General features: G+C 68.2%; 51 protein-coding genes (1 of these 51 cut by a window edge). 18 read left to right on the top strand and 33 right to left on the bottom strand.

Annotated features, from left to right (window positions below):
- Window positions 1-780 carry the beginning of an AMP-binding protein gene (locus EKG36_RS06600; protein WP_126482296.1) on the bottom strand. Its footprint begins 894 nt before the window's first position, so the window shows 780 of its 1,674 coding nt (coding positions 1-780); it begins with the start codon at window positions 778-780; the stop codon falls past the left edge of the window.
- A 244-nt stretch (window positions 781-1,024) separates the two neighbouring features.
- Window positions 1,025-1,594, bottom strand: a complete 570-nt coding sequence (locus tag EKG36_RS06595; RefSeq protein ID WP_126482294.1) for a TetR/AcrR family transcriptional regulator — start codon at window positions 1,592-1,594, stop codon at window positions 1,025-1,027.
- 137 nt (window positions 1,595-1,731) lie between these two features.
- On the opposite strand from EKG36_RS06595, the gene EKG36_RS06590 reads away from it, so the two are divergent.
- Together EKG36_RS06590 and EKG36_RS06585 are read left to right on the top strand one after the other, a co-directional pair.
- A complete protein-coding gene (locus EKG36_RS06590; RefSeq protein ID WP_126482292.1) occupies window positions 1,732-2,919 on the top strand; it encodes an acetyl-CoA C-acyltransferase in 1,188 nt (395 codons plus the stop codon).
- A gap of 19 nt (window positions 2,920-2,938) precedes the next feature.
- Entirely contained in the window at window positions 2,939-3,730 is a 792-nt protein-coding gene (locus EKG36_RS06585; RefSeq protein WP_126482290.1) for an alpha/beta fold hydrolase, read from the top strand.
- A gap of 1 nt (window position 3,731) precedes the next feature.
- Here the strand turns inward: EKG36_RS06585 and EKG36_RS06580 are convergent, their stop codons facing one another.
- Both EKG36_RS06580 and EKG36_RS06575 read right to left on the bottom strand, forming a co-directional pair.
- The gene (locus EKG36_RS06580; protein ID WP_126482288.1) at window positions 3,732-4,535 is read right to left on the bottom strand and encodes an ABC transporter permease; all 804 of its coding nucleotides are present in this window, start codon (window positions 4,533-4,535) and stop codon (window positions 3,732-3,734) included.
- Window positions 4,526-5,152, bottom strand: a complete 627-nt coding sequence (locus EKG36_RS06575; RefSeq protein WP_126482286.1) for an ABC transporter ATP-binding protein — start codon at window positions 5,150-5,152, stop codon at window positions 4,526-4,528. The genes EKG36_RS06580 and EKG36_RS06575 overlap by 10 nt, the downstream gene beginning before the upstream one ends.
- A 231-nt stretch (window positions 5,153-5,383) precedes the next feature.
- On the opposite strand from EKG36_RS06575, the gene arsB reads away from it, so the two are divergent.
- Window positions 5,384-6,460: an ACR3 family arsenite efflux transporter gene (arsB, locus tag EKG36_RS06570; protein ID WP_126482284.1), complete on the top strand. Its 1,077-nt coding sequence runs from the start codon at window positions 5,384-5,386 to the stop codon at window positions 6,458-6,460.
- On the top strand, window positions 6,457-7,641 hold the full coding sequence (locus EKG36_RS06565) for an MFS transporter (RefSeq protein ID WP_126482282.1): 1,185 nt from the start codon (window positions 6,457-6,459) through the stop codon (window positions 7,639-7,641). The genes arsB and EKG36_RS06565 overlap by 4 nt, the downstream gene beginning before the upstream one ends.
- 12 nt (window positions 7,642-7,653) lie before the next feature.
- Here the strand turns inward: EKG36_RS06565 and EKG36_RS06560 are convergent, their stop codons facing one another.
- From EKG36_RS06560 to EKG36_RS06525, 8 genes are all read right to left on the bottom strand, one after another.
- A complete protein-coding gene (locus EKG36_RS06560) occupies window positions 7,654-8,004 on the bottom strand; it encodes a metalloregulator ArsR/SmtB family transcription factor (RefSeq protein WP_126482280.1) in 351 nt (116 codons plus the stop codon).
- Window positions 8,001-9,245: an organoarsenical effux MFS transporter ArsJ gene (gene arsJ / locus EKG36_RS06555; protein WP_126482278.1), complete on the bottom strand. Its 1,245-nt coding sequence runs from the start codon at window positions 9,243-9,245 to the stop codon at window positions 8,001-8,003. The genes EKG36_RS06560 and arsJ overlap by 4 nt, the downstream gene beginning before the upstream one ends.
- Window positions 9,238-10,254 carry an ArsJ-associated glyceraldehyde-3-phosphate dehydrogenase gene (locus EKG36_RS06550; RefSeq protein WP_126482276.1) on the bottom strand — a complete coding sequence of 339 codons (1,017 nt, stop codon included), beginning with the start codon at window positions 10,252-10,254 and terminating at the stop codon, window positions 9,238-9,240. The genes arsJ and EKG36_RS06550 overlap by 8 nt, the downstream gene beginning before the upstream one ends.
- 154 nt (window positions 10,255-10,408) lie before the next feature.
- Window positions 10,409-11,218, bottom strand: a complete 810-nt coding sequence (gene pstB / locus EKG36_RS06545; protein WP_126482634.1) for a phosphate ABC transporter ATP-binding protein PstB — start codon at window positions 11,216-11,218, stop codon at window positions 10,409-10,411.
- 66 nt (window positions 11,219-11,284) lie between these two features.
- Window positions 11,285-12,451, bottom strand: a complete 1,167-nt coding sequence (gene pstA / locus EKG36_RS06540; protein ID WP_126482274.1) for a phosphate ABC transporter permease PstA — start codon at window positions 12,449-12,451, stop codon at window positions 11,285-11,287.
- An 18-nt stretch (window positions 12,452-12,469) separates the two neighbouring features.
- Window positions 12,470-13,726, bottom strand: a complete 1,257-nt coding sequence (pstC, locus tag EKG36_RS06535) for a phosphate ABC transporter permease subunit PstC (protein WP_126482272.1) — start codon at window positions 13,724-13,726, stop codon at window positions 12,470-12,472.
- A 114-nt stretch (window positions 13,727-13,840) separates the two neighbouring features.
- Entirely contained in the window at window positions 13,841-14,854 is a 1,014-nt protein-coding gene (locus EKG36_RS06530) for a PstS family phosphate ABC transporter substrate-binding protein (RefSeq protein WP_126482270.1), read from the bottom strand.
- Window positions 14,855-14,959: 105 nt separating this feature from the next.
- Complete coding sequence (locus EKG36_RS06525; protein WP_126482268.1) at window positions 14,960-16,180, bottom strand: multidrug effflux MFS transporter; 1,221 nt, start codon at window positions 16,178-16,180, stop codon at window positions 14,960-14,962.
- A 130-nt stretch (window positions 16,181-16,310) separates the two neighbouring features.
- On the opposite strand from EKG36_RS06525, the gene tal reads away from it, so the two are divergent.
- Window positions 16,311-17,252, top strand: a complete 942-nt coding sequence (gene tal, locus EKG36_RS06520; RefSeq protein ID WP_126482266.1) for a transaldolase — start codon at window positions 16,311-16,313, stop codon at window positions 17,250-17,252.
- 58 nt (window positions 17,253-17,310) lie between these two features.
- On the opposite strand, the gene EKG36_RS06515 is transcribed toward tal, so the two are convergent.
- From EKG36_RS06515 to EKG36_RS06470, 10 genes are all read right to left on the bottom strand, one after another.
- Window positions 17,311-17,820, bottom strand: coding sequence for an STAS domain-containing protein (locus EKG36_RS06515; RefSeq protein ID WP_126482264.1), 510 nt, complete (start codon window positions 17,818-17,820; stop codon window positions 17,311-17,313).
- A complete protein-coding gene (locus EKG36_RS06510; protein ID WP_126482262.1) occupies window positions 17,807-19,000 on the bottom strand; it encodes a PP2C family protein-serine/threonine phosphatase in 1,194 nt (397 codons plus the stop codon). Before EKG36_RS06510 ends, EKG36_RS06515 begins: the two co-directional genes overlap by 14 nt.
- A 12-nt stretch (window positions 19,001-19,012) precedes the next feature.
- Entirely contained in the window at window positions 19,013-19,777 is a 765-nt protein-coding gene (locus EKG36_RS06505) for an MlaA family lipoprotein (RefSeq protein ID WP_126482260.1), read from the bottom strand.
- A gap of 42 nt (window positions 19,778-19,819) precedes the next feature.
- Complete coding sequence (locus EKG36_RS06500; RefSeq protein WP_126482258.1) at window positions 19,820-20,932, bottom strand: beta-ketoacyl-ACP synthase III; 1,113 nt, start codon at window positions 20,930-20,932, stop codon at window positions 19,820-19,822.
- A gap of 63 nt (window positions 20,933-20,995) precedes the next feature.
- Window positions 20,996-24,961, bottom strand: a complete 3,966-nt coding sequence (gene hrpA / locus EKG36_RS06495) for an ATP-dependent RNA helicase HrpA (protein ID WP_425459581.1) — start codon at window positions 24,959-24,961, stop codon at window positions 20,996-20,998.
- Between the two features lie 138 nt (window positions 24,962-25,099).
- Window positions 25,100-26,461 (bottom strand): MBL fold metallo-hydrolase, encoded by a 1,362-nt coding sequence (locus tag EKG36_RS06490; RefSeq protein WP_221766054.1) that lies wholly within the window; start codon window positions 26,459-26,461, stop codon window positions 25,100-25,102.
- A 208-nt stretch (window positions 26,462-26,669) separates the two neighbouring features.
- Window positions 26,670-28,349, bottom strand: coding sequence for an AMP-binding protein (locus tag EKG36_RS06485; protein WP_126482254.1), 1,680 nt, complete (start codon window positions 28,347-28,349; stop codon window positions 26,670-26,672).
- 99 nt (window positions 28,350-28,448) lie between these two features.
- Window positions 28,449-29,228, bottom strand: coding sequence for a class II glutamine amidotransferase (locus EKG36_RS06480; RefSeq protein WP_126482252.1), 780 nt, complete (start codon window positions 29,226-29,228; stop codon window positions 28,449-28,451).
- Window positions 29,221-31,062, bottom strand: a complete 1,842-nt coding sequence (locus tag EKG36_RS06475; RefSeq protein WP_126482250.1) for a vWA domain-containing protein — start codon at window positions 31,060-31,062, stop codon at window positions 29,221-29,223. Before EKG36_RS06475 ends, EKG36_RS06480 begins: the two co-directional genes overlap by 8 nt.
- 9 nt (window positions 31,063-31,071) lie before the next feature.
- Window positions 31,072-31,518, bottom strand: a complete 447-nt coding sequence (locus tag EKG36_RS06470) for a hypothetical protein (protein WP_126482247.1) — start codon at window positions 31,516-31,518, stop codon at window positions 31,072-31,074.
- Between the two features lie 72 nt (window positions 31,519-31,590).
- Between EKG36_RS06470 and EKG36_RS06465 the strand changes: the two genes are divergently transcribed.
- Window positions 31,591-33,705 (top strand): S9 family peptidase, encoded by a 2,115-nt coding sequence (locus tag EKG36_RS06465; RefSeq protein WP_126482245.1) that lies wholly within the window; start codon window positions 31,591-31,593, stop codon window positions 33,703-33,705.
- Window positions 33,706-33,716: 11 nt separating this feature from the next.
- On the opposite strand, the gene EKG36_RS06460 is transcribed toward EKG36_RS06465, so the two are convergent.
- The 6 genes from EKG36_RS06460 to dnaX form a co-directional block, all read right to left on the bottom strand.
- On the bottom strand, window positions 33,717-34,163 hold the full coding sequence (locus EKG36_RS06460; RefSeq protein WP_126482243.1) for a YcgN family cysteine cluster protein: 447 nt from the start codon (window positions 34,161-34,163) through the stop codon (window positions 33,717-33,719).
- Window positions 34,164-34,249: 86 nt separating this feature from the next.
- Window positions 34,250-34,552 (bottom strand): YcgL domain-containing protein, encoded by a 303-nt coding sequence (locus EKG36_RS06455; RefSeq protein ID WP_126482241.1) that lies wholly within the window; start codon window positions 34,550-34,552, stop codon window positions 34,250-34,252.
- Entirely contained in the window at window positions 34,549-35,679 is a 1,131-nt protein-coding gene (gene rnd / locus EKG36_RS06450; RefSeq protein ID WP_126482239.1) for a ribonuclease D, read from the bottom strand. The genes EKG36_RS06455 and rnd overlap by 4 nt, the downstream gene beginning before the upstream one ends.
- A 29-nt stretch (window positions 35,680-35,708) precedes the next feature.
- On the bottom strand, window positions 35,709-36,314 hold the full coding sequence (gene recR / locus EKG36_RS06445) for a recombination mediator RecR (protein WP_126482237.1): 606 nt from the start codon (window positions 36,312-36,314) through the stop codon (window positions 35,709-35,711).
- Between the two features lie 15 nt (window positions 36,315-36,329).
- Window positions 36,330-36,656 (bottom strand): YbaB/EbfC family nucleoid-associated protein, encoded by a 327-nt coding sequence (locus EKG36_RS06440; RefSeq protein ID WP_126482235.1) that lies wholly within the window; start codon window positions 36,654-36,656, stop codon window positions 36,330-36,332.
- Between the two features lie 52 nt (window positions 36,657-36,708).
- Window positions 36,709-38,673, bottom strand: a complete 1,965-nt coding sequence (gene dnaX / locus EKG36_RS06435) for a DNA polymerase III subunit gamma/tau (protein ID WP_126482233.1) — start codon at window positions 38,671-38,673, stop codon at window positions 36,709-36,711.
- Between the two features lie 258 nt (window positions 38,674-38,931).
- On the opposite strand from dnaX, the gene EKG36_RS06430 reads away from it, so the two are divergent.
- Window positions 38,932-40,122 carry a hypothetical protein gene (locus EKG36_RS06430; protein WP_126482231.1) on the top strand — a complete coding sequence of 397 codons (1,191 nt, stop codon included), beginning with the start codon at window positions 38,932-38,934 and terminating at the stop codon, window positions 40,120-40,122.
- A 20-nt stretch (window positions 40,123-40,142) separates the two neighbouring features.
- Here the strand turns inward: EKG36_RS06430 and EKG36_RS06425 are convergent, their stop codons facing one another.
- Entirely contained in the window at window positions 40,143-41,189 is a 1,047-nt protein-coding gene (locus EKG36_RS06425) for an endonuclease/exonuclease/phosphatase family protein (protein WP_126482229.1), read from the bottom strand.
- Window positions 41,190-41,339: 150 nt separating this feature from the next.
- On the opposite strand from EKG36_RS06425, the gene EKG36_RS06420 reads away from it, so the two are divergent.
- Window positions 41,340-42,371 (top strand): sodium:calcium antiporter, encoded by a 1,032-nt coding sequence (locus tag EKG36_RS06420; protein ID WP_126482227.1) that lies wholly within the window; start codon window positions 41,340-41,342, stop codon window positions 42,369-42,371.
- 39 nt (window positions 42,372-42,410) lie between these two features.
- Here the strand turns inward: EKG36_RS06420 and cysK are convergent, their stop codons facing one another.
- From cysK to EKG36_RS06405, 3 genes are all read right to left on the bottom strand, one after another.
- Window positions 42,411-43,382, bottom strand: a complete 972-nt coding sequence (cysK, locus tag EKG36_RS06415; protein ID WP_126482225.1) for a cysteine synthase A — start codon at window positions 43,380-43,382, stop codon at window positions 42,411-42,413.
- 33 nt (window positions 43,383-43,415) lie between these two features.
- On the bottom strand, window positions 43,416-44,459 hold the full coding sequence (locus tag EKG36_RS06410; protein ID WP_126482223.1) for a histone deacetylase family protein: 1,044 nt from the start codon (window positions 44,457-44,459) through the stop codon (window positions 43,416-43,418).
- 130 nt (window positions 44,460-44,589) lie between these two features.
- On the bottom strand, window positions 44,590-45,501 hold the full coding sequence (locus tag EKG36_RS06405) for a LysR family transcriptional regulator (protein ID WP_126482221.1): 912 nt from the start codon (window positions 45,499-45,501) through the stop codon (window positions 44,590-44,592).
- Between the two features lie 106 nt (window positions 45,502-45,607).
- On the opposite strand from EKG36_RS06405, the gene EKG36_RS06400 reads away from it, so the two are divergent.
- From EKG36_RS06400 to nhaC, 10 genes are all read left to right on the top strand, one after another.
- Complete coding sequence (locus EKG36_RS06400; RefSeq protein ID WP_126482219.1) at window positions 45,608-46,981, top strand: aminotransferase family protein; 1,374 nt, start codon at window positions 45,608-45,610, stop codon at window positions 46,979-46,981.
- Between the two features lie 6 nt (window positions 46,982-46,987).
- Window positions 46,988-47,689, top strand: a complete 702-nt coding sequence (locus tag EKG36_RS06395; RefSeq protein WP_126482217.1) for a CoA transferase subunit A — start codon at window positions 46,988-46,990, stop codon at window positions 47,687-47,689.
- Window positions 47,679-48,332: a 3-oxoacid CoA-transferase subunit B gene (locus EKG36_RS06390; protein WP_126482214.1), complete on the top strand. Its 654-nt coding sequence runs from the start codon at window positions 47,679-47,681 to the stop codon at window positions 48,330-48,332. Before EKG36_RS06395 ends, EKG36_RS06390 begins: the two co-directional genes overlap by 11 nt.
- Entirely contained in the window at window positions 48,332-49,615 is a 1,284-nt protein-coding gene (locus tag EKG36_RS06385; RefSeq protein ID WP_126482212.1) for an ArgE/DapE family deacylase, read from the top strand. Before EKG36_RS06390 ends, EKG36_RS06385 begins: the two co-directional genes overlap by 1 nt.
- Window positions 49,612-50,790, top strand: a complete 1,179-nt coding sequence (locus EKG36_RS06380) for an acetyl-CoA C-acyltransferase (RefSeq protein WP_126482210.1) — start codon at window positions 49,612-49,614, stop codon at window positions 50,788-50,790. The genes EKG36_RS06385 and EKG36_RS06380 overlap by 4 nt, the downstream gene beginning before the upstream one ends.
- A gap of 155 nt (window positions 50,791-50,945) precedes the next feature.
- Entirely contained in the window at window positions 50,946-51,749 is an 804-nt protein-coding gene (locus EKG36_RS06375; RefSeq protein WP_126482208.1) for a transporter substrate-binding domain-containing protein, read from the top strand.
- A 76-nt stretch (window positions 51,750-51,825) separates the two neighbouring features.
- Window positions 51,826-52,482 (top strand): amino acid ABC transporter permease, encoded by a 657-nt coding sequence (locus EKG36_RS06370; protein ID WP_126482206.1) that lies wholly within the window; start codon window positions 51,826-51,828, stop codon window positions 52,480-52,482.
- A 45-nt stretch (window positions 52,483-52,527) separates the two neighbouring features.
- Complete coding sequence (locus EKG36_RS06365) at window positions 52,528-53,181, top strand: amino acid ABC transporter permease (RefSeq protein ID WP_126482204.1); 654 nt, start codon at window positions 52,528-52,530, stop codon at window positions 53,179-53,181.
- A 12-nt stretch (window positions 53,182-53,193) separates the two neighbouring features.
- The gene (locus EKG36_RS06360) at window positions 53,194-53,973 is read left to right on the top strand and encodes an amino acid ABC transporter ATP-binding protein (protein ID WP_425459579.1); all 780 of its coding nucleotides are present in this window, start codon (window positions 53,194-53,196) and stop codon (window positions 53,971-53,973) included.
- 95 nt (window positions 53,974-54,068) lie between these two features.
- Entirely contained in the window at window positions 54,069-55,517 is a 1,449-nt protein-coding gene (gene nhaC / locus EKG36_RS06355; RefSeq protein WP_126482202.1) for a Na+/H+ antiporter NhaC, read from the top strand.
- Between the two features lie 106 nt (window positions 55,518-55,623).
- Here nhaC and EKG36_RS06350 read toward each other — a convergent pair whose 3' ends face one another.
- Window positions 55,624-56,340, bottom strand: a complete 717-nt coding sequence (locus EKG36_RS06350) for a tellurite resistance TerB family protein (protein WP_126482629.1) — start codon at window positions 56,338-56,340, stop codon at window positions 55,624-55,626.
- Window positions 56,341-56,542: the final 202 nt, after the last annotated feature.

Raw genomic sequence — 56,542 nt, 5'->3', positions numbered from 1 at the left:
CAGCGGCCCGGCGATGGCATAGTAGAGGCCATAGGCCCAGCCCGGGTCGGCCATGTTCCAGAAGCGGTCGCTGGGCTCCAGCCCGATGGCCAGCTCCATGTAGATCGCGAAGGCGGGCATGGCGGACAACGGCACGGCCACCCCCTTGGGCTTGCCCACCGTGCCCGAGGTGAACATCTGCAGGAAGGCGGCATCCGGCGACTGGCGCGGGGCGGCGGTCTGCGGCGGCGCATGGCCCAGGGCCGCCCCCCAGTCCAGGTCATCGCCATGCTCGGCGTCGGGGCCACCCACCGCGAGTACCGGCGGGCACTGGGAGAGGCCGTCGAACTTGACGCGGTTGGCATGGTCGGTGATCACCAGCCGGGTGTCGGCGCGACCCAGGCGGTAGTCCACGGAATCGGGACCAAAGGCGGTGAACAGCGGCTGGTAGACGGCGCCGATGCGCCAGGTGGCTAGCACGGCGATCAGCAACTGCGGGGAACGCGGCAGCATACAGGCGATACGATCGCCCTCCCCCAGGCCCCGCTCGGCGAACCAGCCGGCGAGCTTCTCGCTTTCGGCCGCGAGTTCGGCATAGGTCAGGGTGGTGACCCGCCCCTGGAGGTCTTCCTGCACCAGGGCCTTCACCTGGCCGCGTCCCTCGCGCAGGTGGCGGCCACAGCAGGCCTCGAAGGCGTTGAGCTTGCCGTCCCGGTGGTCATCGAGGCGGGCGACGACGTCATCGACGGAGAAGGTCTCGAGATAGGTCTCGTAGGCGGGAAGGGTCGCGGTAGTGCTCATGAACTGCCCTCTTGTGCTCGTGAGCCCCGATCCGGCATGCGGACCGACGCTTGTTGTGCTTGTTGTCGGCAATCGGCTTTCAGCCATCTCATCCGGCGCGCGGCCAACCTTCCTCTGGTTAGCTCCAGTTGACGTAAGCGTCAACCTATCAAGCGCTAGGTACAAGCTAGAGGCTTCGCCGCGACAGGGCAAGGGGCAGGACGGGCGGCAGGGCTAGACCATGGTCGACCCCGCCGCGGCAGGCTCAGCGAGCGGGATGGGTAATCATGGCAATGAGTTCCCGGGCCAGGTCCTCGGGGGAGCGCTCGCCACGGGGGTCGTACCAGCGCACCGTCCAGTTGAGTGCCCCCATCACGAAGCGCGAGACCAGGAAACGGTCACCTCGAATCAGGTCGGCGGCCAGGGCCTCGTCGAGCACCTCTTCCCACAGCGTCTCATAGGCATCCCGCAGGTGGCCCAGATGGTCCCGTGCCTCGGGGTCCAGGCGTCGCCATTCGTAGAGCGCGACCACATGGGCGTTGCGGTCGGTCAGCAGGGTCTCCAGATGCGCCCGGGCCATGGCATGCAACCTCGCCTCGGGGTTGCTGTCGCAGTTGTCGAGGGCGTCCCGGGCGATCATCAGGGCATTCTGGGTGCCTTCCTCGATCACGGCGGCGAGGATCTCCTGCTTGTCGCGGAAGTGGTGGAAGAGGCTGCCGGACTTGATGCCCATCTCCTGGGCCAGCATGCGCACGGTGGTGCGATCGAAGCCCTCCTGGACGAACAACTGGGCGGCCTGTCGCGTCAGTTCCTTGCGGCGAGGCGAGTCATTCATTACATTCATCGACGTTTACACTAGCGCTTGCTTGGTTGACCCTGAGAGAACCATAGCCCCGCCGACAGGTCAACGCATCGCGCCTCGCGGCCGGGCCTTCGCCACAATCACAACCATCGACGTTCGGGAGACATGCCATGAGCCAGTCCAACGATATCGTTTTCCTGTCCGCGACGCGGACCCCCATGGGCGGCATGCTGGGCAGCCTGTCCAGCCTCACCGCCCCGGAACTCGCCGCCACGGCGATCCGCGCCGCCATCGAACGGGCCGGCATCGAGGCCGCCGCCATCGACGAGGGCATCCTGGGCTGCGTGCTGCCTGCAGGCGTCAAGCAGGGACCCGCCCGTCAGGCGATGCGTCAGGCCGGCATTCCGGACGGCATCGGTGCCACCACTGTCAACAAGTTGTGCGGCTCCGGCATGAAGGCCACCATGCTGGCCCACGACCTGATCCGCGCCGGCTCCGGCGAGATCCTGCTGGCCGGCGGCATGGAGTCCATGTCCAATGCCCCCCATGTACTGGCCAAGGCCCGCACCGGCTACCGGCTGGGCCACGGCCAGCTCCTGGATCACATGTTCCTCGATGGCCTGGAGGATGCGGAGACCGGCCAGCTGATGGGCGGGTTCGCCCAGGAGGTCGCCACCCGACGCGACTACGGCCGCGAGCGTCTCGATGACTTCGCGATTGCTTCCCTGGAGCGTGCCATGGCGGCCACCAACGCCGGTCATCTCGATGCCGAGATGGCCCCGGTGACCGTCTCCAGCCGCCGGGGCGAGACCGTCGTCGAGCACGACGAGCAGCCCTTCCAAGCCAAGCTCGACAAGATTCGCTCGCTGCGTCCGGCCTTTGCCAAGGATGGCACCATCACTGCCGCCAACTCGAGCTCCATCTCCGACGGTGCCTCGGCGCTGATCCTGGCCAGCCAGGCCGCCGCGGAGCGGGTCGGCGCCAAGCCCCTGGCGCGCATGCTGGGGCACAGCACCCACTCGCGTCATCCCAGCGAGTTCACCATCGCTCCGGTGGGGGCTATCGACAAGCTGATGACCAAGCTCGGCTGGAGCGTGAACGACGTCGACCTGTTCGAGATCAACGAGGCCTTCGCCGTGGTCACCCTGATGGCCATGGACGACCTGGGCCTGCCCCACGACAAGGTCAACGTCTTCGGCGGTGCCTGTGCCCAGGGCCACCCCATCGGCTCCACCGGCTCGCGAATCATCGCCACCCTGATCCATGCCCTGCGCACCAAGGGCGGCAAGCGTGGCATCGCCAGCCTGTGCATCGGCGGCGGCGAGGCCACGGCGGTGGCCGTGGAACTGGTTGACTGAGGCCAAGGAGCTGGCAGGGATGCCCGGCATGGTGGCGCTGCGGATTGCGACACCGCAGGGTGCCCTGCATGCCGGGCGCTGGTCGCCCCCTCGGGCCCAGCCGCGCAGCCCTATCGTGCTGCTGCACGACTCGCTGGGCTGCGTGGCCCTGTGGCGCGATTTCCCGGCACGGCTGGCCCGTGCCACGGGGCGGCAGGTGATCGCCTACGACCGGCTGGGCTACGGCCGCTCGGCGCCCCATCCGGGCCCGCAGCCCATCAGCTTCATCGAGGACGAGGCCCGGGGCGCTTTCGCCGCCGTGACACGCCAGCTGGGGCTCGAGCGCTTCGTCCTGCTCGGCCACAGCGTGGGGGGCGCCATGGCGGTCGCTGCCGCCGGACACCACCCCGAGGCCTGCGAGGGGCTGGTCACGGTGGCGGCCCAGGCCTTCACCGAGGCCCGCACCCTGGCCGGCATCCGCGAGGCCGAGCGAGCCTTCGCGGCCCCGGGGCAGATGGCCCGCCTCGCCCGCCATCACAGCGACAAGGCCGAGTGGGTGCTGCGTTCCTGGGTGGAGACCTGGCACTCGACGGCCTTCCGGAACTGGTGCCTGGACGAGGCGCTGAGACGGGTACGCTGCCCGACGCTGGCGCTGCACGGCGAGCACGATGAATACGGCTCGCTGGCCCAGCCACGCCGCATAGCCGCCCTGGCAGCGGGGACGGCGGAGGCTGGCATCCTGCCGGACTGTGGTCATGTCCCCCACCGGGAGTGCCCGGAGCAACTGATCGCCGCCATCGCTCCCTTCCTGGCTACGCCGACGGCGCGCTGAGCTAGCCCCGGGGCGCCGCCAGGCGGTCGGGACGCAGCCGCTCGCGATCATCGAACAGCCGCCGACTGGCCAGGGTCACCGCAGCCAGGGTGCCGAAGCCCGTGCCCAGGGTGATGGTGAACATGATCAGGATCTGGTACTTCACCGCCAGCGCCGGTGCCGTGCCGGCGAGGATCTGACCGGTCATCATGCCCGGCAGGCTGACCACTCCCGCGGCGGCCATGGCATTGACCACCGGCATCAGCCCGCTGCGCATCGCCTCGCGACGGATATCGCCGATGGCCTCCTGCCAGGTATGGCCGAGCATCAGGCGGTTCTCGATTACCCCCCGCTGCTGCCAGGTGCCCTCGGTAAGCCGATCCAGGGCCAGTGCCACGCCGGTCATGGTATTGCCGAGCATCATGCCCAGCAGGGGGATGGCATACTGGGGTCGATACCAGGGCTCGGGGCCGATGATCACCGTCAGGGTCAACACCGCCACGGTGAAGGAAGACAGGAACATCGCCAGGGTGCCGATGCCGAAGGCCCAGCCGCCAAGCAGGCGACGCTTCTGGCGGGCCACGACCTCGCGGCCGGCGATCAGCAGCATCCCGACTGCCATCAGCACCACCCAGTGCAGCCGCGCCGAGGCGAACAACGCCTCGAGGACCAGCCCGACCAGGGCCAGCTGGATCACCGTCCGCCCCGCCGCGATCAGCAGCGTGCGCCCCATCCCCAGGCGCCCGGCCACCGTGCAGGCGGCGAGCGCCACCACCAGCAAGGCGGCCAGTCCCAGCTGCCACCAGGCGAGTGCAATCACTTGCATGGTGCCGGGACCTCCTCGACCAATCGCCCACCCTCGAGACGCCCCCGCCGCGTGGCGACCCTGGCGATCTGCGCCGGGTCATGGGCGACCCAGATCACCGGCCAGCCACCGTCACGGATGCGCGCCATCAGCCAGGCCTCCACCCGGCGGGTGGTGGCGTCGTCCAGGTTGGCCGTGGGCTCGTCCAGCAACAGCACCGAGGGGCCTCGGGCCAGGGCGCGCAGCAGCGCCAGGCGTTGCTTCTCGCCCGACGACAGGCGGCCCACCGGCCAGTCGAGCACCTCCGGCATCAAGCCCAGGGCCGATAGGCCCCGGACGCCCCCCTCCCCGGCGGGGAAGTGATCTCCTACCCGCTCGGCCCACCATTGACTCTCCGCCGGCACCAGCATCACCCGGCGGCGCCATGCATGGCCCGGCAAGTCGGTCTGAGCCAGCTCCCCCAAGGTGACCGTTCCCCGGTGGGGCTCCAGGTCGGCGATGGCTCGCAACAACCGGCTCTTGCCCGCCCCGCTGGGGCCGGCGAGGCACAGCACCTCGCCGGCGGCCACGCGCAGCGACACTGGTTCCAGGTCGCCGACGGCAAGCCGCTCGAGGCACAGGGACGGAGGGGCGGTCATGGAGGACTCCACGGTTCGAGAAGCAGGCTAGGCCAAAGAGCCTACCAGCCCGCCGTCACCGACAGCGAGGGACACATCGGATGATTGATGACATATGGAATTGCATATATCTTGGCAAGCGACCTCGGCCATCCTCGGCGCCCCGCTGCCCGGGTGGCGCCGAGCTATCCCTCGGGCGCGGTCGATGACCGTCGCGCCCCCCACGCCTCGGAGCCACTCAGGGAGCGCGGCATGACCACCGACCTCGAGACACGGAACGGCGATGCACCCGCCCCCATGGGCCTGTTCGAGCGCTGGCTCTCGCTGTGGGTGGCGTTGGCCATCCTGGCCGGCGTGCTGCTGGGCCAGTTCGTCCCGGTGATTCCCGAGACCCTGTCACGCCTCGAGGTCGCTCAGGTCTCGATCCCGGTGGCGATACTGATCTGGGCGATGATCTTCCCCATGATGGCTCAGATCGACTTCTCGGCCGTGCTCGGGGTGCGCCGTCAGCCAAAGGGCTTGTTCATCACCACCACGGTGAACTGGCTGATCAAGCCGTTCACCATGTTCGTCATCGCCGGCTTCTTCCTGACCGTGGTCTTTCGTCCCTGGATTCCCGAGGCCCTGGCCAGCCAGTACCTGGCCGGGGCGATCCTGCTGGGCGCCGCCCCCTGCACCGCCATGGTCTTCGTATGGAGCACCCTGACCCGCGGTGATGCCGCCTACACCCTGGTCCAGGTCTCGCTCAATGACCTGATCATGCTGTTCGCCTTCGCCCCTATCGTGGTGCTGCTGCTCGGAGTGTCGGACATCCAGGTGCCCTGGAACACCGTGGCACTCTCGGTGGTGCTGTATATCGTCATTCCCCTGGGGGCTGGCTACCTGACCCGTCGCACCCTGATCCACCGGCATGGCCCGGCCTGGTTCGAGACCGTTTTCCTGGCGCGGATCGCCCCGGTCACGCCCATCGGCCTGATCATCACCCTGGTGCTGCTGTTCGCCTTCCAGGGCGAGGTGATTCTGACTCATCCCCTGCACATCGGGCTGATCGCCATCCCCCTCATCCTGCAGACCTTCCTGATCTTCCTGCTGGCTTACGGCTGGGCCTGGGCCTGGCGGGTCCCCCACTGCGTGGCGGCGCCGGGTGCCCTGATCGGTGCCAGCAACTTCTTCGAACTGGCCGTGGCCGCCGCCATCGCCCTGTTCGGCCTGGAGTCCGGGGCGGCGCTCGCCACCGTGGTGGGGGTGCTGGTGGAAGTGCCCTTGATGCTCGCCCTGGTGCGCATCGCCAACGCCACCCGCGATCGCTTTCCCGACACCGGCTCATGAGACAATCGCTGGCACGCCATCCGCTGGCGATCATCGTCCTGGCGCAGCTCTGCGGCACCTCACTATGGTTCAGCGTCAACGGCGTGGGACTGTCGCTGGCCGAGACCCTGGCACTCTCCACGGCCGACCTCGGCCGATTGACGCTGGCCGTGCAGCTGGGCTTCATTCTCGGCGCCCTGGGCCTGGCCGGCAGCGGCCTCGGTGACCGTTTCCGTGCCAGCCACATCTTTGCCGCGGCGAGCCTGGCCGGCGCCCTGGTCAACGCGGGCTTCGTGCTGGCGGCGCCCCATGCGGGGCTGGCACTGGTGCTGCGCTTTCTCACGGGCGTCTGCTTGGCCGGCATCTATCCCTTGGGCATGAAGCTGGTGATCGGCTGGACGCCCCGCCATACCGGCGCCGCTCTGGCCTGGCTGGTGGGCATGCTGACACTCGGCACCGCCCTGCCCCACCTGCTGCGTGGCGCGACCCTGGGGCTGGCTTGGCAATGGCCACTGCTCGGCGCCTCCGGCCTCGCCCTGACAGGCGGCGCCCTGGTCCTGGCCCTGGGCGATGGCCCGCACCTTCCCCCGCCGGGCGGTCGGGCACGCCTCCGGGAAGGGCTGGCCTCGCTGCGCGACGGCCGCTTCCGTGCCGTGGCCGGAGGCTATTTCGGCCACTGCTGGGAACTCTATGCCGTGTGGACCCTGGCGCCCTTCCTGGTCGCCCGGGAGGTCGCCCGACTGTCGGCGCCGGTCGGGCTGGTGCCCTGGCTGGCCTTCGGCATGATCGCCCTGGGGCTGGTCGGCTGTGTGGTGGGCGGTCAGCTCAGCCGCCGCCTGGGCAGCCTGAGCGTGGCCCGCCGGGCACTGGCCACCTCGGGACTGGTCGGGCTGGCCTATCCGCTGCTGGCCTGGGCGCCACCGCCGCTGCTGCTGGGGCTGCTGGCCCTGTGGGGGCTGACGGTCATCGCCGATTCGCCGCAGCTGTCGGCGCTGGCGGCGGCAACGGCCCCCAGCGCCCATGTAGGCTCGACCCTGGCAGTGATGAACGCCGTGGGCTTTGCCCTGACCCTGCCGGGCATCTGGCTGACCGCGTCGCTGTGGGCCAGCCAGGGCCCCTGGGTGGTATGGTGGCTACTGCCCGGACCGCTGCTGGGCCTGTGGGGGCTGCGCCGCCTCGAAGCGATGCCGGCGCGAGGCTGAGCTGCCATCCGCTCAGCACAGCACAGCCCGCCGCCCGGGTCGGTCGCCCATGCATTCCAGCCGTTCGGCCAAGGCGTCCAGCCGGGTCGCGTCACCCTCGGCGGCGGCCGTCAGGATGGCCGTCACCCAGCCAGGCAGGCCCGGCTCGAGGCCATAGTAGACCCACTGGCCATCGCGGCGATCGGCGAGCAGGCCAACACGGCGCAGCTGGGCCAGGTGGCGCGATACCTTGGGCTGCGAGAGGCCGAGGGCATGGGTCAACTCGCACACGCACAGCTCCCCTTCCCGGTGGATCAGCAGCACCAGGCTCAGCCGGGTCGCGTCGGCCAGGCACTTGAGCACATCGATCGCCTCGAGAGTCATGCCGACCTCCCCTGCCTGTCGTCGCTCGGCAGCGCCAGGGCCATCAGCGCACTGGCCGCCACCAGGGCCGCCGAGACCCACAGGCAGGCGGCCAGACCCTGGATCTGGTAGAGCCAGCCGGAGAGCAGCGTGCCGGCGAGCCGCCCCAGGGCGTTGGCCATGTAGTAGAAGCCCACGTCCATGGAGACGCCATCGGCACGTGCATAGTGAACGATCAGGTAGCTGTGCCAGCTGGAGTTGACCGCGAAGACCACGCCGAAGGCCAGCAAGCCGGTGACGAGCCATGCCACCTCGGCCAGCGGCAGCAGCGCGAGCAGCGCCGGCAGGCCGGCCAGCATCAGGGCCCAGAACGCCGTGATGCCCCGCGTGCCGCCCTGGACCAGCCCAGTGAGGCGCGGCGCCTGGGTCTGCACCCCGCCGTAGCCGATCACCCAGACGGCCAGTAACCCTCCCACCGTCCAGTGACTCCAGCCATGCTGGTCGTACAGGAACACCGGCAGCGCCACCACGAACCACACGTCCCGGGAGGCGAACAGGCACAGCCGCGCCGCCGAGAGCACGTTGATGGCCCGCGACTTGGAGAACACCTCGGTGAACTTGGGCTTGCGCTTCTGACGACCCAGGTCGGCCTTGAGCCGCACCAGCGACAGCGTGAGCACGGCGACGAGCATCACCGCCATGCCGATGATGGCGCCCCGGAAGCCGATCAGCGTCAGCAGCAGCCCGCCGAGGAAGAAACCGGCGCCCTTGAGGGCATTCTTGGAGCCGGTGAGGATCGCCACCCAACGATAGAGGGCGCTAGTGGCCCTCGGGCTGTCCTTGGGCACCAGGACCTTGACCGCGCTCTTGGCGCTCATCTTGTTGAGGTCCTTGGCGATCCCTGACAGCGCCTGAGCGGCCATCACCCAGGGCACGCTGAGCGACGCGGGGGGGACCATCAGCATGGCCAGCGCCACGATCTGCAGCCCCAGCCCGACGTTCATGGTGCGATTGAGGCCCAGGCGCGCGCCCAGCCAGCCCCCCACCAGATTGGTGACCACGCCGAACGCCTCGTAGAAGAGGAACAGCAGGGCCACCTCCAGCGGCGAGTAGCCCAGCTGGTGGAAGTAGAGCACCACCAGCATGCGCAGGGCACCGTCGGTGAGCGTGAAGGCCCAGTAATTGCCGGTGATCAGCAGGTACTGGCGCACTTCGAAGGGCAGCGCCCGGATCCGTGCGCCAAGCGACAGGCTGTCAGGCATGCCCCACCTTCAGCGCCAGCTCGGCGGTGCGGTTGGCGTAGCCCCACTCGTTGTCGTACCAGGCGTAGAGCTTCAGCTGGGTGCCGCCCACCACCATCGTGGAGGGAGCATCGACGATCGCGCTGCGCGGGTCGGTACGGTAGTCGATGGACACCAGCGGGCGCTCCTCGTAGCCGAGGATGCCGGCAAGCGGGCCTTCCGCGGCGGCCTTCAGGGCGGCATTGACCTCCTCCACCGTCACCTCGCGGGCGAGCTCGAAGACCATGTCGGTGAGCGAGGCATTGGCCAGGGGCACACGCACCGCATGGCCGTTCAGCTTGCCCTCGAGCTCGGGAAAGATCGCGGTGATCGCCTTGGCGGAGCCGGTGGTGGTGGGGATCAGGCTCATGCCGCAGGCCCGGGCCCGGCGCAGGTCCTTGTGCGGGGCATCGAGGATCGTCTGGGTGTTGGTGATGTCGTGCACCGTGGTCATGGAACCGTGACGGATGCCGAAGGTCTCGTGGATCACCTTGACCACCGGCGCCAGGCAGTTGGTGGTGCAGCTGGCCGCGGTGACCAGGCGATGCAGGGCGGGCTCGAAGACATCGTCGTTGACGCCCATCACCAGGTTGAGCACGCCCTCCTCCTTGACCGGCGCCGAGACCACCACGCGGCCGACGCCCTGGTCCAGGTAAGCAGTGAGGGCCTCACGCGTCTTGATCACCCCCGAGGCCTCGATCACCAGGTCGCAGTCCGACCAGTCGGTGCCAGCCGTCTCTCGGTGGGTGCTAAAGGCGCTTCGCACGCCGTCGACGATGATGGCCTCGTCTTCCGCCCGGATGCCCTGCCCCGGCGCCCAGTGCCCGTGCACCGAGTCGAATTCCAGCAAGTGGGCGAAGGTGGCGGCATCGCCGCCCGGGTCATTGACGCGTACCACCTCGACCTCGCCGGCCGCGATGCGCGGCCAGAGGCAGCGCATCACGAGGCGTCCGATGCGGCCGAAGCCATTGATGCCAATACTGAGTGTCATGGGTCTCGCCTCCTCGTCGAGGTCCGCCGGATGGCCGACCAATATATATGCTTAACCATATATAGGCGAGGACGATGTCATTCGGGTGACACGCCGTAAACGAGAACGGGGAGGCGATCGCTCGCCTCCCCGTCCATGGTGCCGGGACGCCGGCTTAGCCGTAGCGACCAGTGATATAGTCCTCGGCCTTCTTGGTGGCCGGGTTGGAGAACATGGTCTGGGTGTCGTTGTACTCGACGACTTCGCCAAGGTGGAAGAAGGCCGTGTAGTCGGCCACCCGGGCGGCCTGCTGCATGTTGTGGGTCACGGTGATGATGGTGAACTGCCGCTTGAGCTTGTCCATCAGGTCCTCGATGGTCGCCGTGGAGATCGGGTCCAGGGCCGAGGTCGGCTCGTCCATCAGGATGACATCGGGCTGCACCGCGATGGCCCGGGCGATGCACAGCCGCTGCTGCTGACCACCGGAGAGCGAGGTGCCGGGCTGATGCAGCTTGTCCTTGACCTCCTCCCAGAGGCCGGCGTCGCGCAGGGCGCGCTCGACGAGCTCGTCGGCGTCGGTCTTGCGACTCACCAGGTCGTGCATGCGCGGCGCATAGGCGACGTTCTCGTAGATCGACTTGGGGAAGGGGTTGGGTTTCTGGAACACCATGCCCACCCGGCGGCGCAGGGCCACCTCGTCCATCTTGGCCTCGTTGACATCGCGACCGTCCATCTCCACCAGGCCCTCGAGGCGCACGCCGGGGATCAGGTCGTTCATGCGATTGAGGCAACGCAGGAAGGTCGACTTGCCGCACCCGGAGGGGCCGATCAACGCCGTGACGTTCTTCTGGTAGACATCCAGGTTGATGTTCTTGAGCGCCTGGGTGTCCCCGTACCAGAGGTTGAGATCGCGAACGCGGATGGAGAGCTGGTGGTGGGCCTCCGCGTTGCGGGTGACGGGTTCGCCTGCGCTGTGACCGGTCATGGAAGCGATACTCCGCTCGGCAACTTGAATATTCATCTTGGCATATCCTGTGTCGGGCCGCGGGGCTTACCAGCGACGTTCGAATTTCTTGCGCAGTACCACGGCCGTGGCGTTCAGCGTGATCAGCACGGTCAGCAGCACCAGGATGCCGCCGGAGGTCTTCTCGATGAAGGCCCGGTCGGGCTCCCCCGCCCAGGTGAAGATCTGCGCCGGCAGCACGGTGGCGGCCTCGGTGAAGGTGGCGCCAACGTCGGGAATGAAGGCCACCATGCCGACGATGATCAGCGGGGCGGTCTCGCCCATGGCCTGGGCCAGACCGATGATCGAGCCGGTCATGATGCCCGGCATGGCCAGCGGCAGCACATGGTCGCGCACCACCTGCCAGCGCGAGCAGCCCACCCCGAAGGCGGCATGACGGATCGAATCCGGCACGCTGCGCAGGGCCGTGCGGGTGGCGATGATGATCACCGGCAGGGTCATCAGCGCCAGGGTCAGACCGCCGACCACCGGCGAGGAGCGCGGCACGCCGAAGAAGTTGATGAAGATCGCCAGGCCCAGCAGGCCGAACAGGATCGAGGGGATCGCCGCCAGGTTGTTGATGTTGATCTCGATCAGCTGGGTGACGCGGTTGTCGGGGGCGAACTCCTCCAGGTAGACCGCGGTCATCACGCCGATCGGGAAGGACACGGCCAGGGTGACCAGCAGGGTCAGCACCGTGCCCATGGCCGCGGCGGCGATGCCGGCGAGCTCGGGCATCTTGGAGTCGCCGCTGGTGAAGAAGGTGGTATTGAAGCGCAGCTCGGCGCGGCCCTGGTCCACCAGCCGCTCGACCACCGTCTGCTCGCTGCCACTCAGCTTGGAATGGTGGCCCTTGAGGTACTGGTCGACCTGGCCGTCGGCCAGCACCCACTCCATGCGGGTCGTGCCCAGCAAGTCAGGATTGTCCTCCATGCGCCCGGGGATCAGGCGCAGGTAACCGCGGCTGACCAGCGGGCGCACGTCTTCCTGGACGGCGGCCAGGGGCAGCTGGCTGGCCTGCTCGCTGTAGTCGACCTCGACCTGGATCTGGGCCTGCTGGAAGGCCGGCAGGCCCTTGACCAGCATGTCGGCGAAGAACAGCACCAGAAAGAGGCCGGCCAGGCCCAGGGCGCCCATGGAAACCCACTTCAACCGGGCGGACTTGCGGTGACGACGCCGGAGCTGGGCGCTGATCTCGTCGAAGGATTGGCTCATCGGGAAGGCTCCAAGGCGTTAGAGGTTGTTGATCCGATACTTCTCGCGGAACCGCCGAATCATGATCACCGAGACCAGATTCAGCGACAGGGTCACCACGAAGAGCACCAGGCCCAGGGCGAAGGCCGAGAGGGTCTCGGCGCTGGCGAACTCCTGGTCGCCGGTCAGGGCGGCGACGATGCGCACCGTCACGGTGGTCATGTCCTCCAGCGGGTTGGCCGTGAGGTTGGGCCGCATGCCGGCGGCCATCACCACGATCATGGTCTCGCCCAGCGCCCGGGACATTGCCAGCAGCGAGGCGGAGATGATGCCCGGCAGCGCCGCCGGCACGACCACGTCCCGGATGGTCTCGCCCTTGGTCATGCCAAGTGCCAGCGAACCCTGACGCATGCTGTCCGGCACCGAGTTGATGACGTCGTCGGACAGCGAGGAGATGAAGGGGATGATCATGATGCCCATGACGACGCCGGGCGCCAGGGCGTTGTTGAAGGAGGCGTCCAGGCCGAAGAAGCCAGCCACGTCGACGATGATCGGCGCCACGGTGATAGCGGCGAAGAAGCCGTAGACCACGGTGGGGATGCCGGCCAGAACCTCGAGCACCGGCTTGGCCAGGGTGCGCACCCGCCGGGGGGCGAACTCGGCCATGTAGATGGCCGCCAGCAGGCCGACGGGAATCGCCACCAGCATCGCCACCAGGGTGATCATGAAGGTGCCGGCGAACAGCGGCACCGAGCCGAACTGGGCCGCGCTGGCCCCTTCCTCGGCGCGGCCCGCCGCCTCGAGGAAGCTGGCCCCCGGATTCCAGGTGGTACCGGTGATGAAGTCCCAGAAGCTCTGCATCTGGAAGAAGCGGATGGCCTCTCCCACGATGGAGACCAGGATACCGAAGGTGGTGACGATGGAGATCAGGGCGGCGCCGGCCAGGAAGAAGCGGATCACCCGTTCGATGGCCTTGCGCGCATGGAACTCGGGGCGCACCAGGGCAATGCCCATGGCCAGGCCGGCGCAGCCGACCACCAGGCTGGCGGCCAGCAGGTAGAGAGTGGGGATCTCGGCGCCGGCAAGCAGCATCACGAAGGCGCCCAGCGCACCCACCAGGATCGCCGGACCGGCCGTGGACAGCACGCTGAACCAGGCGTACTGGTCGGGCTGGGCATACATGGCAGTGCCCGAGGCACGCACCTTGGCGGCCTTGGCCCGGCCCAGGAAGAAGGCTATCAGACCCAGCACCAGCAGGGTGCCGCAGAACAGGGCGAGGATTTGGTTGGTCTGCATAGGTGTCTCTCGAAGGAATTCATCCGCAGGGGCGACCTGACCGCCACCCCTGCTGGAACGCGCGCCGGCCGGCAACGCGGGTTGCCGGCCGGTCGGGGCTGAAACCCGGTCCGTTTACTTCAGGTCGGCCAGCTCGAGCGGCTCATGATTGGCCACTTCCTGGCGAGCCTGCTCACGCATCTCCACGGGAGCCGGGATCAGGCCGATGCCCTTGAGGTAGCCGAGGTCGCCGACCATCTGCTCGCTCATGAACATGTTGGCGTACTCGTACATGGCCGGGACCGCGTCGGCGTGCTGGTTCTTCACGTAGAAGAACAGCGAACGGGACACCGGGTACTCGCCGCTGCCGATGGCCTCCGGGGTCGGCTCGACGCCGTCGATGCTGGAACCGATCAGGGTATCGGCGTTCTCCTCGAGGAAGGAGTAGCCGAAGATGCCGAAGGCATCGGTGTTCTCGGCCAGGCGCTGGACGATCAGGTTGTCGTTCTCGCCGGCATCGATGAAGGCACCATCGGCGCGGATGTCGGTGTAGCCCTCGTCGCCGTAGGCCTCCATGTCCTCGGAGGCGGCTTCCATCACCAGCTCCTCGAAGGCGTCACGGGTGCCGGAAGTGGTGGGCGGCCCATAGACGGCAATCTCGCGGTCCGGCAGGGAGGCGTCGATGTCGCTCCACTGGGTGTAGGGGTTGTCGACCAGCTCGCCGTCCACAGGCACCTTGGCGGCGAGGGCCAGGAAGATCTGCTCGCGGGTCACGTCCATGGTCTGGTTGGCGCTGGACTGGGCGAAGGCGATGCCGTCGTAGCCGATGAAGGCCTCGGTGACGTCGGTCACGCCGTTCTCTTCGCAGCGCTCGAACTCGGAGGGCTTCATGCGGCGCGAGGCATTGGTGATGTCCGGGGTGTCGTCGCCGACACCGTTGCAGAACAGGCGCAGGCCGCCACCGGAGCCGGTGGACTCGATGACCGGGGTCGGGTAGTCGGTGGTGGCGCCGAACTCCTCAGCCACGTAGCTGGCAAACGGATAGACGGTGCTGGACCCGACGATGCGAACCTGGTCGCGGGCCTGGGCGACACCGGCCACGCCCATGACGGCGGCAGCGATGACGGTGGTCTTGAGGATGCGGTTCATGGAGAGAGCTCCTGTTCATAGAAGTGTGCAACCTTCGCGAGACACAAGATGCCCCAGGAAAATGACAGCTTCATGACAAAGCGGAACCCTCGGCGCCGGCCTCGGTCAGGTTTCCCCCTCGGGCCGCCCGGATGGGCAGGTCGCGACCCGGCCGGCGCGCCCCGCCAGCCCCCGCAGGGCCAGATTGCCGGCCAGTGACACGGCCAGCATGGTCAGCACCATGGGCCAGGCGCTGTCGATCTCGAAGCCACTCACCACCACGCCGGCCAGGGCCCCGCAGCTGAACTGGATGCTGCCCAGCAGCGCCGTGGCGGTGGCGCTCATGTGGCTGAAATGCTCGAGCAGCGAAGCAATGGCGTTGGGGGTGATCAGGCCCACCATGCCCATGAACAGCATGATCAGCGGGACCACGGTATACAGCGAGTCCAGACCGGAGGCCACCAGCAAGACCAGGCACAGTGCCACGCCGAGCTGCACCCCGAGACCGAGCCGCATGTTCTGCTGAGGGGTACGCCAGCGCAGCAGGCGGATGTTGAGGCGGTTCGAACCGGCCATGACCACCACGTTGGCCCCGAAGACCACCGGATAAATCGCCGGCGACACGCCATAGTGGGTCATGTACAGGAACGGCGAGGCGGTGATGAAGGCAAACATGCCGGCGAAGGTCGCGGCCACGGCGAGCACATAGCCCATCCCCTCGCGATGGCGCAGTACACTGGCGTAGTTGCGCAGTACCTGCCGCGGCGAGGCCATGGGCGCATCCGCCGCGCGGGTCTCGGGCAGGCGCGTGCCCATCAGCCACAGCAGGAAGGCGGCATAGACGGCAAGGAAGACGAAGATCAGCCACCAGTCGGCCAGGTACAGCAGGCCGCTGCCCACTGCCGGGGCCGCCAGCGGGGCCAGCATCATGATCATCGCCATGGTCGACATGACCCGGGCAGCCTCGCGGCCGCTGAAGCAGTCGCGCACGATCGCCGCCGAGTTGACCACGCAGGCCCCGCCGCCCAGCGCCTGCACCAGGCGCCAGGGCAGCAGCTCGGCGAGGCTGTCCACCGTGGTCAACATCAGGCTGGCCAGCAGGAAGATCACCAGTCCGCCAAGCAGAACCGGCTTGCGGCCCAGCCGATCGGAGAGCGGCCCGCCGGTCAGCTGGCCAAGGGCAAAGCCGAACAGGAAGACGCTGATCGACAGTTCGGTATGGTGGATGCTGGCGCCCACGGCTTCGGCCAGGGCCGGCATGGCCGGCAGGTAGGCGTCGATGGCAAAGGGAGCCAGTGCGGTATTGGCGGCCACCAGCAGGGCCACGCGTCGAGCATTGAGGGTCAAGGCGCCTCCAACAGACATTCTGATAGGCCGCTAATGATAACGCGAATCCGGCGCAGATGCCGGGGCCGTCTATATTCGCCCCAATGGCCTTGGTAGAGTGCTAGGCAGACGACACGGAGGACATCCCCCCATGGCAGACGACCTGCTTTCGCAACTCAAGCGCATGACCACCGTGGTGGCCGACACCGGCGATCTCGAGGCAATCCGTCGTTTCGCGCCCAGCGATGCCACCACCAATCCCTCGCTGATCCTGCAAGCCGCCCAGCAGGACGGCCGTCGGGCCAGGCTGGCCGAGATCGCCCGCCACGCCACCGACATCGACGACGCCCTGGATGCCGTGGCGGTGGAGATCGGCAGCGAGATCAGCGCCCTGGTACCCGGCCACGTGTCCACCGAGGTCAGCGCCCGACTGTCCTTCGACACCGAAGCCACCCTGGCCCGTGCCCGCTCGCTGATCGAACGCTATGCCCGACACGGGGTTGGCCCGGAACGGATCCTGATCAAGGTAGCCGCGACCTGGGAGGGCATCCAGGCGGCCAAGGTGCTGGAACGCGAGGGCATCCACACCAACCTCACGCTGCTGTTCAGCTTCGCCCAGGCCCGCGCCTGTGCCGATGCCGGGGTAACGCTGGTCTCCCCCTTCGTGGGCCGCATCCTGGACTGGCACAAGGCCCAGGCCCCCGAAGCCGACCTCGAGGGCGACCGCGATCCCGGCGTCCAGTCGGTTCGGCGCATCTACGAGTACTACAAGGGCCATGGGTTCGAGACCATCGTGATGGGCGCCAGCTTCCGCAATAGCGGCGAGATCCAGGCGCTGGCCGGCTGCGACCGCCTGACCATCTCGCCGGCCCTGCTCGGCGAGCTGGCCGAGGCCGAGGGGCCCCTCGAGAGACGTCTGGCGCCGCTGGGCGCCGAGACCCGCCCCCCGGAACCTCAGGACGAGGCGGAGTTCCGCTGGGCGCTGAACGAGGATGCCATGGCCACCGAAAAGCTGGCCGAAGGCATCCGCAAGTTCATGGCCGACCAGCGCAAGCTCGAAACTCTGCTCGGCGAGCTGCGCCGCCAGGCCTGACGAACGCGGGGAGACGCCATCGGCGCCTCCCCGTCCTCGATGCGTCGTCGGCGGTGTCTCAGTCGCGGTGCGAGGCGGCCTCCTGGGCCTCGAGCATCTCGACCAGCGGCTGGAACTGCTCGCGGTTGTGTTCGTTCATGTGCATCAGGATGCGATGGGCCTCGAGGATGCGCTGTCGCATGCCCTCCTCGTCGGCCGGCACCTCCGGCAGCTCACGGAGCTCGTGGGGCTCGGTAATGGGGGATTCCACCAGGGTGAAGTAATGGGCAAAGCCCATGACGTCGAGCATCCGCTGGACATCGGGGTTGTCGACGACGATTGTCGGCGGATGCTCCAGGCGGCCCTGCAGCGCCATGGCCACCTTGGCGAGGAAGCCCAGGGCAGTGGAATCGACGTTGGTGGCCTCGCGCAAGTCGACCATCACGGCCTCGAGCCCGGGGGTCTCGGCCAGCCGCTGGGCCTGGCTGTCGAGGGTCGCGCACAGGGTCAGCCGCACGTCACCGCACAGCTTGAGCACGAACACCCCGGAATCGAACGCCGCCTTGATGCGGCCTTCATGCATTATCATTGCCAAATCCGCTCAACATCATGATCGTCAGGTCGTCGGGCAGCTCTTCATGGCCAGGGGCGTGTTCGGCGATAAGGTCATCATCGTCCTCCATCTTGCCCAGGGCAAGACCGTCCCTCAGTTCCGCCACCGTCTCGCTGGCCAGTACCCGGCGCTCGAGCTCCCGGAGCCGCGCGTCGAGGGTCTCGCCGGGCAGGCATTCCAGGATCCCGTCGGAACACAGGCAGAGCCGGAAGGTCGCGGGCAACGGGCAGCCCAGCTGGGGATACTCGACATGGGGGAACAGCCCCACCGGCATGCCCTCCCCGGCCAGGGGCCGGACCTCGCCGTCGGCGACCAGCAGCGGCATGGGTAGCTGGGCGCCGAGCGAATAGTGCAGATAGCGGCGCTCCCGGTCAATGACACCAACGAATAGGGTGGCGTGCTTGCCGATCCCGGTATCGAGCAGCTCGCGGTTCAGGGCCGCCAGCCAGCGCGGCGCCAGGCACTCGGGGGACTGGCCATCCCACTCGTTCTGCCAGCGGTTGGAGAGGTACTTGAGCAGCACCGTGACGAAGGCCGACGAGGCCCCGTGGCCGGAGACATCGGCGAAATAGAACAGGGTGTAGCGATCGTCGAAGCGCTGGAAATCGAGGAAATCTCCGGACAGGTACAGCGACGGAGCCAGCCAGTAGTCACAGGTCACCCCGCCCACGGTCTGGGGACGTGGCGGCAACAGCTTGCGCTGGATCTGGCCACCGGCCTGCTGGTCCATGCGCAGCATGGCCAGGTGGGTTTCCAGCCGCTCGTTGAGCTCGGCCAGGCGGGCTCGATCGTGTTCCCGCTCCTCGGCGAGGCGGTTGACCTCGATGACCCGGCGGATGATCCGGCGCAGCAGGTGACCATGGCGAAGCGGCTCGATGACATAATCCACCAGGCCGGCATCCACCGCCTGCAGCAGGTCGCTGTCCTGGCGGTCGTCGCTGACCACCAGGGTCGGCAGCCGCCTGGCCAGGGCGGCCCACTCGCTGCTGGGCACCACCCGGGAGCGGGCCACTGCCAGCGAGGCCGTGGCCGGTAGCTGGTCCGGCCGCTCCACGGCCACCACCGCCAGGCCATCCTTGGCGATGGTCTCGGCCAGGGCATCGCGCTCCGGCCCGGGGGCATCGATCAGTCCGATCAGCTCGTTGGCAGCTGGCATCCCGTCATGGCCTCATTCGGCGAAGGCGTCATCAAAGTCGGCATCATCGAAGTCGAACTCGTCACTGGCGAACGGATCCTCGCCCAGCTCGCCATCATTGACTTCGAAGCGTCGGCGCTGCAGCCAGCTGTCGCGGATGAAGCTGTAGCGATCCCCGCGAATCAGCCGCTCCTGGTCGAGAAGGCCCGCCCGCGTGTCGATCACATCCAGAGCACGCAGGGAAAGCCGTACCTTGTCCTCTTCAACATAGGTCAGCGGGTAGGTATAGGAGTCCACGGGCAGGCCGGCGGTATCCCGCACCGTGCTCGGCCCCAGCAGCGGCAGCACCACATAGGGCCCCTCGCCCACCCCCCAGACCGCCAGGGTCTGGCCGAAGTCCTCCTCGCGGCCCACCAGTTCCATGTGCGAAGCCACGTCGAATAGCCCCAGCACCCCCACAGTGGAATTGATCAGGAAGCGGCCGGTGGCGATGCCGGCGTTGCCGGGCTTGCCCTGCAGCAGGCTGTTGAGGGTGGTACGCAGCTCGCCGAGGTTCGCGAAGAAATTGCCCACCCCGGTCTCCACCGGATCCGGTGTCACGAAGCGATAGCCCTGTGCGGCCGGCTTCAGGGCATAGCGATCGAGGGTGTCGTTGAAAGCGAACACCTGCCGGTTGAACCCCTCCCAGGGGTCCTCCGGCTGGGCCTGGCGGCTGGTCGCCGTGGAGGCGCAGCCCGAGAGCACGGCCACGGCGAGCAGCGCCGCGGCGGCCTTCCGGCTCGGGAATGATGGGCTCATTGCGTCAGTGGTCTCCCTGCACTTGGTTCCTTGGTCCTTGCATCAACGTCGCCGTACCACGACGCTGCCGGCACTGTAGCCCGCGCCAAAGGAACACACCACCCCGACATCCCCGGCCTCGAGATCGTCGCGATGCAGGTGGAAGGCGATGATCGAGCCCGCCGAACTGGTATTGGCGTAGCGGTCGAGGATGATCGGCGCCTCGCTTGGCGCCGGCTCGCGGCCCAGCACGCGCCGGGCGATGAGGTCATTCATGTGACGGTTGGCCTGGTGCAGCCAGAGCCGACTGAGATCATCCCCCGACAGCGAGAGCGAAGCGAGGTGCTCGCCGATCAGCGCCGCCACCAGCGGGCAGACCTCCTTGAACACGCGCCGCCCCTCCTGGACGAAGAGCTTGTCCGCCGCCAGCGGGTCGCTGTCGGTGACGCGATTGAGAAAGCCCGCATTGTTGCGGATGGCGTTCGAGAAGCGGGTCACCAGCCGGGTGCCGAGCACCGTGAAGCGGGCCTCGGCAGTGGCCAGGGCATCGGCCTCGAGCACGATGGCCGTGCAGGCATCGCCGAAGATGAAGTGGCTGTCGCGGTCCCGGAAGTTGAGATGCGCCGAGCAGATCTCGGGGTTGACCACCAGGGCGCGGGTCGCTCCGCCGGCGCGAATGGCATTGGCCGCGGTCTCGATGGCGAAGGTGGCCGAGCTGCAGGCCACGTTCATGTCGAAGGCATAGCCGCCGGCGCCCAGCGCCGCCTGCAGCTCGACGGCCACGGCAGGATAGGCGCGCTCCAGGTTCGAGCAGGCGACGATGACCAGGTCGATGTCGCCGGCGGCAACCGAGGCCGCCTCCATGGCCTGACGGGCGGCGGCGAGGCCCATCTCGCACTGGAGGGACGGGCTGTCGTTGTCTCGCGCCGGCAGCCGGGGGCGCATGCGCTCGGGGTCGAGAATACCCTCGGCATCCAGCACGTAGCGGCTGTGGATACCCGAAGCCTTGACGATGAACTCACTGCTCGACGGCTCGAGGGTCGCCGGCTCGCCGGCCGCGCGTCGCCGCGCATTCTCGGCATCGACCCAGGTATTGAAGGCGCTCACCAGGGCCGCGTTGTCGACGGCATGGGGAGGGGTGAAGAGGCCCGTGCCGGTGATTACCACATCAGTCATACATCGTCTCCATGGGGCGAACGGGCCTGCCGCCGGGTATGGCGCGGGGCTCGATCGCAGCGATCAGGCCCGGCCGGTGAGTTCCGCCCAGCGTTTCTCGAGGCGCTTCGTGGAGACCGGCATCCGGGTTCCCAGCTGCTGGGCGAAGAGCGAGACACGCAGCTCCTCGATCCACCAGCCGAACTCGACCAGCGCCGGGTCCTCGACCTGACCACGGCGCTCGCTGTCGCGGCGGGCGGCCAGGCGGGCCTCGAAGTCCTGTACCTCCTGCATGTGCATCTGGTCGCGCATGCGTTCCCGGGGGGCCTTCTCAAGCCGGATCAGCGCGGCCTCCATATAGCGCGGGTATTCCGCCAGCCAGTCGCCCGCCGCGCAGACGAAGCCGGGATGCACCAGGCGCTGCATCTGGGCCTTGAGGTCACTGTATACCAGTGCCAGGGACAGGTTCAGGTTGCCCTTCAACGCCTTGGTCACCGCCAGGTGGCCTTCCAGCGCCTGCTTCAGGGTCGCGAGCAGCGCCTCGGCACGCGGCACCAGCTCGTGGCGGGCGGCCTCGAGGCGGGCCTCCAGGGCGTCACGGGAACGCGGCAGGGGGTCCGCCGCCACCACCTGCTGGAAGACCGCGGCCACCACGTCCTCGGTGAGCTGGCGCCGGGTGCCGACCTTGGCGAACAGCAGCGCGCAGGGCTTGAGCCCGGCCAGGCGCTCGATGGCACGCACCTGATCGGGCAGCCGAGCCATCGCCGCCCGGACCACCCCGCGGCGATGCGCCTCCCGGGCCTTGTCGGGATGGTCGAAGAGCTCGACGCGCAGGGCATCATGCTCCGGCACCACCGCCGGGTAGGCCTCGACGCGGATGCCGGCCTGGGTGGTGACCCGCGACTCCGGCAGCGGGGTCTCCGGCAGGGTCTCCAGGGTCGGCGCGTCACTGGCCTGCTCGGCCAGCGCCCGGGCCCCCGCCCCGGCCGCCGCTTCGAAGCGCTGCTCCAGGGCCCGGGCATCGCGTCCCTGGCCGAGCTTGCGGCCCTCGTGGTCGACCACGCGCAGATTCATCACCAGGTGGGGCTCGAGCTGGTCCAGGCGCCAGTCGTCGGGATGCAGGCGCACCCCGGTCTTGCGCCGCAGGAACTCGCCGAGCGCCTCGCTGAGGGGAGTGTCGTCGGGTGTCATGGCCTGCAGGGCGGCGTCCACCCAGTCGGGGATCGGTACCACCTGGCGGCGGATCGACTTGGGCAACGACTTGAGCAGGGCGATGCACTTGTCACGCAACAGCCCCGGCACCAGCCATTCCAGTCGCGCCAGAGGCAGCTGCGGCAGCATGGCCGCCGGCACCGTCAGGGTCACGCCATCGTCGGGGGCTCCCGGGGCAAAATGATAGCTCAGCGGATAGAGCACGCCGTTGAGCAGGAGCTCGTCGGGATACTGCGCCTGAGTGACCTCCTCGGCCTCGCGGGCAAGCAGCGCGCCACGGTCGAACTTGAGGATGTCCGGGGCCTCGCGTTCGGCCTGCTTGCGCCAGGCCTCGAAGCCCTTACCATTGACGATGTCCTCGGGAATCCGGGCGTCGTAGAAGTCGAACAGCGCCTCCTCGTCGACCAGGATATCGCGCTTGCGGGCGCGGTCCTCGAGGTCCTCGATCTCCTCCACCAGGGCCCGATTGTGGGCGAAGAACTCGCCGCGGGTGCGGTACTCGCCCTCCACCAGGGCCCGGCGGATAAAGAGTTCTCTCGACTGTGCCGGATCGATCGCCCCGAAATGCACCTTGCGCCGGGCGACGATGGGCAGGCCGAAGAGGGTCACCTGCTCGAAGGCCACCACCTGGGCACGCTTCATCTCCCAATGCGGCTCGCTGTAGCTGCGCTTGACCAGGTGGCCGGCCAGCGGCTCGATCCAGGCCGGGTCGATCCTCGCCACGGTGCGGGCGAACAGCTTCGAGGTCTCGACCAGCTCGAAGGCCATCACCCACTTGGGCGTCTTCTTGGCCAGCCCCGAGCCCGGGTGGATCATGAACTTGCGGTTGCGCGCCCCCTGGTACTCGCGATTCTCCAGGAAGTGGCCGAGATGCGAGAGCAGCCCCGGCAGCAGCGCCTGGTGCAGCCGCACGGCGCCCTCGCGGCGCGCCTGCTTGGCGGCCTCGCCGTCGTCATCGCCGGCGGGCAGCGGCGTCGGCGCCGGCACCTCGATGTCCATGTCACGCAGCAGCTGGCGCAGCTGGCGGAAGGTATCGTGCCACTCGCGCAGGCGCAGGTAGTTGAGATAGTGATCCTTGCACCAGCGACGCAGCCGGTTGCCGGAGAGTTCCTCGCGGGCGGCCTCGAAGCCGTGCCAGAGATTGAGCAGGCCGACGAAGTCGGAGTCCGGGTCCTGCCAGCGACGATGGGCCTGGTCGGCCGCCTGGCGCTTCTCGGCGGGACGATCCCGTGGGTCCTGGATGGCCAGCGCCGAGACTACCACCAGCACCTCGCGCAGCCCGCCCTGCTCGGCACCGGCCAGCAGCATGCGGGCCAGCCGCGGATCGATGGGGAGACGCGCCAGCTTGCGGCCAAGCGGCGTGATGCGCTGCCCCTCGTCCACCGCGCCGAGCTCGAACAACAGCCGGAAGCCGTCGGTGACGAAACGCGAGTCGGGCGGGTCGACGAAGGGGAATGCCTCGATGTCGCCGAGCTTCAGCGAGAGCATGGACAGGATCACCGAGGCCAGGTTGGTGCGGCGGATCTCGGGATCGGTGAATTCGGGTCGGCCGAGGTAGTCCTCCTCGTCGTAGAGGCGGATGCACACGCCCTCGGCCACACGGCCGCAACGCCCCTTGCGCTGGTCGGCGCTGGCCTGGCTGACCGGCTCCACCGGCAGGCGCTGGATCTTGGCCCGGTAGCTGTAGCGGCTGATACGCACCAGGCCGGGATCGATCACGTAGCGGATGCCGGGCACGGTGAGCGAGGTCTCGGCGACGTTGGTGGCCAGCACGATGCGCCGCCCGGCGTGGGAGGCGAAGACGCGGTTCTGCTCGGCATTGGACAGCCGCGCATAGAGCGGCAGGATCTCGGTGCCCTTGAGATCGGCGCGGCGCAGGGTGTCGGCGGTCTCGCGGATCTCCCGCTCGCCGGGCAGGAACACCAGGATGTCCCGGGGCCCATGGAACCAGCGCTTCTCGCGCTCCACGGCCTCGATCTCCTCCACCGCATGCAGGATGCCCTCCTGGAGGGTGCGGTCCGCCTCGTCCTCCGCGTCGCGGATCAGCGGGCGGTAGCGCACCTCCACCGGGTAGGTGCGCCCCGAGACCTCGACCACCGGCGCCGGGCGCGGCGTGCCGTCCGGGCCCGGCAGCGCGAAATGCTCGGCGAAACGGTCCACGTCGATGGTCGCCGAGGTGATGATCACCTTGAGGTCCGGACGCCGGTCCAGCAACCGCTTGAGGTAGCCGAGCAGGAAGTCGATATTGAGGCTGCGCTCGTGAGCCTCGTCGATGATGATCGCCTCGTAGCGGGTCAGATCCGGATCGTGGCGGGTCTCCGCCAGCAGGATGCCGTCGGTCATCAGCTTGACCAGGGTGGCGTCGTCGGTCTGGTCGGTGAAGCGAACCTGATAGCCGACCTGCTGCCCCATGGGCACCTGCATCTCCTCGGCCAGGCGATTGGCGACCGAGCGGGCGGCCAGGCGCCGCGGCTGGGTGTGGCCGATCAGCCCGCGCTTGCCGAGGCCCAGCTCCAGGCACAGCTTGGGCAGCTGGGTGGTCTTGCCCGAGCCGGTCTCGCCGGCCACCACCACCACCTGGTGGTCGCGCAGTGCCGCCAGGATATCGCCGCGTCGCTCGGCCACCGGCAGCTGCTCGGGGTAGTCGAGGTGCACCGGACGCCGGGCTCGCTCGGCCACTCGCTCCCGGGAGCGTTCGATGTCGCGGCGTACCTCGGCGAGTCCACGATCCACGGGCTTGCCCTGCCGGCAACGCCTGGCCAGACCGGCGAGACGCTTGCTCAGACGATGGGCGTCGCGCAGCAGCACGTCATCGAGCTCTCGTTCGAGCGTGTCCAGCGCCTGGCGATCGGAGGATGCTTGGTCGGATATGGTGGTGCTCAAGGAAACCTCATCGAGTGAAACACGACGCGATTTGCCCCGGGACACCCGGGGCAAATCGCCGATTATATCGCTCCCTGTCGAGGATGTCCGGGATCAGTCGGTAATGCGGCAGCCCACCGCCTGGCACGCCGCCATCGAGCCCAGGCAGTTCTCCACCTGGTCGAAGCCATGGCGCTTCAGGAGGGAGGCCGCGACGGCCGCGCGCTTGCCGCTGCCGCAGAAGGTCACGATCGGGATTCCCCGCGGCAGCTCATCGAGCCGGTCGGGTAGATGACCGAGATAGACATGCATGGCATCGGGCAGGTGGCCGGCCTCGTACTCTTCGATGCCGCGAACATCCAGCAGCACGAAGTCCTCGCCCTGCTCATAGCGTTGTTTCAGCGTCGAGGCCGCGATGGTGGGCACCACCGCGTAGTCGGCGCCACTCGCCTCCCAGGCCGTCATTCCGGGCGTCAGATAGGCCTCCACACGGTCATAGCCCAGCCGGTACAGCTCACGCAATGCCCGGTCGAGATCCGCGTCATCGTCCAGGACCAGTCCCAGCGGCGTGTCGTAGGAGACCAGCCAACCGATATAGCCAGGCGCCACTGCCGTGGGCATGGACAGGCTCCCCGGGATGTGCGCGCCACAGAAGGCCTCGGGCGTGCGCAGGTCGAGCACGGTCATGTCGTCACTGCAGCGCTCGGCGAACGGGCCGGGAGGCAAGGCGCGCGGCCGTGGCAGCGCATCATGCTCGACACCCCGGTCATTCAGGGCCTCCATGCGACGGAAATAGGGGGGCTGGTAGTGGTGCTCCTGACTCTTGGTCCGGATGAACGCGTTGCGGTCGAGCTGGAGCATGGGATTGCAGCGCCGCTCATAGCCGAGGGTGGAGAACTCGCGCTCGGCCATCCCGCTGCCACACACCGAGCCCGCGCCATGGGCGGGATAGAGCTGGACCCCATCGCCCAGCGGCAGCAGATTGTCGAAGAGACTGTCATAGAGCTTGCCGGCCATTTCCTCGCGGCGCTCCGGGTAGAAGTCCGTGCGCCCCACGTCCCCGATGAACAGCGTATCTCCCGTAAACACCGCCACCGGCGCATCGCCGAAATCGCGATCGGCCAGGGTCAGCGAGATACTGTCCAGGGTATGGCCCGGCGTTTCCAGCACCCCCAATCGGGCCTTGCCGATGTCGAAGTGCTCGCCGTCGGTGACCGGTTGCGCGTGGTCCACCCGCCCGGCCTGGCCATGCAACACTGTCGCCCCGGTCACCTCGGCCAGGCTGCGCGACCCCACGACATAGTCCTCGTTGCGGTGGGTCTCGAAGACATGGGTGATATTGGCGCCATGCCGCCTGGCGTTTTCGAGATAGACATCGATATCGCGCCGAGGGTCGATCACGGCGGCCGCCTGGCCATCAATCACCATGTAGGACAGGTGGGCGACGCCTTCCGACTTGATCTTCTCGATGCGCAACAGTCACTCCTTGGGTCGTCGACTGGGGCGGATGTGATGCCCCATGACTCGGACACTGGTAGCGCCGAGGCGTGCTTTCAATGCCGGCGCGACAACAGACCTCAGGCCCCGCGCCACTGGGACGTGTCACGCCGTCGGCGAAGGCGGCTTGCGGCCCCCGATGGCGCCCTGGACACGCTGGCGTCTTGGACAGCCCGTGTTGCCTGTCTCACGCCTCTGCCGTCTTCCGCGCATCCTCGTCGCGCAGCTGGCGCCGCAACACCTTGCCCACATTGGTCTTGGGCAACTCGTCGCGGAACTCGACGAAACGCGGCACCTTGTAGGCGGTGAGCTCGTTCTTGCACCAGCGGCGCAGCGTGTCGGCATCGAGGTCCGGATCCCGGGCCACCACGAAGAGCTTGATCGCCTCGCCGCTGTTGTCGTCCGTTACGCCCACCGCGGCGGATTCCACCACTCCCGGGTGCATGGCCACCACGTCCTCGATCTCGTTGGGATACACGTTGAAGCCCGAGACGAGGATCATGTCCTTCTTGCGATCGACGATACGGATGTAGCCATCATCCTGGAGGACCGCGATGTCGCCGGTACGGAACCAGCCCTCGTCATCGATGGCCTTGGCGGTCTCCTCATCGCGGTTCCAGTAGCCCTTCATGACCTGAGGGCCCTTGACGCAGAGCTCGCCGGGCTGGTCGCTGGGCAACGCCCGGTTGTCCAGGTCCACGACCTTCACCGAGGTACCGGCCACCGGCCGGCCGATGGTGCCGAGCTGGATGGCGTCGATGGGGTTGAAGCTGACGATCGGCGAGGTCTCGGTCAGGCCATAGCCCTCGGCCACCGGGCAACCGGTGACCTGCTCCCAGCGCTGGGCCACGGCCCGGGTCAGGGCCATGCCGCCGGAGATGGTCAGGTGCAGCGAGGAGAAGTCCAGCCGGCGGAAGTCCTCGCGGTTGCACAGGGCGTTGAACAGGGTATTGAGCCCCACGAAGCCGGTGAACCTGAGCGACCTCAGCTCCTTGACGAAGCCGTCCAGATCACGCGGATTGGTGATCAGCACCGTGTGGTTGCCGGTCTCCATCATGAACAGGCAGTTCACCGTGAAGGTGTAGATGTGATAGACCGGCAGCGGCGCGATGATGGTCTCCTCGCCGTCCGTCAGCCCCTTGCCGATCGCCTGGCGGGCCTGGAGCATGTTGGCCACCAGGTTGCGGTGGGTCAGCATGGCGCCCTTGGCGAGCCCCGTGGTGCCGCCGGTGTACTGCAGGGCGGCGATGTCCTCGGCCTCGCGCGGGAACTCGCGGTGCCCGTGCCCCGCCCCGCGCTTGAGGACGTCGCGGAAGGCCAGCGCCTTCGGCAGACGATAGGCCGGCACCAGCTTCTTGACGTACTTGACCGCCGCATTGATCAGCTGGCGCTTGGGGAAACCGTGCAGGTCGGCGAGCTGGGTCACCACCACGTGCTCGATGTCGGTGCGCTCGAGCACGTGCTCGAGCTTGTCGGCCATGTTGGCGAGGATGACGATGGCCCGGGCCCCGGCATCCTTGAACTGGTGGGCCATCTCCCGCTCGGTATAGAGCGGGTTGGTATTGACCACGACCATGCCGGCCCGCAGCGCCCCGAACACCGCGACCGGGAACTGCAGCACGTTGGGCAGCTGGATGGCGACGCGGTCACCGGGCTTCAGGTCGGTCTCGTGCTGCAGCCAGGCGGCGAAGTCGCCGGACAGACGGTCGAGCTCGCCATAGCTCAGAGTCTGGCCCATGCAGCTGAAGGCCGGCTTGCCGGCGAAACGTCGCACGGAGGCATGGAAGACATCCATCACCGACGAGTAGGCCTCGGTGCCTTCCAGCTCCGGGCCACTGAGGATGGCAGGGGTCACTTGCTCGCTCATGGCATTCTCCACACTGTGTTCGACCTGCCGGTCGATCCTTGTTGTTCTGAACCTACCTTATACCAGCGGCTTCCACGCTGTAAAACGAACGATTGAAACTTACGTTTGATAGCAGCCCAGTATCTCGCCATCCCGCCAGATCAGCAGTTCGCCGGGCTGCATGCGCACCCAGTCCTCGTTGTCGGTAAGGGGTTCGGTGGCGATCACCGAGACCACGTCGTCGGGAGTGGTGTGCTCGGCGAAGTTCACCGCCAGCTCGGCATCCGAGAGGCTCGCCTTGCCGAACGGCGCCCGCCGGGTGATATGCGCCAGCTTGGTGGAGCAGAAGGTGTAGAGGTAGTCGCCATCGGCCAGCAGCAGGTTGAACACGCCGAGTCCCCGCAGTCGCTCGCAGAGATCATGCAGGTGACGCCAGAGCTCGTGGCGGTCCGTCGGTGGCTCCGGAAAGCGTCGGCGCAGCTCCCCCATCAGCCAGCAGAAGGCGTGCTCGCTGTCGGTCCCGCCGACCGGCCGGTAGAAGGACAGCGGCAGGGTTTCCCAGCCGGCGAGCTGGCCATTGTGGGCATAGCACCAGGGCTGGCCCCACATCTCCCGGGTGAAGGGATGGGTATTGGCCAGCCGCACCTGGCCGACGTTGGCCTGGCGGATATGGCTGATCACGATATGCGACTTGATCGGATAGTCGCAGATCAGCCGGGCGATGGGCGAGTGCACCGACGGGTGCGGGTCGCGGAAGTCGCGATAGCCGCCGGCCTCGTAGAAGGCGATGCCCCAACCGTCGCGGTGCGGGCCGGTGCCGCCGCCACGATGCAGGAAACCGGTAAAGCTGAAGCAGATATCGGTGGGCACATTGGCGCTCATGCCCAGCAACTCACACATACGGTTCCTCCCGGGAATGGGGGCCGGTACGGCGGCGCAGGCGCCGCCAGAGGATCAGGCCAAGCAACAGGAGCAGCGCCAGGACCAGGCCGACCCACAGCCGCGGGTCCTGCCGGAAGCGGGCCGCCAGGCGCTCGAGACCGGGGCGACCGGCCTGCCACCAGTCGCGCAACCTGGCCGGTGCGGCATTGACGGCCTCGACGAAGCGATCGGCGATCGTGGGCTCGGGGCGGGCCGGGACGGCCCCTTCGTCCGCGGCACCGAAGCGCTCGGCGGCCAGGGTCGGGCCGGCCATGTCGGCCCGGCCGAGGCCCACTCGGGCGTCGGGGTTGAGGATCAGGCGCGGCAGGCGCAGCTCGCGGGTCTCGCCGTCCAGGGTGAGAGTCGCCGTGAGCAGCAGCGGCTGGCTCAGACCCTCGTCCAGCGGCGGCAGCGCCAGATGCCAGCGGCTCTCGCCCACCGCCTCGGCCTCGAGTCGCTCGCCGCGCAGGTCCCCGCGGATCTCGGTATTGTCGCGGTTGAGCCGCGGATGCTCGGCGGCCAGCACCACGCGGCCGGCGGCCGGGTCGTGGGCGACGCCGATGGCCGGCAGCACGTTCACCGCCTGGCTGCGCTGGCGCGCGAAGCCTTCGCCCTCGGCCCGGATCACCAGGCGGGCATTGCCGGTCAGGGCCGGGGCCGGAAGCCGGCCCCGAAAGCGCCCCTGGTCATCGCCCTCGAGGGTGACCGAGGACTGCACCTCGCCGTCGAGGTCGCGCAGGCTGGCCGTCAGGGTGGGAGCCTTCGGCAGGGCCTGGGCGTCCGGCGACCGGGCCAGCCAGGCCTCCACCGGCACCGCAAAGCCCCGATAGAGGGTGGCCGGCAGCGCCGCGGTACGCAGGTGCCAGGGCGAGCTCACGCTGATCCGGCTCTTCTCGCCCACCGGTCCCTCCAGGCGCCACTCCCCGGGAAGCGGGTCCGGGATGCGGATCAGGTCGAAGCGCGGCTCCACCTGCCAGCGCAGCGCATCGGGTGCCGTCTCGGCCTGGTAGCGACTGCCATCGGGCGCCACCAGGGTCAGCGGCGGCTCGCCGGGCTCGTGGAAGATCAGCGCGGAGAGACTCTCCACCCCGTCGTCCACCAGGAAGCGACCTTCCTCCAGCGGCAGCCTGTCGGCGGGGAAGATGCGCTCGATGATGTCCAGGAAAGCGCCGAGCAGTCCGTCCGGCGAGGTCGCCACGCTGGCCAGGCCACCGGTGCGCTGGGCCAGGCGCTCGACCAGGGCCAGGTCGGCCTCGTCGGAGAAGGCGATGGCATGGATGGCCACGCCCTGGTCGGCGAGCGCCGGGGCCAGTTCCTCCACCAGGCGCTGTCGGGAGCGGCGATCGATGGCCGGCTTGGCGCCCTGGGACGGCGACAGGTCGATGACACCATCGGTCATCAGGATCAGGTGGCGCCAGCCGTTGGCCTCGGCGTCGGCGGCCTGGCGGAGAGCGGCCTCGATGTCGGTGTACTGCTGGTAGTCCTGAAGCGCCGGCGGTAGCGACAGGGCACGTTCCCGCCAGTCCTCAGAGACCTCCCCCAGCGGCAGCGGGTTGTCGACCGTCTCGCCGAAGGTCCAGACGCCGGCGCTCACGCCCTCCGGCAACAGCGACACCAGCAGATCCATGGCGCTCGCCGCCAGTCGATCGGGATCGTTGCTGCGCATGCTGCCGGACACATCGACGACCACGCGCACGTCCGGGCGTTCTTCCGGCGCCTGCGCCGACGCCGTCGTCACCATGCCCAGCAGACAGACCAGCCCCAGCAGCACTGCCCCCGCGGCTCGCCTCCTGTACCTCCCCGCTCTGGCCATCGAGGTTCCTTAGCCGATCACCGGCTCCCGTCGCTCGTCGCCGCCCTCCTGGCGGCCACGTGCGCTTGATGCGTCCGCCTCGACACTCTCGTCATGCGCGGCCGGCCGCGCGGTGTGACGACCGCGACGCCACAGCAACAACCCCACCAGGGCACCGATGCCGGCCGCCACGGCGACCAGCAGCAAGGCCGGCGCCATGGCCCCGAGGTCACCCTCGAGGAAGGCCAGTCCGGCCACCACCACGGCGGGGGCGAGTCCGGTGTAGAATTCCCCCTCGTCCATCAGCGGCAGCCGAAAGCTCGCCGGTACCCACATCACCCCGGCAACCGCCCAGGTGATCACCAGGCGCGGCAGGCGCGGCAGGAAGGCCAGGCCCAGGTAGCCGGTCCCCAGGACCACCAGCGACAGCAGCGCGTAGCTCAGCCATAGTAGGGACATCGAATCCGAAATCAGCATCGGTACCTCGTCTTCACGGCCTCACTGGCCGCACGTTATTGAATTCACACTGAGTATGGTACATCTCGCACCATGAAAGCACAGCCACCTAGCGAGCGGGACCCCGTCCCGACGCCTCACGCGCCCTCCCCCGTTGAGCATTTCCGACGCCAGGACGATCCCCAATGGCACTGGCTGGAGAACCGCGACGCCCCCCAGGTGCGGGCGTTCCTCGAGGCCGCCAATGACCAGGCGCGTCGCTGGTTCGCCCCTCTGGATGACCTGACCGAGCGGCTCTATCACGGTCATCTGGCGCGCCGCGAGCTGGCCGTGCGGGGCCTGCCGACGACCCTGGACCACTATACGGTGTGGAGCGAGACGGCAGTGGATGCCGACCATCCGGTGTGGTGGCGCCACCCCAACGGCAAGCCCAAGGCCGCCGAGGCCTTCCTCGACCTGGAAAGCCGTTCCCGGGCGCACGCCTTCTACGAGGTCGGCGACATGGCACTGTCTCCCGACGAGGCCTGGCTGGCGTGGACGGAGGACACCCGCGGCGACGAGACCTTCACCCTCCAGCTCAAGCGGCTGCCCGATGGCGAGCCGAGGATACTGCTCGAGGGGATCGGCCCCGAGCTGTGCTGGGCGGAGGACGGCACCACCTTGCTGTTCACCCGCTATGATGCCACCCAGCGACCCGAGAGCATTTGGCGACTGTCGCTGGCCCTGGACGCCAGCCCGCCCTGCCCCAGCGACGACCCGGCCCTGGTGCTGCGCGAGGACGACCCGGAATTCTGGCTGGGGCTGGGCAAGACCCGCTCCCGGGCCTGGCTGATGCTGGAATCCGCCTCCAAGGACACCAGCGAGGTCCACCTGGTTCCGGCGCAAGCCCCGGCCACGCCGCCGCAGCTGTTCCGCACCCGGGAACCCGGCGTCGAGTACGCCGTCGACCACCGCCCCGGCCACTTCTACGTGCTGCATAACCGCCAGGCCGCGCACTTCTGCCTCGATCGGATCGACGAAGCCCACCCCGACACCGAGGGCGACCGGCTGATCGCCCATCGCGACGACACCACCCTGGAGGGCATCGATGCCTTCAGCTGGGGACTGGTGGCCACCGAGCGGGATCACCAGGAGGCCCAGGTGCGACTGAGGGTGCTCGAGTACGACGAGCGTCATGCATGCCGGCGCGACGAGCGCCTGCCGTTGCCCGAGACGCCCTGCAGCCTGGCCCTGGGCGATGCGCCTCACTTTGACACGCGGCGCCTGCGGCTGCGCGAGGAATCCTTCACCCTGCCAGTGACCTGGGCAGAAATCGACCTCGATGACGGCAGCCGCCGACAGCTCAAGCGGCAGCCCGTGCATGGCGACCTGCAGCCCGACCAGCTCGCCTGCGAGCGGCTCTGGGCGCGCTCCCATGACGGCGAGCGCATTCCGGTGTCGGTGGTGATGCGCGCCGACCTGGTGGGCCACCCGCTGCCGACCCTGCTCTACGGCTACGGCGCCTACGGCGAGGTCCTCGATCCCTGGTTCTCGGTGGCACGGCTGGAACTGCTGGCCCGCGGCGCGGCCTTCGCGGTGGCCCATGTGCGCGGCGGGGGCGATCGCGGCGAGCCGTGGTACCTGGCCGGCAAGCTGCAGCACAAGGCCAACAGCTTCCAGGACTTCCTCGCCGCCCGCGACGCCCTGGTCGCCAAGGGCGTCAGCGACGGCGAGCGCATCGTCGCCTACGGGGCCAGTGCCGGGGGGCTGCTGGTGGGGGCCAGCCTCAACCTGGCGCCGGAGCGGTTCCGCGCCGCGGTCCTCGACGTGCCCTTCGTCGACGTGCTGCGCACCATGGAGAACCCCGACCTGCCGCTGACTACCGCCGAGTACAGCGAGTGGGGCAATCCCCAGGATCCGGCGGCCCGTCGTCGCATCCGCGACTACTCGCCGCTCGACAACCTGCCCGATGCCCCCTGGCCACCGGTATTCCTCCAGGGCAGCTGGCACGACACCCGGGTGCCCTACTGGGAGCCAGCCAAACTCTATGCCCGTCTCACCGAGCTGGCGCTGGCCCACGACGGCCCCGAGCATCGCCCCACCCTGCTGCGCACCGACATGGAAGCCGGCCACGGCGGCGCCTCCGGGCGCTTCAAGAGCTGGCACGACAACGCCCGGCAGGATGCCTTCATCCTCTGGGCGCTGGGCGTGGAGAAACGGGATGCCTAAGGGCGCCGGGCTCAACCGTCGATGGGCAGGATGGCGATGATGTGGTCCTCGAGTTCCTCGTCGGGGACCTCGGCCTGGGACACGGCGAAGCTGCGCACGCTGATGCCCTTGCGGTGGACCCGGTCGGGGTCCCCGGAAATCAGCGGATGCCAGCCGGCCAGCTTGCGCCCTTCGGCCAAGCGCCGATAGGCGCAGGAGCCGGGCAGCCAGCGGAAATCATCGATGCGCTCGGGGGTCAGCTGCTGGCAGTCCGGCACCCTCGCGAAGCGGTTGTCGTAGTCGCTGCAGCGGCAGCTGCCGATATCCAGCAGCTGGCAGGCGACGTTGAGCACCGCCAGGTCGCCCTCGTCGTCCTGGAACTTGAGCAGGCAGCACTGGCCGCAGCCATCGCAGAGCGCCTCCCACTCTTCCTCGGTGAGTGCCTCCAGCGGGAAGCGTTCCCAGAAACGTTCTCTCATGCTCTCTCCTGCGCGGCGCGGACACCTCCAGCGGACCCGCGCGGTATCGGCCTCAATAGGCCACGCGTGAAATCGGGCGCGATAGGCTAATAGCGGGCCTCGGTGGGGGTGCGATAGAGATCCAGTAGATAGTCCTCCTTGGCCGGCGGCATCTGCAGGTAGAAGCCCTTGTCGTCGATGGCGGCCATGACCGCGCCGGCGCTGGTCCGGGCCAGAGGCTTGTCCGGGGTGAGGATCAGCGTCATGGCGGAAAGCGGCGTGCCGAAACGCTCGAGCAGCACCTCGGGCACATCCTCGAGGCCCCGGCGCTTGTCAACGTAGAGGTACATCTCGTCATGGCGCGAGCTCTTGAAGATCTCGCACAGCAGCTTGCCGTTCATGGTGGTCATGCGGGGTCCCCCGTCTGGTTCAGGGCCTGTTCCAGGGCATCGGCAAGCCGCTCGCCACGCCACCCGGTGGGCAGCGGCAGGGGTTTGCCGTTGAGCTGCGCAGTGGCCAGGGCCTCCAGCTCACGGCGACGCAGCAGCACTTCCGGGGCCACGCCCAGGGCCTCTGCCTCGGCGCCCACCGCCTTCTTCATGGCCTTGACGAGCTTCTTGAAGGCCGGCTCCATGGGCGACAGCGGCGCCGCCGGCAAGCTGTCGTCATCGGCATGGCGCGCCTCGCGCACCAGCGCCAGCAGGTTGTCGCCCTCGCGCTTGACCAGCGGCGGCTTGATGCCCTCCACCCCGGCCAGCTCATAGCGATTCTCGGGCATCCGCTCGGCGATGGCGTACAGCAGCTTGTCGCTGACCAGCCAGCTGCGCGGCAGGTCGCGGCGGCGCACCTCGCCCTCGCGCCAGGTGGTCAGCCGCCGGTAGGCCTCGATCTGACGCGGCGAGAGTCGCCACAACTGGCGCTGGCGCCGGTACCACTGGCCATCCGCTTCATCGTTGCGCGCCTGGGCGAGCAGCTCCGCACAGTCCTCCTCCAGCCACGCCAGCCTGCCATGGCGCACGAGCGCCTCGCGCTGACCGGCCCAGACATCCAGCAGGTAAACCACATCCAGGGCGGCATAGCGCTTCTGGGCCTCGGAGAGCGGCCGCTCCAGCCAGTTGGAACGCGTCTCGTCCTTGGGCAGGGTCTCGCCGACCCAGAACTCGACCAGCTTCTGGTAGCCCATGGCGGGCACCTCGCCGAGCAGCGACTGGGCGATCTGGGTATCCACCAGCGGCGCCACCGCCACGCCAGCCCAGTGGGCGAGCACCTCCAGATCCTCGCTGGAGGCATGCAGCAGCTTCAGCGGCCCCTCGGCCAGCAGGCGACGGAAGGCCTCGGTGCAGGCCACTTCCAGCGGGTCGACCAGATATGCCGGCCCACCGGCGCAGAACTGGATGAGCGCCGGCACGGGATGAAAGGTCCGCTCGCGGAAGAACTCGGTATCCAGGGCGACGACGTCGGCCTGGGCCACCTCGGCACAGGCCGCGTCGAGGGCCTCGGGGGTATCGATCCAGCGAATCTCGGGGGTCAGGGGCATGCGGGGTTCCGGAGGATGGTGGTCGGCGGTCACTCGCCCTGGAAGGGCAGGCGACCGGTGAAGGCACGGCTCAGGGTGCCGCCATCGACATACTCGAGCTCGCCGCCCATGGGCACGCCGTAGGCGAGACGCGACAGCGTCACGCCCTGCGGCGCGAGCTGGGCGGCGATGTAGTGGGCGGTGGCCTCGCCTTCCACGGTGGGATTGGTGGCCAGGATCACCTCGATGACACCGCCCTCGGCCACCCGGGCCTCGAGCTGGTCGAGGCCGATGTCCTCGGGGCCGATGCCGTCCAGCGGCGACAGGTGGCCATGCAGCACGAAGTAGCGTCCCTGGTAGCCGCCCGCCTCCTCGATGGCGAGCTGGTCGGCAGGGGACTCCACCACGCACAGCACGGCGTCGTCGCGTCGGGCGCTCTCGCAGAGCGTGCAGACCGGCGCCTCGGTCAGGGTCCGGCAGCGACGACAGTAGCCGACCTCCTCGAGGGCCACGCCGAGCACTTCGGTCAACCGCCGGCCGCCGTCACGGTCGCGCTCGAGCAGATGCATGGCCATGCGCTGGGCGGTCTTGGGCCCGACGCCGGGCAGTACCCGCAGCGACTCCATGAGTCGCTCGACCAGGGGGGAAAAGCTCATGCTGAGTCCACGTCGTCAGAAAGGCATCTTGAAGCCGGGCGGCAGGTTCAGCCCAGCGGTGGCCTCTTCCATCATCTGCTTGGAGCTGGCCTCGACCTTGCGTACGGCGTCGTTGACCGCCGCGGCAAGCAGGTCCTCGAGCAGCTCCTTGTCTTCCTCCATGACGCTCGGGTCGATATCGACCTTGATCACATCGTGGCGGCCGTTCATGGTCACCTTGATCATGCCGGCCCCGGCCTCGCCCTGGACCTCGGCCTTGGCGACCTCCTCCTGGGCCTTCTGCATCTTCTCCTGCATCTCCTGGGCCTGCTTCATCAGGTTGCCCATTCCACCCTTCATCATGGCGGTATCCTCTCGATTGAATGATCGTGCATCGGGTCGTGGTGATGACCGGTCAGGGGCGTGCCGCCGCGTCGGCGGGCTTCACGCTGGCCTCGATCAGGCGCGCCCCGAAGGTCTGCTGCAACTTCTGTATCTGCGGGTCGGCCTGCAGGGCTTCAACCGCCTGGGCGTGTCGCTCGGCGGCAAGGCGGTCGGCGCGCTGGCGAGGCGTCTCGATCCCCTCGGGCAGGGGGCCGTCGGCGATGGTCAGGCGGCGCTCGACCCCCGCCGCCGCCAGGGCCTCGCGGATACGCGACACGTGGACCTCGGCCTGCATGGCCGCCTGGGAGGGATCGAGCCGAAGCGTGAGTTCGCTGCCGTCGTCCGCTTCGACCACGCAATGCGCCGCCAGGTTGCGAGTCAGCCCCGACAGACCGAGGGCGTCGAAGCCCTCCAGCCAGGCCGCATGGCTGAGTTCGCCCGTGCCGGCCCCGCTCGCCAGGGCCGGCTCGCTGCTCGACGTCGCGACGGGCGCCTCTGGTGGCGCCTCCGGGGACGGCGGCTCGGCAGCCGGGGCCTCCGCTGGGCTCGGCTGCACCGATGGCGGCGTCGCCTCGGCGGGCTCCCAGGGCGGCGGTGGCTCGGCTGGCAGGGCGCCGGGCGCCGGGTCCGACGCAGCCGGTGGGGTCACGGAGGGTGACGGCGAGCTCGATGGCCGGGACTGGGGGGGCGGCGAGACCACGTCCGTGGCCCCGGGTGACGGCTCGGCCGGGGCTGGAGCCTCCGGCGATGCCTCGGCGGCCGGTGCCCTGGCGGCCGCCGGCGCGTCGACCTGGGGCGCCGCCGGCGCACCGGTCGCGTCCTCGCCCTGGCTGGCCGGCGGCGTGCCGGGATCGCCGCGCAACGGCAGCGGCGTCTTGGCCGGCTGGGGCACGCCCTGAGGCCGGAAGGCCAGCATGCGCAGCAGGGTCATCTCCAGGGCGGTGCGCAGATCCGGGGCATGGGCCATGTCGCCGCGCCCCTGGATGCCGATCTGGTAGTAGAGCTGGATATCCTCGGCGGTGAAGCGGCCGGCCAGGGCCAGCAGCGAGTCGCGATCGCCGTGACCGTTGTCCAGGGCCTCGGGCACCATCTGGGCGATGGCCAGACGGTGCAGCACGCCGGTGACGTCATCGAGCACCGCCGCGAAATCGGGCCCCTGCTCGGCCAGGGCCGCCACCTCGGCGAGCACCCGGGCGGCGTCGATGTCGGCCAGGGCCTCGATCAGTGCCAACACATGACGGTGGTCCAGGGTGCCGAGCATGGCCGCGACGTCGGCGTGGCGCACCTCGCCCTGACCAAAGGCGATGGCCTGGTCGGTGAGGCTCATGGCGTCGCGCATGGAGCCCTCGGCCGCCTTGCCCAGCAGCCACAGGGCAGACTCCTCGAAGGGTACCGCCTCGGCGTCGAGGACCGTGGAGAGGTGGCCAACGATCCGCTCCGGCGGCATGTGCTTGAGGGTGAACTGAAGGCAGCGCGATAGCACCGTGGGTGGCAGCTTCTGCGGATCGGTGGTGGCCAGCAGGAACTTCACGTGGGGCGGTGGCTCTTCCAGGGTCTTGAGCAGCGCATTGAAGCTGCTGGTGGAGAGCATGTGCACCTCGTCGATGAGATACACCTTGTAGCGCCCCTGGGTGGGCGCGTACTGCACGTTGTCGAGCAGCTCGCGGGTGTCCTCCACCTTGGTACGCGACGCGGCATCGACCTCGATCAGGTCGACGAAACGCCCCTCGTCGATGGCCAGGCAGCTGGGACACTGGCCGCAGGGGGTGGAAGTCACGCCATCGTCGCCCTGCCCCGCCGCGGTGCAGTTCAGGCACTTGGCCAGGATCCGCGCCAGCGTCGTCTTGCCCACGCCGCGGGTACCGGTGAACAGGTAAGCGTGGTGCAGCCGGCCCTGGTCCAGGGCATTGACCAGGGCACGCTGGACATGCTCCTGACCGACCAGTTCATGGAAGGTACGCGGCCGCCACTTGCGGGCCAGAACCTGATAGCTCATGCAGCTCGGAATCCTTGCAGCTGGGCTGGCTGGCAGCCGAACACGGTAGCCTCGCCGACGCGAGACTCGCTCGCCGACAGGCCCGGGGAAAAGTGACTTCATTCTACCGGGTGGCGGCCGGGGCGCAAAGGCCGGGGACTCTGCCGTCCCAGAAGGCCGCTCCGGGCGGCTTGCGCCGTCCCCGCCGGCGCGCCACAGTGATCGCCATCGCCGCGGGCCCCGCTCCCGCCCCTTAGACACCACAGGCAAGACACCAAGATGGACAGACTCTCGCCCCGGTCGCGCACGGCCATCCTCTGCCTGATGGCCGCCGCCATGGTGCTGATGTCCTTGCGGGATACCGCCGATCGCCGCACGGAGGCCTATGTCGAGGCCGCCATGGCCCAGGCCCTGGCGGCCTTCGCCACCGCCCGCGCCCTCAATGGCGGCATCTCGGTGCTGCAATCCACCGAGGTGGGCGTCGGGGTGGCCAGCACCCAACCACTTGAGGTGCTCGACCCGCTGAACGACATGGTCGAGGACTACGCGGACATCATGCAGCTGTCGATCGGCTCCCTGGTCACCCAGAAGGTGCTGATCGAGATCGTCTCCACCGACCTTTTCAAGCTGCTGCTGACGCTGAGCGGCCTGTTGCTGGTCCTCAGCCTCGTCCTGCGCCGGGGACGCCATGCGCCGTTCTTCCTCAAGGCCTTCCTGCTGGCCGCGCTGGCCCGCTTCGTGCTCGTCGTCGCCATGTTGCTCAACGGGCTGGTCGACCAGGCCGTCATCGACGCCCGGGCCGAGAGCAATATGGCCACCGTCGACGGCCTGGCCCATGACATCGCTGGGCTGGAGGGTCGCGCGCCCCTGGGCGAGCGCTCCCGGGACGCGCTCGAGCAGCGCCTGACGCGGCTCGAGGCGGACAGGCAGCGCCTGGCCGCCGAGCGGGCCGAGGGCCAGCAGCGCCTGGCGGCAGCCAGGGCCGCCGTGGACCGGGCCAGTGCCGACCTGGCCCGCCACGAGAGCCAGCTAGGGCTCGTCGAGCGGCTCAACCTCTTCCGCCGGGATGACGCTCAGGCGCGCCTGCAGCGGCACCTCGAGGCACGGCGCGAGCGGCGGGACGAGAGCCGTGAGGCACAGCGCCGCCTCGCCGATCGATGGGAGCGGCTCGAGGCGGACATCGCCGCGACTCATGAGGCCCTGAGTGGCGAGCCGGACGAAGGCTGGCTGTCCGGCCTGACGGCGCGGCTCGCCTCGCTGCGCAACGCAACGAGTCTCGAGGCTCTCTCCGGCCGGGTGGAGGCGTCAGTCACCGCCATGCTGACCCTGATGGCGCTGTTCCTGTTCCGGACCCTGCTGCTGCCCCTGGCCATGCTCGTCCTGCTGCTCAAGGGCTTCCGGCTGATCTGGCGGCTCGACCACCGCCGCTGGCTCGGCCGGCGCGCCGGGCCGTCCCGGGGCACGAGCTGAGCGTCGCGGCCCCGAGGCCCTCAGCGATCGCACAGCCGGCCGCTGCCGCGAATCTCGTCGAGCCGAGCCTCGGCGATGCCGCGGATGCGCGTCAGCTCGGTGGCATCGTGCCAGGGACGGCCGGCGACGATGGCCGCGGCCCGGGCCGGGCCGACGTGGGGCAGGCCCTGCAACGCAGCCGGTGAGCTGGCGTTGAGGTCGATGCAGTGGCCCGCCATCACCGCCGCGTCATCCTGACCGGCCAGGCTCGCCAGCCGACCACCGTGCAGGGCCAGGTAGACCGGCGCGTGGTCCGAGACGCGCTTCCGGGCGCGGTGATGGCCGAGCCCCACCAGGGCGGGATAGCGGACCACGCCGAGGTCGGCGGGACTCAGGCGGTCCGGGCGATACCAGATATTGTCGTAGCGACTCGCGTAGCGCCCGTCGGCCTCGGACAGGGTGGTCGCCTGGTCGGTGATGGCCGGCACCGCCCCCAGCGCGCGCAGCGGCGCCCAGGCCGGGTGGTCCGGCGGCAGGTTGAAGTCGCCCATCAACAGGCGGGGGGTGTCGGGATGCGCCTCGGCGAGCCACCGCCAGTAGTCGGCCAGGGCGGCGATCTCCGGCAGGCGGTCGTCGGTGCCGTCGCCGTAGACCACGTGCACCGAGGCGGCCACGAAGGCCTCGCCGCTCTCGCGATCGCGAAACCGCGCCGAATAGGGTTCCCGGGCGAACACGTCGCCATGGTCGAGGAACACCACCGCCCCGTCGAGGTACTCGACCTCGGCCTCCCGCCACAGGAAGCCGTAATGCTCCCGATAGCGGCCACGCCCCAGGGCATGGCTGGCCATGGCCGACCAGGGCTCGCCCGAGGCGGCCTCGAGGGCCTGCTCCAGTTGCCCCAACGCCGCCGGGTCCATCAGCTCCTGCACCGCCAGCAGGTCGAAACGGTCGGCCACCCGGGCGACCAAGTCGACGCGCTTGCCGTTGTTCCAGCCCAGGTGCTCGATGTTCCAGCTGCCGACCACCGCGTCGGCCCTGGCCGATAGCGACAGCACGACGAGAACCGCCGCCATGACGAGACGTGGCATGCTCTTCCCCCGACAAAAGGCGCCATCCTGCAGCGCAGCATCGGGCAGTGCAATACCGGCAGGGAGCGTTGTCGGCCCGGCAGGGCCACGTCGGTCTGTTAGGCTGAAGGCGCCTCAGGGGCCATGCCACCAACGGAAGGGACAGAGCGCATGATTGCCATACTGACCTGGACTCTCGTCGCCGTGATCGCCACGGCCATCGTCTGGAAGGGCAGTGGACTGCTCGAGCACAGCAGCGAGCGCCTCTCGGCCTACTACCGGCTACCCGACATCGTGCAGGGCGCCATCGTGGTCGCGGTGGGGTCGAGCTTCCCGGAGCTCTCCACCACCGTGATCTCCACCCTGCTGCATGGCGAGTTCGAACTCGGGGTGGCGGCCATCGTCGGCTCGGCGCTGTTCAATATCCTGGTGATACCCGCCGTCGCCGGCCTGGCCAGCCGCCAGGCGCTGACCGCCAACCGCGACCTGGTCTACAAGGAGGCTCAGTTCTACATGATCGCGGTGGCGGTGCTGACGCTGACCTTCTCCTTCGCCGCCATCTACCATCCCGTGCCCGACGAGACGGGCGCCATCCGGGGCGAGATGACCCGCTGGCTGGCGCTGATGCCAGTGGCCCTCTACGGGCTCTACCTGTTCGTGCAGTACCAGGACACCCTGGAGCACGAGGCGGACATGGACACCCGAGACATCCGCCCCGGACGCGAATGGGCCCGGCTGGCGCTGTCGCTCGGGGTGATCGTGGTCGGCGTGGAGGGGCTGGTCCAGGCCGCCATCCACTTCGGCGAGATCTTCGCTACGCCGAGTTTCCTGTGGGGCATCACGGTGGTCGCCGCCGGCACCTCGATCCCCGATGCCTTCGTCTCGATCCGCGCCGCCCGCCAGGGCCGTGGCGTGACCAGCATCGCCAATGTGCTGGGCAGCAATACCTTCGATCTGCTGGTGTGCATTCCCGCCGGGGTGCTGATCGCCGGCACCGCCGTGGTCAACTTCTCCATCGCCGCGCCGATGATGGCCGCCCTCACCGGTGCCACCGTGGCGCTGTTCCTGATGATGCGCACCGGCATGGTGCTGACCCGGCCGGAGTGCGTGACTTTGCTGGCGATCTACCTGGGCTTCCTGGCCTGGATCGGCGCGGAGACCTTCGGGGCCGTGGACTGGGTGCCGAGCCTGCCGCCCCGCTAGGACGGCAGGCCCGGCGGCCCGAGGGGTGCCGAGGACGGCCTACTGGACGGTTTCCTGCTCGCCGAAGCGGCCGGCGAAAAGCGCCGAGGAGAGGTAGCGCTCGGCGCTGTCCGGCAGCACCACGACGAGGTTCTTGCCCTGATTCTCGGGCTGGCGAGCAACCCGCAGGGCGGCGACCATGGCGGCGCCGCAGGAGATGCCGCACAGAATACCCTCCTCCTGCATCAGCCGATGGGCCATGGCGATGGCCTCGTCGTTGTCCACGGTCTCGATCTGGTCCACCAGCGACATGTCCAGGTTGGCGGGAACGAAGCCGGCCCCGATACCCTGGATCTTGTGGGGGGCTGGGGTCAGTGCCTCCCCATTGCGCGCCTGGGTGATCACCGGCGAGGCGACGGGTTCCACCGCCACGGTGGTGATCGCCTTGCCCCGGGTCCGCTTGATGTAGCGGGAGACGCCGGTGAGGGTGCCGCCGGTGCCGACGCCGGCGACGAAGATATCCACCTCGCCATCGGTATCCTCCCAGATCTCGGGGCCGGTGGTGGTCTCATGGATCCGCGGGTTGGCCGGGTTCTCGAACTGCTGGGGCAGGAAGTACTTGCCGGGCTCCGCCTCGGCCAGCTCCTCCGCCATGGCGATCGCCCCGGGCATGCCCTTGGCCGGCTCGGTGAGCACCAGCTCGGCGCCCAGCGCCTTGAGCACCTGGCGCCGCTCCAGGCTCATGGAGGCGGGCATGGTCAGCACCAGCGGGTAGCCCCGGGCCGCCGCCACGAAGGCCAGGGCGATGCCGGTGTTGCCGCTGGTGGGCTCGATGATGGTCATGCCAGGCTTGAGGGCGCCGCGCTCCTCGGCATCCCAGATCATCGCCGCGCCGATGCGGCACTTCACCGAGTAGGCGGGGTTGCGCCCCTCGATCTTGGCCCAGATCGTCGCGCCCTCGTTGACCCGGTTGAGTCGCACCAACGGGGTATTGCCGATCGACTGCGAATTGTCGTCGAAGATTCGCGCCATGAATCACTCCTTTTTTCCTGGGATGGTGGGCCGTCAGGCCTCGCGCGCAGCAGCCTCGAAGCCGCTCAGCACGTTGACGGCATTGATGCCGATCTCTTCCACCGCATAGCCGCCCTCGAGCAGGAAGGTCGTGGGCAGGCCCAGGGTGGCGAGGCGTCGGCCGAGTTCGGTGAAGTCGTCACTGGTCAGCCTGAAGGCGCTGATGGGGTCGTGCTCGAAGGCGTCCACCCCCAGCGAGACCACCAGTACCTCGCAGCCGGCGTCGCGAATGCGCCGCAGGGCATCGTCCAGCGCCCGCGACCAGGCGACGAAGGCAGTACCCGCCGGCAGGGGATAGTTGAGATTGTAGCCTTCTCCGCGCCCCCGTCCGGTCTCGTCGGCGTGGCCGAGGAAGTAGGGGAAGCAGCTGCGCGGGTCACCGTGCAGCGAGGCGAAGAGCACGTCGTCCCGGGCGTAGAAGATCTCCTGGGTGCCGTTGCCGTGGTGGAAGTCGACGTCCAGCACGGCCACCCGCGCCACGCCCTCGTCGAGCGCATGCTGGGCGGCGATGGCGGCGTTGTTGAAGAAGCAGTAGCCCCCGAACTGATCGCTGGCGGCGTGATGGCCGGGCGGCCGGCACAACCCGAAACTCGGCTCGCCGGTGGCCAGGGTATGCGCCATGGCGGAGAGCGCGATGTCCTTGCTGGCCATGGCGGCCTCGAAGGTGCCCGCGCAGATCGAGGTGTCGGCGGACTGGGCGTAGTGGCCCAGGCGCCCGTCGATATGTTCGGGGATGACATCGTCGCGCAGCGTGCGCGTCGGCCAGATCCAGGCGATCGCCTCACCGGTGCGCCCCGCCGCCTGCCACTCGTCCCAGCAACCGGCGATGAAGTCCACGTAGCCACGATCATGCACGGCCAGCACCGGGGCCAGGCCGAAGGTCTCGGGGGCACGCACCTCGCCGAGGCCGACCTCGCGGACCCGCTTGAGCACCAGCTCGACCCGCTCGGGACTCTCGTAGGGCACCACCAGGCGCCCCCCATCCAGCTCGGTGCGCGCCCGGCGCCGGAGGGTCTCGTCACTGTAGAAGGTCAACATGTCGCGCTCTTTCCCTGTCTGGATCGAAAGCGGCGAGCCCGCCCGGGCCGAACGACCGGCGTCATGGCTCCCCGAGCCGCTAGCATGCCACCGGCGCGCGGGCGGTGACACCCCGGGCGGGCGGCGCGGGTCAGCGGGGATAGGCCTGCAACAGCTCCCGGCCGCAGGCACGGATGAACTCCAGCGCCCGAGCATGCTTCCAGTCGTCCCGGTAGACCAGGCCGAAGCTGAAGTCGATCTCGGGCGTGAAGGGCAGCATCGCCACCTCGTCCCGGCCGGCGAGCTGATCGGTGGCGGTGATCGGGTTCATCACGCTGATCCCGACGCCGTTCGCCACCAGCGCGGTGATGGCCCCGATATTGGCCTCGGTCTTGCCGGCGATGTGGATGCCGTGACTCGCGGCCAGGTTCAGCAGCGGGTCGGCGCCGACATTGGGCTGATTGCCGATCACCAGGAACTCGTCCTTGAGGTCGTCGACGGTCACCCGCGCCTGCCGGCTCAACGCATGGCCCCGCGGCACCAGGCAGCGTGCCTGAGTCGTCAGCCACTCCTCGACCCGGAGCACCCGGGAGCTCACCGGCAGCGTCACGAAGCCGATGTCGGCATGGCCGGACTCCACCTCCCGCAGCACGTCGTGGCTCGACATCATGTCGAAGCTGATGCTGAACCCCCGGTTGTCCTCGAGCAGCGCGGCGATCAACCGCGGCACGAAGCCGAAGGCCAGCCCCGGGATGGCCGCAATGCGCAGCCGCGAGGTGCCGAACTCCTTGAGTGCCAGCACGCTGTGGCGCAGCTCCTCGATATTGCCCATCAGCCGCAGGATCTCCTCGTAGAGCTCCCGAGCCTCGGGAGTGGCCACCAGGCGATTCTTCTCGCGCAGGAACAGCGTCAGCCCCAGGTTCTGCTCCAGCTGGGAGAGCGAGCGACTGACCCCCGACTGGGTGATGCCCAGCGTCCGCGCCGCCTGCGAGGCGGTGCCCGCCTCGAAGAGCGTCTTGAAGATGGCGAGGGCCTTGAGGGAGTGGATATTGACGTCAGGCATGATTCAAAGTCATAGAATTCGGTAAAAACATCATATATTGAAATAACCCGTCAAGGCTACCTAGACTGCCGATATCCCGACATCACAACCACAACGGATCGACACGATGACGACCTCCCCCCTGTTCTACCAGGCCGGTCCCGCCATGCCGGAAGTCAGTCACGGCCGCGGCGTCTTCCTGTGGGACACCCAAGGCAAGCAATATCTCGACGGCTGCGCCGGGGCCATCTCCTGCAATCTCGGCCACGGCCGCGAGGACATCCGCGACGCCATGCTGGCCCAGCTCGATCGCGTCGCCTTCACCTATCGCACCCAGTTCGAGAACGCCCCGGCCGTGGCGCTGGCCCGGGCGCTGGTCGAGATGACCGAGGGCGAACTGGAGAAAGTGTTCTTCGTCTCCAGCGGCTCCGAGGCCGTGGAGTCGGCCCTCAAGCTGGCCCGGCAGTACTTCGTGGCGCGGGGCGAGTCCCGGCGTCGCCACTTCGTCTCGCTGCGTCCCTCCTATCACGGCAGCACCCTCGGCGCGCTCGGGGTCACCGGCTACCAGCCCCTGGAGGCCCCCTTCGCCGACATCACCTTCGGCTCGCTCAAGGTGCCCGGCCCGGACTTCTATCGCCAGCGGGACGGCGATCGCGACGCCCATGTCCGCCGCGTGCTCAACGAGACCCGCGAGCGCATCGAGGCCGCCGGCGGCGATACCGTCATCGCCATCGTGGTGGAGCCGGTGGGCGGCGCCAGCACCGGGGCACGCCTGGTCGACCGGGCCTATCTGGAGGGGCTGCGCGCACTGTGCGACGAGTTCGGCTGCCTGCTGATCTTCGACGAGGTGCTGTGCGGCGTGGGACGCACCGGCAGCTGGTTCGCCTACCAGCAGTGGGGAGTGACGCCGGACCTGCTGACCACCGCCAAGGGGCTGGGGGCCGGCTACTACCCGGTGGGGGCCCTGCTGTGCCGAGAGGCGATCGTCGAGACGGTCATGGCCAGCGGCGGCTTCCAGCACGGCCACACCTATGCCGGCAACCCCCTGGCCTGTGCCACCGGCCTGGCCGCCGTCGAGGCGGTTCGCCGCGAGGACCTGCTGGACAACGTCAAGGCGCGCGGCCACCAGCTCCAGCAGGGCCTGGAGGCGCTCCGGTCCCGCTATCCGTGGGTCGGTGACGTGCGCGGCCTCGGCCTGCTGTGGGGCGTGGAGCTGGTCATGGATCCCGTCGAGAAGACGCCCTTCCCCGCCGAGGCCAACCTCTTCGCCAGGACAACGGCACTGGCCAAGGAGGAAGGCCTGCTCATCTACCCCCGCCGAACCCTGGACGGCCTGGCCGGCGACCACTTCCTGGTCAGCCCGCCCTTCACCATCAGCGAGAGCGAGACCGAGCTGCTGCTCGAGCGGCTCACCCGGGCCCTCGACCGGCTCGACCGGGAGGTGGTGATCCCGCTGCTGGATGAACTCGCCGCTTCCCCCGCCAACGGCATCACAGGCTGAGACCTCATGACACTGCTCAACCGCAAGCACACGACCCTCGAGACGGCCATTGCCGGCATCCCCGACGGCGCCTCGATCATGGTCGGCGGCTTCGGCTCGCCGGGCACGCCCTTCGCCCTGCTCGACGAGTTGCTGGCCCAGGGACAGAAGCACCTGACGCTGATCAAGAATGACGCCAACGAGCCGGATATCGGCATCGGCCGGCTGATCCGTGCGGGTCGGGTCGACCGGCTGATCACCTCGCACATCGGTCTCAACCGGGTGGCCATCGAGGAGATGAATCGGGGCCGCCTGGCCGTCGAGATCCACCCCCAGGGCCTGCTGGCCGAGAAGATCCGCTGCGCCGGCGCCGGTCACTACGGCTTTTTGACCGACATCGGGCTGGACACCGAGATCGCCGCCGCGCGCCGCGAGATCGAGTGCGACGGCCAACGCTGGGCGATCGAGCCGGCCATCCACGCCGACTTCGCCCTGGTCCACGCCGATCTGGCCGATGCCTACGGCAACCTCGTCTACCGCGGCACCGCCATCAACTTCAATCCGCTGATGGCCATGGCAGCCGACCGGGTCATCGCCCAGGCTTTCCGGGTCGAGGCCCCCGGTCACCTGGCGCCCGAGACGATCCAAACACCCTGTGCCTTCGTGAGCCAGGTCGTGCGGGTCGATGAAACCACCAGCGAGCAGGGGAGGCGAACCCATGTCGTCTGATCAGGAAAGGATGCTCGCCCGCGCCGCCCGGGAGGTGGTGCCCGGCCAGATCGTCAACCTCGGCATCGGTCTGCCCACCCGGCTGTTCGATTACCTGACACCGGAGATGGAAGTGCTGGTGCACTCCGAGAATGGCGTGCTGGGCTGCCAGCCCCTCGCCCCCGGCGGCGAGCCCGATCTCGAGATGATCGATTCGGGCGGGGCCTACATCGACACGCGCCCTGGCGCCAGTGTCTTCGACAGTGCGCTCTCCTTCGCGATGATTCGCCGCCGCCGTGTGGACGTCACCTTCATGGGCGCCTTCGAGGTCGACCAGCAAGGCAACCTGGCCAACTGGAAGATCCCCGGCAAGTTCTCCCCCGGCATCGGCGGGGCCATGGAACTCGCCCAGAAGGTCGACAAGCTGGTGGTACTCTGCTCGCACAACGACAAGCACGGCAATCCCAAGATCCTCAAGCACTGCCGGCTGCCGCTGACGGCACCGCGCTGCGTCTCGCGGATCATCACCGAGAAGGCGGTGATGCAGGTGACCGACGCCGGCCTCGAGGTGATGGACATCGCCGAGGGACTCGACGTGGCGACGCTGCGGGCGGCCACCGAGGCCGAATTGATCATCGACGAGCCGCGGCTGGGGAGGTTCTGATGCTGGATGCCACCGAGAAACGCATCCTCACGCGCTGCGAGGCACTGATGGCTGACACCCTGGCGCTGACCCGGGACCTGGTGCGCGGCTACAGCGTGCTGGGCCAGGAGCGGGGGGCGCTCGACACCATGGAGCGCTGGTTCGAGCGCCTGGACCTGCCGGCGGAGCGCGTAGCCCTCGATGCGCCGGGCTTCGCCGACCATCCCCACCGGGCGCCGACCGAGTGGTCGAGCGAGGGGCGCTACAACCTGGTCAGCCGACTCAACCCCGCCTCCGAGAAGCCCCACCTGGTGCTCAACGGCCATCTGGACGTGGTGCCGGCCGAACCCACCGACATGTGGTCGCGGCCTCCCTGGGAACCCTGGGAGCAGGATGGCTGGCTGTATGGCCGAGGCGCCGGGGACATGAAGGCCGGCATCGCCGCCATGGTGATGGCCGTGCAGGCCGTCCGCCAGGCCGGCGTAGCGATCGACTTCCCGCTGACCCTGCAGACCGTGATCGAGGAGGAGTGCACCGGCAACGGCGCCCTGGCCTGCTTGCACCAGGGCTACAGCGGGGACTTCGTGCTGATCCCCGAGCCCTTCGGGGCGCAGATCTACAGCGGCCAGGTGGGCGTGCTGTGGTTTCGCATGCGCATCGATGGCGTGCCGGCCCACGTGCTCGACACCCGCGCCGGCAGCAATGCCATCGAGACGCTGCAGAGCTACATGCCGGCGTTCAAGGCGCTGGAAGCCGAGATCAATGCCCTGCCCCGCCCCGCGCCCTACGCGGCCCTGGACCGCCCCTTCAACCTCAGCATCGGCAAGATCGAGGGCGGCAACTGGGCCTCCAGCGTGCCGGCCCACGCCATCCTCGAAGGGCGGGTCGGCTTCCCGCCGGGCATGACGCCCGATGAGGTCATGGCGCGCGTCCGCGAGGTCATCGCCGACCACCACCAGGCCATGCACGACGGCTCGCCCGCGCCCCGGGTCGAGTTCCATGGCTTCCGCTCCGAAGGCCACCTGGTCGATCTGGAGACCCCCGGCATCCGCCTGCTGTCGCGCTGCCACGAGGACCTGGTGGGCGAACCGCCGGCCCACTACCTGTCGACCTGCACCACCGACCTGCGCGCCTTCCATGTGTCCGGAGGCATCAACGGCACCTGCTATGGCCCGGTCGCCCAGCGCATCCATGGGGTCGACGAATGTGTCGAGATCGACTCCATCCGCCGGGTGCTGACCACCTACGCGCTGTTCATCAGTCGCTGGGCCAACGGCGATGTCACCCCAAGGAGCCCCTCATGAACGCTGCCTACCTCGTCGACTTCGCCCGTAGCGCCTACACCCGCGCCCACCCCCGCAAGCCCGAGGTCGATGCCTGGTCGGGCCAGCGCGGCGACGCCCTGCTGGCCCAGGTGATCGACGCCCTGCTGACCCGTCGCGGGATCGAGGGCGACCTCATCGAGGACCTCAGCGTCGGCTGCGCGCTGCCGGTCAAGGAGCAGTGGAGCTTCGGCGGACGCTATCCCCAGTGGCTTTCCCGGCTGGGGCTTGGCTGCGCCTCGCGGCAGATCGACCAGCAGTGCGGCTCGAGCCTGGCGGCCCTGCGCGGCACGGTGCGCGAGGTCCAGGCCGGCGCCATCCAGGCCGGCGTGGCCGGCGGCTTCGAGAACATGTCACGGGTGCCGATGGGCCCGAGCCTGTTCCAGGAAGGCGTGCTGACGGTCCCCGAGGCCCTCCAGGGCACCGACGAACTGGACCTGACCGTGGCCATGAACATGGGGCTGACCGCCGAGCGACTGGCCCGGGAAAGCGGCATCAGCCGGGAGGCCATGGACGCCTTCGCCCTGCGCTCTCACCAGCGGGCCGCCCGGGCCGAGCGGGATGGCTGGTTCGATGGCGAGCGCCTGGCCCTGGTCAACCCGGCCGGCGAGGTGGTCGCACGCGACGCCAATATCCGCCCCGACACCACCCTGAAACGCCTGGCCGACCTCGACCCGGCCTTCATGGAGCGCGGCCGGGTCACCGCCGGCAACAGCTCACCGCTGACCTCCGGTGCCGGCGCGGCGCTGGTGATGTCCGAGCCGACCCTGGTTCGCCACGGCCTCTCGCCCCTGGCACGGGTGGTCGAGGTGGTCGACTGCGGCGTGCCACCGGAGCGCATGGGCGCCGGCGCGGCGGCGGCCATCGAGCGGGTGCTGGGCATCACCGGCCTGGGCATCGACGACATCGATGCCTGGGAGATCAACGAGGCCTTCAGCGCCGTGCCGCTCTATGCCATGGAGGCCCTGAGCCTGGATCCCGAGCGCGTGAATGTCTTCGGCGGCGCCCTGGCGCTGGGCCATCCCCTGGGCGCCACCGGCATCCGCCTGGCCGGGACCCTGGCCCGCACGCTGCAGCACCGGCAGGGACGCTACGGCTGTGCCGCCGCCTGCATCGGCGGCGGCCAGGGCATCGCCCTGCTGCTCGAACGTGCATGACTCGCGCAGGCAACGACCTGCAACGCTCCCCCTGAACCACCACCAGGAGGTGATTGCCGCACGACGCATCGTCAACGTCGAAAACGGAACCCTGCAGGCCCATAAATTCATAATCTAAACTCATAACGCCAAACCCATAACAAGCAGGCATTGACATGACAAAGCACAACAAGCCTTTCCATCGTCCCTTCATCGGCGCCCTGACGCTGCTCGGCGCCCTATCCCTGGCCAGCTTGCCGGCCCAGGCCCGGGATCTTCCCGAGATCCAGGGTGACGTCTTCCAGGTCGCCAATTCCGGCGCCTACCCGCCCTTCAGCTACGTCGATACGGGCGGCAACCTGGTTGGCTTCGATGTGGATATCGCCAAGGCACTGGCGGAAAAGATGGGCGTCGAGGTCAATATCCAGACATCGCCCTGGAACGGCATCGTCGCCGCCCTGGCAGGCGGCCGTTTCGATGCCTGCATCTGCAGCATGAGCGCTACCGAGGAGCGCCGGAAGGCCGTCGACTTTACCGACCCCTACTACCGCTCGGGACTCTCCATCTGGGTGCAGGAAGAGACCGATGACGTCAGCAGCATCGATGACTTCGAGGGCAAGCGAGTGGGCTCGACACTCGGCGAGACCGGCAACCAGTGGGCTACCGAGCACGCCGAGGGGAGGTGGCGCAACCAGACCTTCCAGGGGCTGCCCGACATGCTCAATGCCCTCACCACCGGTCGCATCGACGTCATGGTCGCCGATGACATTCCCGTCTATGTCGCGCTCAACGAGGACGATATCGCCATCAAGCAGGTCGATGTGGGCGACCTGCCTCGCTTCCCCGCTGCCATCGCTGTCCAGAAAGGTTCACCGCAGCTCAAGGAGGCGCTCAACGAGGCGCTGGCCGAGATCCGGGCGGATGGCACCTACCAGGAGATCGTCGACAAGTGGATCGGCCCAGGGGTCGAATTCAACTGATGGGATCGACACAGCAGGGCACAGGCCCTGCTGCCCCCACCCTTCCTGACAATACGACAACAGGATAGAAGGGATCATGGACATCAATCTGATGATCGAGATCACGCCGCTGCTGGTGAAGGCGGCGTGGGTGACCGTGGACATCTCCGCACGCGCCCTGTTCTTCGGTTTCTTTATCGCCTCGGCGCTGGTGGCTATGCGCACCTCGCGAATCCCGCCCGTTCGCTGGCTGGCTCGTGCCTATATCAGCGTGGTGCGTGGCACGCCCTATTTCGTGCAGCTGTTGCTGGTCTTCTACGGCGGGCCTGCCGTCGGCCTGCGCCTGGACCCCTTCACCTGTGGTGTGGTGGTCGGCGCCTTCAATATCGGGGCCTACATGAGCGAAGCGATTCGTGGCGCCATCGAGTCGGTGGACAGTGGCCAGAACGAGGCGTCGCGCTCCCTGGGCTTCGGTCGCTTGGAAACCCTGCAGCATATCATCCTGCCCCAGGCCGCCGGTCTGATGATCCGCTCGATCGGCGTGCTGGCCATCATTCTGGTCAAGAACTCCTCGCTGGTATCGATCATCTCGGTGATCGAGCTGACCTATCAGGCCCAGCGGCTGATTGGCTCCACCTACAAGCCCCTGGAAGTCTTCACGCTCAGCGCCCTGATGTACATCGTCATCATCTATGCGGTCATGGGCATCGTGGAGTTCCTCTATCGCCGGGCGACACGCTACGCCTTCCTGTAACCCTTACCGGGCGCCTTACCGGGCCACAACAACCAGGATAGCCCCATGGAATTCGACTTCAGCCCCGTCATTGAATACTTGCCCACGCTGCTGCAGGGCGTCGGCGTCACCTTGCTGATCGGTCTGGCCGTCGCCGTGATGTCCGTGATTGGTGGCCAGATCGTGGCGGTAATCTCACTGTATACCCGCAAGGTGGTGAACTGGCCGCTGCGCTTCTTCATCTGGCTGTTCATGACCACACCGCTGCTGCTGCAGCTCTACTTTCTTTACTTCGGCCTCGGCGAGCTGATCCTGATACCGGCCATCGTGGTGGGGATTCTGGGCCTGGGCTTTCACTACATGGCCTATAACGCCGACATCTTCATTGCCACTATCAGGTCGGTATCGAGCGGCCAGTACGAGGCATCGCGCTCGCTGGGTTTCGGGCACCTGAACACGCTGTTCTATGTGATTCTTCCCCAGGCCTTCTATCGCGCCCTGCCCCAGCTGAGCAACAACATGATCATCATGGTCAAGGATATCTCGGTGCTCTCCGCCATCGGCATCGGCGAGATGGTGTATGTCTCGCAATATGCCATCAGCGTGACCTTCCGTCCCTTCGAGTTCTACATCACCATCGCCGTCATCTACTACCTGATCAACCTGATGATGGAAGCCGGCCAGACGCGAATCGAGCGTCGCGCCGCCTATCGCCGCTAACGAGGACGTTACATGACACAGTCAACAGAGCCCCCGATGGTCGAGCTCAAGGGAGTCAAGAAACGCTTCGGAGACCTGGAAGTGCTCAAGGGCATCGACCTGAGAGTCGACCGCGGCAAGATCATCTCCATCATCGGCCCGTCAGGCTCGGGCAAGAGCACCCTGCTGCGCTCCATCAACAACCTGGAAGTGATCGACGAGGGCAGCATCTTGCTGGATGGCGTTCAGGTCAATCGTCCCGACCTGAAGGGCCTGGCCTTCGAGAGGCACATCAACCACATTCGCCAGAACATGGGCATGGTGTTTCAGCACTTCAATCTGTTTCCCCACCTTTCGACATTGGAAAACGTGACCCTGGCACCCAGAAAGCTCAAGGGCATGAAGGCCAGTAACGCCCGTGAGCTGGGCATGGAGCTGCTCGAGCGCGTGGGCCTGGCGGACAAGGCACAGTCCTACCCCAGCTCCCTCTCCGGGGGCCAGAAGCAGCGGGTGGCCATCGCCCGGGCACTGGCCATGCAGCCCAAGGTGATGCTCTTCGACGAGGCCACCTCGGCGCTCGACCCCGAACTGGTCGAGGAGGTGAACCGGGTCATGAAGGGCCTGGCCGAGGAGCATATGACCATGCTGATCGTCACCCACGAGATGGCCTTCGCGCGCGACGTGTCCGACTGGGCGATGTTCATGGATGGCGGCGTGGTGGTCGAGGCCAACACCCCTGACCACCTGTTCAGCCACCCCGACCAGGAACGCACCCAACACTTCCTGCGCAAGCACCTGGGAGCCCAAGCCTGACGCGGCACTTGTCCCAGCAGCAGAGAATCTTCGTCGATCCGCTCACGCCGGTGCCGGTATCGGCCAGTGACACCCCACTCTCGGAGGAGCAACACTTGCACCATACAACAATCGCCGATTCATCCATACGTCCCTCGTTCCTGGGGGCCGCAAGCTGCATCGGTTTTCTCTGCTTCATGATGTTTGCCCAGATCTTCCTCCTGGGGGAAGACTGGGTCACCCATATCTCGCTGATCTTTGCCATCGTGGTCGCTGCCGTCATCGCCCTGCTGTCGGGCTTCAGCTGGCACGATATCCAGAAGGGCATCCTGTATGGCTGCGAAATCGCCATGCTGCCCATGTTGATCCTGATGATGGTCGGGGTGCTCGTCGCCAGCTGGATCGCCTCGGGCACCATCCCGTCGCTGGTGTATTACGGCCTGCAGCTCATCAATCCTGCCTACTTCCTGTTCACGGCGGTGATCGTGTGCGCCATCGCCTCGCTGGTCACGGGCAGTTCCTGGACCACCGCCGCGACCTTTGGCGTCGCCTTCATGGGCATCGGGACCGGTCTGGATATCCCCCCCGCCATGACCGCCGGCGCCGTCATCTCCGGTGCCATCTTCGGCGACAAGATCTCGCCCGTCTCCGATTCCACCAACCTGGCGGCCGGGATCGCCGAAGCCAACCTGTTCGACCATATACGCTCCATGTTCTACACCACCGGCCCTGCCCTGATCATTTCGGCGGCGCTGTTCTTCGTCATCGGCCTGGGCTACAACACCGGCGGCGTCGACACCTCACAGACCGACCGACTCCTTCAGGGTATCCAGGAGAACTACGCGGTCGGCCTGCTGGCCTTCCTGCCGCCGCTGGTCGTGGTGGTGCTGGCCTATCTCCGGGTGAGTGCACTGGCCGTCATGGTCATCGGCAGCCTGGTGGGAGCGGCCATGGCAGTGGCCCTCCAGGGCGTGGCCATCGGCGACATGATGAACTTCATGAACTATGGCTACGTGTCGGAAACCGGGATCGAGGCGGTGGACAGCCTGCTCAGCCGGGGTGGCCTGCAGGAAATGATGTGGACCATCTCGCTGGGCTTCATCGGTCTCAGCCTCGGCGGGCTGCTGGAAAAGACGCGCATGCTCGAGGTGCTGCTCGACAAGATGGGCTCGCTGGTCAGCAACGCGCGTGGCCTGATCATCACCCACGTGCTGTCCTCGCTGGCCACCAACCTGTTCTCGGCGAGTCAGTATATCGCCATCATCATTCCGGGCCGCATGCTGGTACCGGCCTATCGCAAGCTCAAGATCCTGCCGTCCGTCTGCTCGCGCACCTGCGAGGATTCCGCCACCGTGACCTCCCCCCTCGTCCCCTGGGGCCTGGGCGGGGCCTACTACATGGGCGTGCTGGACGTGTCGGCCTGGGACTACATGGGCTGGACCTTCCTGGCGCTGATCACCCCGGTCATCGCCGTGATTTACGCGATGTTCAACCTCTTTGTCTGGCGGGAGGGCGAGCGTAACGACGTCAACACCTATCGCCAGCAGGAAGTCCAGCCCGGCTGATCGCAGCCTGCAGGCAAAGGGGCGCCGTGCTCGGCACGGCGCCCCCTTCTGTTGCGCCCCTTCGAGCCGGGTCGGGCTAATGGCCAGGCTCCCGGAACAGCACGTCCTAGGCCGCCGGCAGGGCCTGCCGCTCGAGTTCCTGCTTCATGGCCTCGTCCAGCTCCAGGCCCGAGGCCAGCTGGTCGAGCCAGGCGCGCTCCATGGGGTTCTGGTCATCGATCACCGCCACGCTGACCAGGTACATTTCCCGGGCTGCCTGGGGCGAGTCGGCCTGACGCGCCAGGGCCAGGGCGTCCAGCGGCGCGCTGAGCTGCCGCTCGACCCAGGCATGCAGGTCGTCATCGGCGCCGAGGGCATCGATCTGCTCGGTGATCCGGGCCCGCTCACGCTCGTCGATATGGCCATCGGCCCGGGCGGCCATGATCATCGCCTGCAACAGCGCCAGGCTGCGCTGCTCCTGGGACTCCCCCTGCAGGCGCTCCATGGGCTGCCCCTCATGGGCGTCGTCGGCCGACACACCGCCCCGGGTATTCTGCCAGGCCTTCCAGGCCAGCATGCCGGCCCCGGCGATGGCGCCGTACTTGAGCGCCTTGCCGCCGAGCTTGCGGCCGCGCTTGGAGCCGACCAACAGGCCCAGGGCGCCGCCGCCGAGCAGGCTCTTGATATCGACACCGCCTCCCTGGCCAGCACTCCCGCCCGAACCAGCCCCTCCCTTGAGCTGGGACGACAGGCCTTCTACCAGGCCCTGCACGTCGACACCCCCCTGGCGGCGGTTGCCACTGGCCTGCTGCATCAACTGGTCGAAAATTCGCTTGCCGTTCATCCGGGTCTCCTTGTCGATCAGGGCATTCCCTTCGATATCACCCGGCGGCGTTCGTTTCATCCATCGCTCATCCGCCATCGACGGAGCCTGTCAACATAGTTGGCACATGAAATGACTTCGGCTCTTTAAAATCCTGATGCCTGTGACATCGGGACCCGCTCGGGATTCAGGTGCACGATTTCTGGCAAGCTGAGGTTTCGGA

Origin of the sequence: Halomonas nitroreducens (assembly GCF_003966155.1) — a bacterium.
GTDB classification, from domain to species: domain Bacteria; phylum Pseudomonadota; class Gammaproteobacteria; order Pseudomonadales; family Halomonadaceae; genus Halomonas; species Halomonas nitroreducens.
This window is presented reverse-complemented; position numbering and strand designations above follow the sequence as displayed.

Excerpts from the sequence above, each read along its gene's own strand:
- EKG36_RS06425 (WP_126482229.1), bottom strand. The coding sequence starts at position 41,189 with ATGCCACGTCTCGTCATGGCGGCGGTTCTCGTCGTGCTGTCGCTATCG.
- EKG36_RS06430 (WP_126482231.1), top strand. The coding sequence starts at position 38,932 with ATGGACAGACTCTCGCCCCGGTCGCGCACGGCCATCCTCTGCCTGATG.
- EKG36_RS06585 (WP_126482290.1), top strand. The coding sequence starts at position 2,939 with ATGCCCGGCATGGTGGCGCTGCGGATTGCGACACCGCAGGGTGCCCTG.
- EKG36_RS06390 (WP_126482214.1), top strand. The coding sequence starts at position 47,679 with ATGTCGTCTGATCAGGAAAGGATGCTCGCCCGCGCCGCCCGGGAGGTG.
- EKG36_RS06350 (WP_126482629.1), bottom strand. The coding sequence starts at position 56,340 with ATGAACGGCAAGCGAATTTTCGACCAGTTGATGCAGCAGGCCAGTGGC.
- EKG36_RS06510 (WP_126482262.1), bottom strand. The coding sequence starts at position 19,000 with ATGCCAGCTGCCAACGAGCTGATCGGACTGATCGATGCCCCCGGGCCG.
- EKG36_RS06515 (WP_126482264.1), bottom strand. The coding sequence starts at position 17,820 with ATGATAATGCATGAAGGCCGCATCAAGGCGGCGTTCGATTCCGGGGTG.
- EKG36_RS06465 (WP_126482245.1), top strand. The coding sequence starts at position 31,591 with ATGAAAGCACAGCCACCTAGCGAGCGGGACCCCGTCCCGACGCCTCAC.
- arsJ (WP_126482278.1), bottom strand. The coding sequence starts at position 9,245 with ATGCCTGACAGCCTGTCGCTTGGCGCACGGATCCGGGCGCTGCCCTTC.
- EKG36_RS06420 (WP_126482227.1), top strand. The coding sequence starts at position 41,340 with ATGATTGCCATACTGACCTGGACTCTCGTCGCCGTGATCGCCACGGCC.
- EKG36_RS06440 (WP_126482235.1), bottom strand. The coding sequence starts at position 36,656 with ATGATGAAGGGTGGAATGGGCAACCTGATGAAGCAGGCCCAGGAGATG.
- EKG36_RS06580 (WP_126482288.1), bottom strand. The coding sequence starts at position 4,535 with ATGCAAGTGATTGCACTCGCCTGGTGGCAGCTGGGACTGGCCGCCTTG.
- EKG36_RS06590 (WP_126482292.1), top strand. The coding sequence starts at position 1,732 with ATGAGCCAGTCCAACGATATCGTTTTCCTGTCCGCGACGCGGACCCCC.
- EKG36_RS06460 (WP_126482243.1), bottom strand. The coding sequence starts at position 34,163 with ATGAGAGAACGTTTCTGGGAACGCTTCCCGCTGGAGGCACTCACCGAG.
- EKG36_RS06595 (WP_126482294.1), bottom strand. The coding sequence starts at position 1,594 with ATGAATGACTCGCCTCGCCGCAAGGAACTGACGCGACAGGCCGCCCAG.
- EKG36_RS06405 (WP_126482221.1), bottom strand. The coding sequence starts at position 45,501 with ATGCCTGACGTCAATATCCACTCCCTCAAGGCCCTCGCCATCTTCAAG.
- EKG36_RS06475 (WP_126482250.1), bottom strand. The coding sequence starts at position 31,062 with ATGGCCAGAGCGGGGAGGTACAGGAGGCGAGCCGCGGGGGCAGTGCTG.
- rnd (WP_126482239.1), bottom strand. The coding sequence starts at position 35,679 with ATGCCCCTGACCCCCGAGATTCGCTGGATCGATACCCCCGAGGCCCTC.
- EKG36_RS06550 (WP_126482276.1), bottom strand. The coding sequence starts at position 10,254 with ATGACACTCAGTATTGGCATCAATGGCTTCGGCCGCATCGGACGCCTC.
- EKG36_RS06395 (WP_126482217.1), top strand. The coding sequence starts at position 46,988 with ATGACACTGCTCAACCGCAAGCACACGACCCTCGAGACGGCCATTGCC.
- EKG36_RS06500 (WP_126482258.1), bottom strand. The coding sequence starts at position 20,932 with ATGACTGATGTGGTAATCACCGGCACGGGCCTCTTCACCCCTCCCCAT.
- pstA (WP_126482274.1), bottom strand. The coding sequence starts at position 12,451 with ATGAGCCAATCCTTCGACGAGATCAGCGCCCAGCTCCGGCGTCGTCAC.
- EKG36_RS06530 (WP_126482270.1), bottom strand. The coding sequence starts at position 14,854 with ATGAACCGCATCCTCAAGACCACCGTCATCGCTGCCGCCGTCATGGGC.
- EKG36_RS06410 (WP_126482223.1), bottom strand. The coding sequence starts at position 44,459 with ATGTTGACCTTCTACAGTGACGAGACCCTCCGGCGCCGGGCGCGCACC.
- EKG36_RS06455 (WP_126482241.1), bottom strand. The coding sequence starts at position 34,552 with ATGACCACCATGAACGGCAAGCTGCTGTGCGAGATCTTCAAGAGCTCG.
- EKG36_RS06505 (WP_126482260.1), bottom strand. The coding sequence starts at position 19,777 with ATGAGCCCATCATTCCCGAGCCGGAAGGCCGCCGCGGCGCTGCTCGCC.
- arsB (WP_126482284.1), top strand. The coding sequence starts at position 5,384 with ATGACCACCGACCTCGAGACACGGAACGGCGATGCACCCGCCCCCATG.
- EKG36_RS06470 (WP_126482247.1), bottom strand. The coding sequence starts at position 31,518 with ATGCTGATTTCGGATTCGATGTCCCTACTATGGCTGAGCTACGCGCTG.
- EKG36_RS06485 (WP_126482254.1), bottom strand. The coding sequence starts at position 28,349 with ATGAGCGAGCAAGTGACCCCTGCCATCCTCAGTGGCCCGGAGCTGGAA.
- tal (WP_126482266.1), top strand. The coding sequence starts at position 16,311 with ATGGCAGACGACCTGCTTTCGCAACTCAAGCGCATGACCACCGTGGTG.
- EKG36_RS06400 (WP_126482219.1), top strand. The coding sequence starts at position 45,608 with ATGACGACCTCCCCCCTGTTCTACCAGGCCGGTCCCGCCATGCCGGAA.
- EKG36_RS06575 (WP_126482286.1), bottom strand. The coding sequence starts at position 5,152 with ATGACCGCCCCTCCGTCCCTGTGCCTCGAGCGGCTTGCCGTCGGCGAC.
- EKG36_RS06560 (WP_126482280.1), bottom strand. The coding sequence starts at position 8,004 with ATGACTCTCGAGGCGATCGATGTGCTCAAGTGCCTGGCCGACGCGACC.
- pstC (WP_126482272.1), bottom strand. The coding sequence starts at position 13,726 with ATGCAGACCAACCAAATCCTCGCCCTGTTCTGCGGCACCCTGCTGGTG.
- EKG36_RS06380 (WP_126482210.1), top strand. The coding sequence starts at position 49,612 with ATGAACGCTGCCTACCTCGTCGACTTCGCCCGTAGCGCCTACACCCGC.
- EKG36_RS06370 (WP_126482206.1), top strand. The coding sequence starts at position 51,826 with ATGGACATCAATCTGATGATCGAGATCACGCCGCTGCTGGTGAAGGCG.
- EKG36_RS06375 (WP_126482208.1), top strand. The coding sequence starts at position 50,946 with ATGACAAAGCACAACAAGCCTTTCCATCGTCCCTTCATCGGCGCCCTG.
- EKG36_RS06480 (WP_126482252.1), bottom strand. The coding sequence starts at position 29,228 with ATGTGTGAGTTGCTGGGCATGAGCGCCAATGTGCCCACCGATATCTGC.
- dnaX (WP_126482233.1), bottom strand. The coding sequence starts at position 38,673 with ATGAGCTATCAGGTTCTGGCCCGCAAGTGGCGGCCGCGTACCTTCCAT.
- cysK (WP_126482225.1), bottom strand. The coding sequence starts at position 43,382 with ATGGCGCGAATCTTCGACGACAATTCGCAGTCGATCGGCAATACCCCG.
- EKG36_RS06565 (WP_126482282.1), top strand. The coding sequence starts at position 6,457 with ATGAGACAATCGCTGGCACGCCATCCGCTGGCGATCATCGTCCTGGCG.
- EKG36_RS06365 (WP_126482204.1), top strand. The coding sequence starts at position 52,528 with ATGGAATTCGACTTCAGCCCCGTCATTGAATACTTGCCCACGCTGCTG.
- EKG36_RS06385 (WP_126482212.1), top strand. The coding sequence starts at position 48,332 with ATGCTGGATGCCACCGAGAAACGCATCCTCACGCGCTGCGAGGCACTG.
- EKG36_RS06360 (WP_425459579.1), top strand. The coding sequence starts at position 53,194 with ATGACACAGTCAACAGAGCCCCCGATGGTCGAGCTCAAGGGAGTCAAG.
- pstB (WP_126482634.1), bottom strand. The coding sequence starts at position 11,218 with ATGACCGGTCACAGCGCAGGCGAACCCGTCACCCGCAACGCGGAGGCC.
- recR (WP_126482237.1), bottom strand. The coding sequence starts at position 36,314 with ATGAGCTTTTCCCCCCTGGTCGAGCGACTCATGGAGTCGCTGCGGGTA.